This is a genomic window from Streptosporangium sp. NPDC006930, assembly GCF_040635605.1.
Lineage (GTDB): Bacteria > Actinomycetota > Actinomycetes > Streptosporangiales > Streptosporangiaceae > Streptosporangium.
On record NZ_JBEYID010000037.1, the window covers coordinates 1 to 48,049 of the forward strand.

A 48,049-nucleotide genomic window follows, 5' to 3' on the forward strand; every position below is an offset into this window, starting at 1 on the left:
CTGTGTTCTTCTCCCTCAGCGCTGCGCGGTTGTGGGCCTTCGCGGTCTGCACCCGCCGCCCCCCCCCGCCCACCCCCCCCCCCCCCCCCGCGGGGCCCCCCCCCCCCCCCCCCCCCACCTCTCCTCCTGTTCGGCGCCCTTTCCGCGAGTCTTTCGAAACCCTCCGATGGCCATCCCTACGGGGAGGTCTCGCGGTCGCGCGAGCGGCTCCCTCGTTTCACCGGCCAGGAGACCGTGAGAAGGTGCGCCCCTTCCAGTCCGCACCGGTCACACAAAATGACCACTGGACAACAGTCAGTTTTCCTACATGATTAGTTGGGTATCGATTCCGGCTACGAGTTCAGGAGTCACCGTGGCACTCATCCAGCCCGATCCCACCTTCTACCCGTCGGCCCGTGAGGCCATGACGGCCCCGAAGGAGGAGCTCGCCTACGTCGCACTGCTCGCCGCGACCGGCGACGGCCGGCCCGACGGGCTCGCCACGATCGACCTGTCGACCGGGGCGATCGCCGACGTGCACGACATGTCCGTCCCCGGCGACGAGCTCCACCACTTCGGCTGGAACGTGTGCAGCGCGGCCCTGTGCCCGTACGCGCCACACCCGCACGTGGAGCGCCGCTACCTGGTCCTTCCCGGTCTGAGGTCCAGCAGAATCTACATTTTCGACGTCAAGGACGACCCCCGGCGCCCCAAGCTCGTCAAGACGATCGAACCGGAGACGATCTTCGAGAAGACCGGCTACAGCCGCCCGCACACCGTCCACTGCGGCACCGACGCCATCTACGTCAGCGCGCTCGGCGACGTGGACGGCGACGCGCCCGGCGGGATCTTCACGCTCGACCACGACACCTTCGATCCGAAGGGCCGCTGGGAGGCCGACCGGGGGACGCAGCGGCTGCACTACGACTTCTGGTGGCACCTCGGGCACGACACGATGATCTCCAGCGAGTGGGGAACACCCAACCAGATCGAGCCGGGACCCTCGCTGGAGCTTCTGGTCGGCCGACAGTACGGTCACAGGCTGCACGTCTGGGACCTGGCCAAGCGCAGGCACCTTCAGGAGATCGACCTGGGCGACCAGCACCAGATGGCCCTGGAGCTCCGGCCCGCCCACGACCCGACCAAGACCTACGGCTTCGTCAACACCGTGATCAACGTCGAGGATCTGTCGGCCAACATCTTCACGTGGTACCTGGAGGGCGGCGTCTGGAAGGCGCGCAAGACGATCACGATCCCGGCCGAGCCCGCCGACCCCGACCTGCTGCCCGAGCCGCTCAAGCAGTTCGGCGCCGTGCCACCGCTGGTCAGCGACATCTCGCTCACCCTCGACGACCGGATCCTGCTCGTCTCCGCCTGGGGCACCGGCGAGCTCAAGGCGTACGACGTCTCCGACCCGTTCGCGCCACGCGAGACCGGCTCGGTCCGGATCGGCGGGATCGCCAGGCGCGACGGTCACCCGGCGGCTCAGGGCCGGGCGCTGAACGGAGGGCCGCAGATGGTCGAGGCGAGCAGGGACGGACGGCGGGTCTATTTCACCAACTCGCTCTACCGCTCCTGGGACGACGTCTTCTACCCCGACGGCATCTCCGGCTGGATGGCGAAGGTGGACATCGCCGACGACGGTTCGATCGCCCTCGATCCGGATTTCTTCGTCGACTTCTCCTCCGACGGCCGCCGCGCGCACCAGATCCGTCTGCAGGGCGGCGACTCCTCCTCCGACTCCTACTGCTTCCCGTGATCCCGGCCACCTTCCCACCGGACGTCGACACCTTCCCACTCTCCGCGAGGCGCACCCGATGGATCTGACGTCCCTGATCATCCTGGCCGGGCTCGGTGCCTTCCACGGCCTGAACCCGGCCATGGGCTGGCTTTTCGCGGTCGCGCTCGGACTGCAGGAGCGCTCTCGCGAAGGAGTGCTGCGCGCGCTGCCGCCCATCGTGCTCGGCCACGCGGGCTCGGTGCTGATCACGCTCGTCCTGGTGTCGGCGGCCCGGCTGGCCGCCCCGCCGAAAGCGGTCTCGTACGGCGTGGCGGCCGTGGTGTGCGGGTTCGGCCTCTGGCGGCTGCTGAGACGGCGCCATCCCCGCTGGGTCGGCATGAAGGTGACGAAGTGGCAGCTGGCCGGGTGGTCGTTCCTGATGGCCACCGCTCACGGGGCCGGGCTGATGGTGCTCCCCGTCACCCTGCACAGCGGACATGGCGGGCACGGGGGCCACGAAGGGCACGACGCCGCCGCGCTGGCCTCGCAGAGCCTGCTGACGACCGGGGTGCATACGGTGTCCATGCTGGTGACGACGACCGTTCTGGCCCTCGTCGTCTACGAGCGGCTGGGCGTGGCGGTGCTCCGCAAGGCGTGGTTCAACCTCGACCTCGCCTGGGCCGTCGCCCTCATCGGGGCCGGCGCCTTCGCCGCGATCACCTGATGCCGCCCGGCAGGCGAGCCGAACCCCACGCGAACCGGGTGAACCGCCCGGCGGCGGCGTACGTTTCAGGATCATGCGCCGACTGTTACCCGCCCTGCTGGCCGTCGCCGCCCTCTCGGCGTGTGCCATGACCGAGTCCAGTGTGATCACCGCGAAAGGGGTGGAACGGGAGACCCCGAAGGATCCTCCGATCGAGGAGACCGTACGCGGTCTGACCTCCTTCGGGCATGCCCTGTTCGTCGCGACCGCGAAACCCGGGGCCAACACCGTTCTGTCGCCTCTGAGCATCGGTTACGCCTTCGGCCTGGCGAGGGCGGGAGCCGCGGGAGACACCGCCACCGAACTCGACGCGGTCTTCGGCTTCCCCTCCGGCGGGCCGCACACCTCGCTCAACGCGCTCACCAGGCAGATCGTCACGACCGACGCTCCGCCTCCCCTCCCAGAACCGGACGCGGAGCGGGACGCCCAGGCGGGTGCGTCCGAACCACCGGTCGTGGGCATCGCCAACGACCTGTTCACCCAGAAGGGGTTGAACGTCAAGCCCGAGTTCCTGCGTACGCTCGCGGCGCAGTACGGCACGGGCGTGCGCCAGGTGGACTTCACCGGCGACGCCACGGAGGTCATCAACGCCTGGGCCGAGGAGCGGACCGCGGGGCGGATCAGAAAGGTGTTCGACGACCTGCCCGCGCAGACCAGGCTGGTCATCGCCAACGCCGTTTACCTGCGGGCCGACTGGACGGCACCGTTCACCGACGCGCCGGAAGAGGGCGCCACCTTCACCCGTGCGGACGGTACGACGACACGCACGACCCTGATGCGCAAAGACGGCTTCCTCCCGTACGCGGCGGGATCCGGCTGGCAGGCTGTGGAGCTGCGCTACGCCGGAGACGAGCTGGCCATGTGGGTCCTCCTGCCGCGAGCGGGCGGTTCCCCCGGCGACCTGCTCTCCCCCGTTGTGATGGCGGAGGTGGCGCGTGGGCTTGAGGAGCGGCCGGTGCGGCTCGCCATGCCCCGGTGGGACTTCTCCACGAGCCTGGATCTGGCGGAACCGCTCGCGAGGCTGGGGCTGCGGGGGACCGACTACTCGGGGATCACCGACGGGGCCCTCCTCGACCAGGTGATCCACCGCGCCAACATCACCGTGGACGAGTGGGGTACCGAGGCCGCCGCCGTCACCGGCCTCGCCTTCCTCCTGTCGGCCCCGGCCCCGCCAGAGGCGGAGATCCGCGCCGACCACCCGTTCGCCTTCGTGATCGTTCACCGGCCGACGCTGACCCCGCTGTTTGTCGGCCAGGTCGGCGACCCGGCCGCGTAAAGACGCCCGAGCGTGTGAAAGCGACCTGACTGTGTGAAAGTGAGCCGACCGTGTGAAAGCGAGTCGGCCCGCCCGGCGGAAGGCCCGCGAAGACCCCGCTGTCCGGCGGGAGGTGACCGCGCGAGAGCGCGATCCTTCGCGGACTCAGCGGGAGAAGGGGAGCAGGCCCTTGTCCACCACGGTCCGGCCGAAAACGCGGGCCAGCTCCGCCAGGCGGGCCAGTTCGTCGTCGGAGAGCGCGGCGTACGCGGGCAGCGCCAGCTCGTCGGTGCGGTCCTCGATCCGCTGCCTGAGCGCCGCGCCTTCCTCGGTGAGCTCGTCGCCGGCGAGCAGGCCGCGCCCGCGCAGCCCTTCCTCGGCCGAGGCCCACTCCTCCTCGGACCAGTCGCGGCTGAGCTTGAGGAACACCGTGGGGACGTGCCCGGCCGCGGCGTGCAGGACCAGCGCGTCCAGCGGGCCGACGCCCTCGGCCAGCAGGGTCGCGACGTGCCCGTCACCCCGGAACTCACGAAGCAGCGTCTGGGCGTGCCAGAGCCGCTGAAGCGGCTCGGAGGGCCAGGGCAACGCGGCGTGCGCGGCGAACAGTGGGCGCCCCTGGGGATGCTCGCACGCCCTCTCCGCGGCGCGGACGGCGAGTTCCGTCGTCTCGGCGAGGGTGTCGATCTCGTGGATCCCGGCCCGGCGCAGTGCCGCTCCCGCGGCTTCGAGACGGGCCGCGAGCAGCTTCTCCGGGGTCGTGACCTGCCACGCGGCGGGAAGTGCGCGCCGCACCAGGGCGGGGTGGAAGTTGTAGAAGGTCGCGATGACCAGCTCGGCGGAGGCGGTGCCGAAGGCCGCGGCACGGGAGGCGAAGTAGCCTGCGCGGTCATCGAGGCCGAGCGCGGCGTAGCGCTCGGTGGCCTCGGGCACGAAATAGATCATCCCGTGGACGGGCTCCAGGCGGCGCCAGGCTTGACGGGCGAGCCGGACGTCGGTCATCACGCCTCCAGTTCAGTGGAACGGTCGGGGTCCTCGGTCTCGTGCCGGGCGGAGTCGGCCCCCCTGCATACCGACCGGCCGGTCTCCAGGAACCTATTCCTACCCGCCAGTAGCCGTCAACGGCGGCGCACCACGAAGACGCCCCAGCCGAGGTATCGCCTGCCGTACTCGACGTGCGAGCGACGGGAGCGCTCCAGGAAGTCGCGCACCTCCTCGGCCTCCGGGTCGTCGGGGTTGCCGCGCAGCCAGTCGCTCAGCGTCCACCACTGGCTCGCCATGTAGCGGTCCCAGCTGTCGGGGTCGGCGAGGACCATCTCCAGCACCTCGACCCCCGCCGCCTCGAACCGGTCGAACGTCCCGGCCAGCGAGGTGAAGTCGTCCGGGCCGAAGCCGAACGACTCGTACGCCCCGGCGGGCGGCTCGGAGGTCCAGTACGGCTCGCCGACGAGGAGGATCCCGTCGTCCTTCAGTGCGGGGAGCATCAGCTTGACCGTTCCCTCCAGCCCGCCGCCGATCCAGGTCGCCCCCAGACAGGACACGACGTCAAACGCGCCCGCCTCCGCCCGGTAGGCCCCCGCGTCGCCCTTCTCCAGGCGGACGCGATCGGCCACCCCGAGTTCCTCGACCCTGGCGCGCGCCGCGTCGAGGAAGACGTCGCTGATGTCGACGCCGACCCCCTCGATCCCGTGCGCGAGGGACCACCGGCAGAGCATCTCCCCCTTGCCACAGCACAGATCGAGCAGGCGCATTCCCGGCCGGAGCCTGGCGACCTCGCCGAGCAGCGCGAGCTTGTCGTCGGTGAACGGGTTGAGGATGCGATGACCGCCCTCGGCGATCTCGTGAAAACGCAGCGACATGGTCGCCATACTCACCCGGTGCCGAACCGCCGGACAACCGGTTATCTCCGGGCGCGACCCCGACGAAGGGGCAGGAGGGGTTGCGGCTGACACGGTGTCAGCCCCTATACCTGGAAGCACCATGTTCAGTATCGGAGAGTTCTCCCAGCTCGGCCAGGTGTCGGTGCGCATGCTGCGCCACTACGACGCGATCGGCCTGCTCAGGCCCGCCCATGTCGACCCGGACAGCGGCCACCGCTTCTACCGGGCCGACCAGCTGTCACGGCTCAACCGCGTCATCGCCCTGAAGGATCTCGGCCTCACCCTGCGCCAGATCTGTTCGATCCTGGACGAGCGGGTCGACGCCGCGGAACTGTACGGGATGTTGCGGCTGCGCCGCGCCGAGTTGGAGGAGCGGATCGCGGCGGACACGGCCCGGCTCCTCCGGGTGGAGATACGGCTCACGACGATCACCAAGGAAGGTCACATGCACCCCGAAGAGGTCCTTCTCAAGCCGATCCCCTCGACACGCGTGGCGGAACTCACCGCCGTCGCGGCCAGCTACGAAGGCGAGGACATAAGCCCCGTCATCCAGCCCCTCTTCGCCGAGCTGTGCCGGCGCGTCGACGCGGCCAGTGTGAAGGTCACCGGGTACGGCATCGCCCGCTACGAACCAGAGGCCGACGGCCGGGTGATCGTGCACGCCGGGCTGGAGGTCGCCGCGGAGACGAGCGACGACAACGACTTCGCGGTCGTGGACCTGCCGGAGATCGAGCAGGCGGCCACGATCATCCACCGCGGCTCGATGGAGAAGGTGGGCCCGACGTTCCAGACGCTGGCCCACTGGATCGACGAGCACGGTTACCGGGGTGTCGGGCTGGCCAGGGAGGTCTCCATCGACTGTCCCGAGGGCGACTACGACAACTGGGTGACCGAACTGCAGATGACGGTCACCCGGGCGTGACGTCGTCCGCGGGCGGCGGTCACCCGCGGTCCGGCATCGCGAACGACGGGCCGCCGAGGCGATCTCCACCCGTGGACGACGTCACGCGTCCGAGGTGACCAGGTCACCGAGGCGGCGGGCGTTCCGCTGGAGCTTGCGCCTGAGCATGCGTCCGAGAATGGGAGCGCGCAGGCGCAGCAGACCCGGGGGCCTCACCCGGAACCAGATGGTCAGCAGGCATCGGTCGTCATCCAGGGGCACGACCGATCTGCCGCCCACGACCTCGATCCCCGACGTTCCCCGCCAGAGGAACTCCCTTCCCGGCACCACCGAGGTCACCACACCGCTGATGTAGTAGACGCGTCCGGCGAAACGGAACATCTCCTCGGTGGTGGTGCCCGGGACGACGATTCCCGGCGGGTCGGGCGCCATCGTGGTCACGCCCGCACGCCAGCGGGGGTCCTGGCCGAAGTCGGCGACGATCCGCCATATGTCGGCCGCGGGGTGGTCCATCTCGATCGAGACCCTCACCTCGATCACAGCTCGTACACGGTCCCTGTCGGCCGCTCGGGCTCGGTCCGCGGGCGGGCCTGGGCAACGTCGGCGGCGGCGTCGTCGCGTGAGGCTGGAGCGGAAAGGACCGGCACGGGGTCCCTACGGGGGCCCGACGGGGCGTCGTGTTCGACGCCGGGGGCGACGTTCTCCGTCCAGTGTTCCCCGGTCATCGCCCCGCTCTTTCCCGTTAAGCGAAATCAGTCGATGAACCATATCGAATATGTATTTGTCATGAATGCTAACTAAAAGGGGGTTTCGGGGGGGCGTCCCGACGCCCCCCGAATGTCGCGTAGGCCGACGCCGGTGCACGACGCCCCACGATCACCACCGATCAGAGCCGACGGCTCACGATCGTCACCGGCCTGGCCGGGCGATCCACGATCACGGCTGGTCGGAGCCGGTGGACTCGGGGACACGGACGGTGATGCCGCCGGGCACGACCTTGGCCTTGAGCTCGGTGACGCTGCCCTTCGCGCCGCCGTCCAGCTCGTAGGTCATGGGAGTGGCGAACGTGGCGGTCATCTTGCGCGCCCGGGTCATCCTGACGAACGGCGACTCGTCGGACCGCCCCACGCTCATCCGGCCGAGCACGCGGGCCCACTGGATCGGCCCCTCCGCGGTGGTCACGCCGATCTCCAGCCATCCGTCGTCGGGACGCGCGTCGTCGAACGCCTCGACACCGCCGGTGATGGTGCCGACGTTGCCCAGCAGCAGGCAGCTCGCCTCACCCTCGAACCACGTCACGCCGTCGATCTTGACCTTCATCCGCACGAGCTCTCCCCGGACGTGGCGCAGTCCCGTCCAGACGTACGCCACCCGCCCCAGACGGTCCTTCAGCCCCCGGTCGGCGTCCTCGATCATCGCCGCGTCGAAGCCGACCCCGGCCATCACGGCGAAGTGCTCCCCGTTGACCTTTCCGAGGTCCAGCTTCCTGCTCTCGCCGTGAAAGGCGATGTCCACGGCCTTGGGCAGGTCCTCGGGGATGCCCAGGTTCTGCGCGAAGAGGTTCGCCGTCCCCGCGGGGAGGATGCCGACCGTGACACCGGAACCCGCGAGCGCGTCCACGCAGCGCTGCACCATGCCGTCGCCACCCCACACCAGGACCAGGTCGGCCCCTTCCTTCAGCGCCTTCTTCGCCTTCTTCGGCGCCTTCTTGCTCTTGGGCACCTCGTACCAGAGCAGTTCACCGACACCCTCGTCGGCGAGCAGCCTGCGCAGCTCGTCAAGCCCTCCGCCGAACGTCTTCTTCTGGTGGGCGATCACCGCGACCGTGCCGACCTTCTGCTTCCGGGGCAGCATCTGACCTCCTGTAACGCCACGTCGGATCCCCCAACGGCTGCCCTCACCCCGAACCGGCAAACGTCAGCCGAGGCGGTCGGCCCGGCCGAGCAGATAGCGCCGTTCGATCTGGTTGCCGGTCAGAGAAGCGGCCTCACGGTACAGCCTCGCCGCGTCGCCCACGTTGCCGGTCATCTGCAGCAGGTGGGCGCGCACGGCGCGTTCGCGTTGCCTGATCAGCGGGTCACGGTCGAGCCGGAAGCGGCGGTTGAGGTCGTCGAGCAGGGCCAGTCCTCGGGGCGGTCCGTACGCTTTGGCCACGGCCACCACCCGGCTCAGCCGTACCGGTGGGGTGGGGGTGAGCCGTTCGAGCCACAGGTAGAGCGCCGCGATCTGCGGCCAGTCGGTCTGCTGCGGCGAGGTGGCCGCGGCGTGCACGGCCGCGATCGCCGCCTGCAGCTGGTAGGGACCGACCTCGCGGCGGCTCCAGACGCCGTCGATCAGCTCGGTGCCTTCACGGATGAGGTCGCGGTCCCATCGCGACCGGTCCTGCTCGTCCAGGGTCACCAGCTCGTCGTGGCCGCCGGTACGGGCGGGACGGCGGGCCTCGGTGAGCAGCATCAGCGCGAGCAGGCCGGTGATCTCGGCGTCGGCGGGCACGGAGGCGTGGAGCGCGCGGGTCAGCCGGATGGCCTCGCCGGTCAGGTCGACGCGGGCGAGCCGGTCACCGGTGGAGGCGGTGTAACCCTCGTTGAAGATCAGGTAGAGCACCCGCATCGCGGCGGCCATCCGGCTGTCGCGGTCGGTGTCGGCCGGCGGGGTGAAACGGGCGCCGGCGCGGGCCAGTTGCTGCTTGGCGCGACTGATCCGGGTGCCCATGGTGTTCTCCGGAGTTCCATGGGCGTGCGCGATCTCGGCGGTCGTGAGGCCCCCCACGGCCCGCAGCGTAAGCGCCACCTGGGAGGTGGCGCTCAGTGCGGGGTGGCAGCACAGCAGCAGCAGGGCGAGGCTGTCGTCGGTCTCCCGCGCGGGGCCCGGCCGACGGCCCGGTTCCCGCATGGCCAGTTCGGCGACGCCGGCGTCCTGCTCGCGCCGGCGTCGGGCCTGGTCGGCGCGGAGCAGGTCGACCATTCGCCGGTAGCCGATGCGGATCAGCCAGCTGCGCGGATTGTCCGGCACGCCGTCGGCCGGCCAGGTGCGGCTCGCGGCGAGCAGTGCCTCCTGCACCGCGTCCTCGGCGACGTCGAAGCGGCCGAAGCGCCGTACCAACGCGCCGAGCACCTGTGGCGCCTCGGTGCGCAGCAGGTGCTCGATGCCGGCGTTCATACCGGCGTGCGCCTTCCCCGCCATCCTGCCGACCGCCGGTTCGGCATGGTCGGTCACGCTGTGAAGTCCTCGCCCATGATCGGCCTGATCTCGATCGGCTCACCCAGCACCTCGACGATCCGCGAGCCGATCTCCACCGCTCGTTCCTGACCGGATACATCTATGACGGCGAAGCTGGCCAGCACCTCCTTCAGCTCGGCGAACGGTCCATCGGTCGCCACCACGCCGCCGGCGGTCTTGCGGACCGTGGTGCTGACCGCGGGATGACCGAGGCCCTCGCTGCCGACGAACTCGCCGGTGGCGATCAGTTCCTGCTCGAACTTCTGGTAGGCGGCGAACGCCGCCATCGCCTCCGCCGACGGGGTGTCGGCGGTCGCGGCGTCCCAGGCTGCGGCCGGGGTGTAGCTGAGCAGCAGGTACTTCATGGTGCGTCCTCTTTCCGAACGTTCGGGAAAGCGTATGCGAGGTCAGGTGGGGCGGCGCAGGGACAGGGCCAGGACGGTCGTCCAGGTGAAGGCGACCAAGCCGTTGACGGCGATCTGAATGCTCATGTGATCGGGCGACATGGGCAGTAGCAGGACGATCGCGGCGGTGCCGTTGCCGATGGCCGCCGGTACGGCCCGGCGGCGGGCGCACCGGACGGCCAGCACGACGGCGGCGATGGCCAGCGCGGTGAAGGAGACGGCGGCCGCGACCGAGTGCGTGATGCCGTGCCAGGACATCTGCGCCACCGGCCCGTCGGAGGTTCCGGCGGGGAAGCCGTTCTCCGGGTCCATGGTGAACACGCCCGCAGCGATCATCCCTGCCCCGAAGACCCCGATGAGGATGGGCAGCGCCCGCCTGCCGATCCCCTCGGTGAGGGTACGGCCGACACCGCCGGCCAAGGCCAGGCCGCCCAGACCGGCGAGTACGAACGTGGCGATCTGGATCCAGCCGAGATCACCGGTGGAGAGCTGACTGATCGGATGGCGGGTGATGTCGAAGCCCTCGCGGGTGAGCATCTGGACGGCCGCCGAGGTGAAGAACACCGGCCCTGCCAGGGCTCCGGCGAGCAACAGGTGGCCGACCGAGCGGCGGACGGCAGGACTGCCGGTGGCGGCCGGGGTGTGAGGCGCGGTGGTGGCCATGACTTCCTCCTTGGTGGGTTCCTTCCGCTACCTCGGGGCCGGACCCGGGCTCTCGACACGATCGCGATGTGATCTGAAACACATCCGACTCGCGTCGAATCTCCCAAGCGCGCTCCGAGGTACCGGCAAGCAGTCACCAAGGCCACAAGGAGAATGAGATGTCCGAGACGACCCAGACCTACCGGCCGAGCGTCGACGTGCGGGCCCTGGATCGCCTGGTCGGCACCTGGGCGGTCACCGGCGGCGCCGAGGGAACCGTGCGGTACGAGTGGATGCCCGGCGGCTTCTTCCTGCTCCAGCATGTCGACCTCACCCAGTTCGGCCAGTCCGTCACCGGCCTGGAAGTGATCGGCAACCTGCGCCCGTTCGGCGAACCGGCCGCCACGGACGTGGTGTCGCGCTTCTACGACTCGACCGGCAACACCCTCGACTACGTGTACGAGCTGACAGGCGACAAGCTGACCATCTGGGGCGGCGCGAAGGGCGGCCCCGCCTACTACGAAGGCACGTTCAGCGCCGACGGCACCACCGTCACCGGTGCCTGGGTCTACCCCGGCGGAGGCGGGTACGCCTCCGCCATGACCCGGATCTGACGTCGGCACCTTGCCGGCCCGGCAGGCCGAGGCCTTCCGGGAACGCCTCTCCAAGGCGGCGCGCGCACCAGGGCCCCTGGCGGTGTCGACCAGATGCCCGGCCGGAACTCATGGTGAGCCGGCACGGGCAGGTCGTACACCACCGCTCCTGCGGCATGGATGACCGTGACAACGTGGTCATCCGGATTTACTCGATGACCGAACCCGTCACCTTGGTCGCCGCGACCCGCTCCCGCGTGACGCGCGGGCGCCGACCCGGCAGCCCGAACGTCGGGTTGGCGACACTCCAGGCGGCACCCCTGCAGACCAACTCCTTGTAGACGGCCGCGAGCCCTCCGGTCAGGACCGTCCGCAGGGCGCGGTCGTCGGCTGTGACGTACTGGATCAAGCCCTCCTTCCGGCCCAGTGAGACACACTGGTTGACGTAGCGGATCGGCGTGTTCGGGAGTCTCCCGCCGGTCAGGCGTGCCGCGATCGCCCCGGCGGCCTGCCACGCGGTCGGAATTCCCGAGGCGCACGACATCCGCAGCGGCTTGTCCCCCGGGCCCGTCACCATCGCCGCGTCGCCGACGGCGTACACCTCCGGATGCGAGACCGAGCACATGGTCTCGTCGACCACGATCCGGCCGGTGCCGGTGACCTCCAGGTCGGTCGCCCCCGCGATCGGGTGGACGGCGAAGCCGGTGGTCCACACGGTGACCGCGGCCGGGATGCCCCCGCCGCCGTCGGTGGTGACGCGCTCGGCCTCGACCTCGGTGACGGCGGTGTGCTCGTGCACGGTGATCTTGAGCTTGTCGAGGACCTTCCGCAGGTGCTCGCGGCCCCTGGGCGAGAAGCGGTCACCGAGGTCGCCGCGGACGGCGAGCGCGACGTCGAGGTCCGGGCGCGCCTCGGCGATCTCGGTCGCGGCCTCCAGGCCGGTGAGACCGCCACCGACGACGACCACGGTCTGTCCGGCGCCCAGGCGGGCGAGGCGCTCGCGCAGCCGGAGTGCTCCGGGACGGCCGGCGATCTCGTAGGCGTGCTCGGTGCTCCCGGGGACGCCCTGGGAGTTCCAGCCACTGCCCAGGGCGTAGACGAGCGTGTCGTAGGCGAGTTCTTCCGCGCCGTTCGCGTCGACGACGGCGACGGTCCTGCCGTCGACGTCGACGCCGGTGACCTCCGCGACCCGCAACTCGACGCCGGTGCCCGCGAACATCTCGCTGAGCGGCCGGGGCTTGAGGTCCTGGCCGACCGCCAGCTGGTGCATCCGGACGCGTTCCACGAAGTCGGGCTCGGCGTTGACAAGGGTGATGGCGACGTCCTCGCGGCGCAGCCGCCTGGCGAGGCGACCGGCGGCGATGGCTCCGGCATATCCGGCTCCAAGAACGATGATGCGGTGCTGCATTCCCCTGCTCCCATCTCGTGCGGATTTGCCCCTTGAACCGGGCGGCCCGCCGTTTCCTGACAGGAACGCGATGTGAAGCACCTCACACAGCGATCGAGAAGTGATCAGGAGGCGCCGAACAGGGGCTCCCCGTGGTCGGTGGCCGCCCAGCGCGCGGTCGCGCGGTCGAGCTTGTCGGGATTGACCTGGTGACGGAACGCGGCGATGCCCTCGGCGGTGACCTCCAGGCACATGACACCGACGACCCTGCCGTCCATGACGGCCACGACGGCGGGGTCACCGTTGGCGGTCCAGGCGTACACCTCGGGCACGCCGCCCACCACGGCGCGTACGCCCTTGCCGAACGCGAACAGGCCCCGCAGGAACTTCGCGACCGCGACGGAGCCCTCGAACGCCGTGGCGCGGGCCGGGACCTTCCCTCCACCGTCCCCGATCGAGACGGCGTCCTCGGTGAGCAGGCGCACGAGCAATTCGACCTGACCGCCGGCCGCGGCCGCCAGGAACTCCTCGACGATCCGCCGGGTCGCGGCCTCGTCGACCTCGGTTCGGGCCCTGCCGTCCGCGACGCGCTTCCTGGCCCGGTGGAAGATCTGCTGGCTGGCGCCCTCGGTGATGTCGAGGATCTCGGCGATCTCCCGGTGCGAGTAGCCGAAGGCCTCCCGCAGCACGTACACCGCCCGCTCGTTGGGATGGAGGCGCTCCATGAGAGTGAGGACCGCGTACGAGACCGATTCGCGCTGCTCGGCGGTCTCGGCCGGGCCGAGCATCGGGTCTCCGGCGAGCAGCGGCTCGGGAAGCCACTGGCCCACGTAGGTCTCGCGGCGCGCCCGCGCGGAGGTGAGCTGGTTGAGGCACAGGTTGGTGAGGACCTTCGTCAGCCAGGCCTCGGGGACCTCGATGCGGCCGACGTCGGCGGCCTGCCAGCGCAGGAACGTCTCCTGCACGGCGTCCTCGGCCTCCCCGCTGGAGCCGAGGAGGCGGTAGGCGATGGCCTCCAGGCGCGGCCTGGAGGCCTCGAACCGGCCGACGTCGTTCGCGGTCAACGGCATGGCCCGATCCTAGGTCGCGCGGCGCGAATCGGCTGCCACGGTTCAATCAGGGTTCCGGGAACGGAGGGTGATCGCTTCACGGGGACAGCAGTCCGCCACCTCCCCGGCCAGCGAGATGTCGTCCGGGTCGGTGGAGATGAGCAGGTCCACATCCCGCGCGAGATCCTCCCTCCCCTCCATGGTGAACCCGAGACGCGTCGCGATCACGGAAGGCGGAATCGGCACCGCGAACTCCGCCACCAGATCCCGCTCCTGCCCCGGTTCCCAATCTTTTATGGTCAGGTCGATAACGCGCCGGATATCCTCCCGCCATTTTTCGACGGCGCGCGGGGTGAACGCGCTCATGGCGCACCGCCGGACCCGGGTGTGCTGCGGCGGATCGAGCCCCGGAATGGGCTGCGCCAGTATGCTCTCTCCGCCGATGGACAACCCCGCCGCGTGGAATTCGGCGCTCCCGCGCCACTCGGCGGTGCTGAACCGCGTGTCGGCGAGGATGACCTGAGCATCGTCGTATCTGGTCACCACCCACATGGGGACGTCGCCGAGCGGAAAACATATCGATGAACAGGCGAGTTGACCCGCAACCAGTCAAGCGCCGTATAGGGATCACGAAAATAATCGGAGCCGAAAAGCTCGAACGGGGCGACCGTGTCAGCCATACGAGGATTCCTCCCGCTGCCTTTATCGCCCGCATCGCATGTCGCATATCCACCGCAGGAAATAGGAGGCCCGCAACGGAGCCACCACACAAAAGGCGAACGTCGGCCACCGGAAGAGACCTGTCAGCAAAGGCGCAGCTACTCGGCCCCAAGGCACTCGCCCCGGACTCCGAGCGGGAGGGCCCGGGGGTCGTCCTGTCGGGTAAACGAGAACGGGACCTGCGGGAAGCCGCCTCTGAAGACGGACCCGCAAGTCCCGGTCACACGTGGAGCTATGGGGATTCGAACCCCAGACCTCCTCCATGCCATGGAGGCGCGCTACCAGCTGCGCCATAGCCCCTTGCGATGCAGATGAAATCCTAGCCGATTCGGGACAGTCCTCGCGCCCTCATTCCGGCCGCGAGCGCGACGGCCGCGGAGCCCGCGGCGCTCGCGGTGATGATGCCGAAGGAGATCACGTACGCGTCACGGGAGGGGACGGAGGTTCCCGCGATGGTGATCGAGGTGAGGAGCGCGGAGGTCGCGGCGCCGGAGAGGCTGCCGCCGATGGAGCGGACCAGGGAGTTGATGCCGCTCGCGATGCCGCTCTGGTCCCTGGACACGTGCTGCACGGCGAGGGCCCCCAGCGCGGCGTAGCCGATGCCGAATCCCAGGCCCTGTACGGCGTTGGAGCCGACCAGATGGAGCACCGAGTCGTTGAAGAAGGTGAACCAGCCGAATCCGGTGGCGCACAGACCCGCGCCGAGGGCGAGGGAGTAGGCGGCACCGAGCCGGGCGGAGAGACGGCCCGCCGTGAAGGAGGCGAGCAGCATCGTCACGGTGCTGGGCAGGGCGTAGACGCCGACGTCGAGGACCGACCCGCCGAAGCCGTACCCGGTGGACGAGGGCGTCTGGATGAAGCCTGAGACCAGGGTGAAGGAGCCGAACATGGCGAAACCCAGGAGCATCGACGCCACGTTGGCCGGCAGGGACTGACGCCCGACGAGCAGGTGGAGCCGTACCATCGGCGCCCGGAGCCGCAGCTGACTGAAGACCCAGACGGCACAGAATCCGCCCGCGCCCGCGAACAGCCACAGGACGACTCCCGAGCTCCAGCCCCAGTCGTTGCCCTTGGAGATCGCCAGCAGCAGGCAGACGAGCCAGGCCGACAGCAGTGCCGCGCCGATGAGGTCGGGACGGCCCCCGGCGCCGGCTCCGTCTCCGGGAGCGCTCAGCACGATGAGAACGATCGCGAGCGCGCTGAGCCCCGCCGTGATCCAGAAGACCGGGTGGTGGTCGGGAGTGCGGTCGGCGATCAGTCCGGTGACGATCATACCGAGGCTGCCGCCGACCCCCATGGTGGCGCTCACCACCCCGATCGCCGTCATGACCCTGCCGGGCGGGAAGGTGTCCCTGATCATGCCGATGGCCAGCGGGATCAGTGCCGCCGAGGCGCCCTGCAGAGCCCGCCCGGCGATCAGCACGGGGAGGGAACCGGACAGGGCGCAGACCAGCGAGCCCAGTACGAGCAGGCCGACGGTGAACAGGATCATCCGCTTCTTGCCGTACATGTCCCCGAGGCGCGAAAGCAGCGGCGTGGCCACCGCCGCGGCGAGCAGCGAGGCGGTGAAGACCCAGGTGACCTCGGCCACCGACGCACCGAAGGTGACCATGAGCCTGGGCAGCAGCGGGATGACCACGGTCTGCTGCACGGACACGACCATCCCGGCGGTGGAGAGCGCCACCAGGGTCAGCCAGAGCTGCCTGCCCTGCCGTGTGGTGCCAGGTTCGGCGAGGGTCGTTCCCGTCACTGCCCGCTCCTCCGCTGTCGACTGCCGCCTTCGCATGGTAAAGGGCGACGGTAAACAACTGTTTACCGGGTGGCGGTCGGCCGAACCCCCTCGGCCTTTCCGCCAGAACGGGCGACGCGCGTCAAGTCCGTGATCGGCGTCACCTCGTCATGCCGGTGTCATGCCCCGGTGTCATGCCGGTGCGGCTCGCGCCGCCCCCGAAGGGACGCGAGCCACACCGACGCGGTCGATCAGCGCGCGGGGGACCGCTCGTCCTCCAGATATACCGGACGACCGGCGTGCCAGCCGGTCACGAACTGGACGGCGACCACCGCGAACAGCAGCAGGAACGGCAGCGTCCAGCCGCCGGTCGACTCGTGCATGACGCCGACGACCAGGGGCCCGGCACCCGCGATGAGGTATCCGACACTCTGCCCGAAGGCCGACAGCGCGGCCGTCGCCTCGGGAGTGCGGGTGCGCATGGCGAGCATCGTGAGCGCGAGGGGGAACGACCCCATGCCGACGCCCACCAGGCTCGCGAAGACCCAGGCCAGGCCGGAGGGACCGAGCCAGAGTCCGAGGAATCCGACGGTGTAGAAGACGACGAAGGCGGCCACCACGGGCCTCTGGTCGGAGAACCTCGACGCGATCGAGGGCACCAGGAGCGAGACCGGGATGCCGATCGCGGTGAAGACGCCCAGCACCAGGCCCGCCTGCGCGGTGGTGTAGCCGCCGTCGGTCAGGATCTTCGGCAGGAAGCCGAACATGATGTAGGCGACCATGCTCTGGGTGCCGAAATAGGCGGCGACCGCCCAGGCCAGCCTGCTACGGAGCAGGGCACGGGCATCTGTGCCCTCGCTGCCCCCGCTCGCGCCGCGCCGCTCCGGCTCACTGCGCGAGAGCGCAAGCCACGGAATGGCGGCGACGGCCGCGAGCGCCCCCCACACCCCCAGGGCAACGTGCCAGTTGCCGTCGGTGGCCCGCTGGATGGGCACGGTCGCGGCGGCCGCGAGCATCGTGCCCACCGCGAGGGCGGTGGTGTAGACGGTGGTCATGGTCCCGGCCCGGCCGGGGAAGTGACGCTTGATCAGGCTGGGGATGAGCACGTTGCCCACCGCGCCGCCCGACAGCGCCAGGGCACTGCTGTAGAGGAACACCTCGGCCGAGCCCACCATCGAGCGGATGAGCAGGCCCGCACCGAGGACGATGAGGGCGAGGAGCAGAAGGCGGTGCTCTCCGACCCTCACGGCGAGGGCGGGCGTCACCGCGCCGACCGAGGCGAAGATGAGCACCGGGAGCGTGGTGAGCAGCCCGGCTCCGACCGCGGTCATGCCGAGGCCGGAGGTTATCTGGTCGAGGACCGGTCCGACGCTCGTGACGGCGGTACGCAGGTTCAGTGCCGCGAGGACGATTCCCAGTACGAGCAACCAGGCGAGAGAGCCCGTGGTTCCACCGGTGCGGCCCCTGGTCTGATGGGTGAGCACGCTCATGCTGGTTTCAGTCCTCCTCAGTGGTTTCATCCAATCGTAGGATGATTGGCTGACCCCGACTGTAACAGGAGTGAAACTTCAGTTTGTTCCTGACCTGGCGTGTCGAATCCGAACGGGCGCGAATCACTGACAACGTGAAAGCCGGGCCACGCTCCTCTTTACAGAACGTGGCCCGGCTTTCTCACGCACCGGTACGACTCCCCGGCCTCCGGATGCCCGGAATCCCGGACGGTTCGGGCGACGGACGCCTGGGCGGCGTCACCGAGCGCGACTTGGGATCGGACGCGCGGCCCGGGACCGACCGCACCGGACGCGCGCCTCGGACGAGAGTCCCCCAGGTCCGGGCGGCGGTTTCCGGGCACGCGGCCCCGGCCGACGAGCGTCAGATACGCGGCCCCGGGGTGAGCGGCGGCTCCTCACCAGGCCTGCGCCCCGCCGGGGGCAGCGGCTCACCACCGGGCGGAGGAAGATCCGGGTCCGCCGGGTAGGGCTGGCCCACCGTACGCGGAGGCACCGGCTCGTCGAATCCGTGACCGCCTCCCGTACCGGTGCCGCGGTGCTCCCCCAGGCCCCGGTCGCCCAGAGGTCGGTCGGTGACCCCACCGGTGCCGGCGACATCGCCGCCGCGCTCGTGCGGGCCGGGAACGTCGCCGCGCCACGCGCCGGTCTCGTCGCCGCGCGACTCGACAAAGGTCTTGAAACGCTCCAGGTCGCCGCGAACGCGCAGCCGGACGAGCTGCAGCCAGTCACCGACGGTCTCGACGAACCCCTCGGGGTCGTACTCCATCTGCAACGTGACCCGGGTGCTGTCGGGGCCGAGATGGTGGAAGGTCACCACACCCGCCTGGTGCGGCTTCTCCAGTGACTTCCAGGCCACCCGCTCGTCGGGGTGCTGCTCGGTGATCTCCGCCTCGAACTCCCGGCGGACCCCCGCGATCTCGACGACCCACGCCGTACGCGTGTCGCTCAACTGCTTGATCGACTCGACGCCTTCCATGAACTCGGGAAAGCTCTCGAACTGGGTCCACTGGTTGTACGCGGTCCGGATCGGGACGTTGACGTCCACTGACTGTTCAATCGAGCTCATGACCGTGCCTCCCTTGTGGTTTGGTCGGTTCGGGAAGCAGACCTGCCCGGTGAGGCACGGGCCTAACTAGCGGCGCCGCAAAAGCCAGTAAAGGCCCAGGATCGGAAGCACAAACGGGATGAAAAGATATCCACTCCCGTAACCCGACCAGACCGTGGCACGCGGGAAAGCCTCGGGGTCGACCATGCTGAGCGTTCCCACGATGAGCACCCCGGCCAGCTCGACGCCGCAGGCGACGAGCGCCAGGGTCCTGTTCCCCCTGGCCAGCGCCACGGTGAGCAGGATGTAGACGGCCGCGGCGAACGCCGACAGCGCGTAGGCCACCGGTGCCTCCTGGAACCGGGTGGCGATCTGCACGGCGGCACGCGCCCCCGCGGCGAGGGCGAAGACTCCGTAGACCGCCACCAGCGCGCGTCCCGGCCCGCTGCCGATCGCCGGTTCGCTCACGGCAGCCCCTGCCAGATCTGGAGCATCCGCCCGACCATGCCGGGGATCGCGAAACCCGCCACCGCGATCACCGCGGGCCCCCAGCGCGACCGCTCACCGATCCCCCAGAACGCCGCCACCGGCGGGATCACCAGGCTGCCCGCCAGATAGCCGATGAGTGTGGCCGTCTCCGCGGGCCCCTCACCTCTCACCAGCGCGGCGATCACGAACCCGGCCTGGACGAGCAGGCCGATCTCCAGCACTCCGAGCGCGACGAGGAGCGGTCTGCTCATCGCCCTGTTCCTCGCCGTGCTCACGAGCGCGAAGATCCCGACCAACAGCGACAGCAGGATGAGGCCGGTCGCGAGCGGGCCGATCATCGAGACCTCAGGGGATCGAAAAGCATGGGCAGCAGGGTACTGCCCGGACCCCTCGCCCTCCGCTCCGCGCCACGTACTCTGGGTCCGTGGAGAGGATCCTGGTCAGCGCCTGCCTGATGGGACGGAAGGTCCGCTACGACGGGGCCGCCAAGACGAGCGGCGACGCCCTGCTGGCCGCGTGGCGGCAACAGGGGCGGCTTATCCCGTTCTGTCCCGAGGTCGAGGGCGGTCTGCCCGTGCCGCGCCCGGCCGCGGAGATCGAGGGCGGCGCCGGAGGTGAGGCGGTGCTGTCCGGGGCGGCCCGGGTGCTGACCGCCGAGGGCGCCGACGTCACGGAGGCCTTTCTCTCCGGCGCGCGGGCGGCGCTCGCCGCCGCGCGGACCCACGGTGTGAGGGTGGCGATTCTGAAGGAGGGCAGTCCCTCCTGTGGCAGCCTGGTCATCTACGACGGCGCCTTCGGGGGCGGGCGCGTGCCCGGCCACGGGGTGACCACCGCCCTGCTCGAACGGCACGGCATCGCGGTCTTCTGCGAGGAGCGCGTCGCCGAGGCCGCCGCGCGACTGCGCGAACTCGGCGACCGGCACCCAGGCCCCACCTGAAGACCGGCCCCGCGGCTCCCCACTCGCCCCGGTGTCCATCAGGGCCGGCCTAGTACTCCCACAGGTCGGTGCGGCCCTCCGCTCCGATGCAGAAGACCGCGGAACCGTGCTCTCCCTGGACGAGGTCGACCCTGATCCAGCCGGTGGCCGAGGCGACCTTGGCCTCGTAGCCCGCGTTGGGCGCGGCGGCGATCAGACGGCACACGCCGTTCTCGATGGCGAACGAGACCGAACCACCCTTGACGTTCACCACGCGCAGGTTCTCGGTGGAGATCGATCGCGTCCTGGTGGCCGTCGCCCTGGGCGTGGTGGGCGACGAGGTGGCCGCCTGGGTCCTGCTCGATTTGGAAGGCGCGGACGACGGCCCGGAACGGGAGGAATCACCCTCCCGCGTGCGTGCCGGCGCCGCGGCGGTCCTCGACGGGGAGGGGGCGGAACTCGGCCTGGCGGTGCCGCGTGCGGGTGCGGTGGAGCGGGGCGCCGGGGTCCGGTCCGGCGCGGAGGAGGCCGCGGTCGGCGTGCCGAGCACCTGCGGTCCCGTGGGCGCTCCCCGAGGGAGTCGCGAGTCTCCCGTACGCCCGATGGCGGCGTTGATGGGTTCGATGCTCGCGTCCTCGAAGACCTCGCTGCGGAGCACGTCGCGGACGCCGAACCAGGCAACTGAGATCGCCAGGACGGTGGCCCCGCACCACACCGCTATGAACCCCAGCGTCTGCCGCATATCGTGAATTATTACGTCATATGTCCCACTGTTCACTACCGTTACATGACATGGCGACGGTGCTAGTGGTCGAAGACGATGAATACGTACGATCCGCGATCATCCAGGAACTCAGCAGGCGCCAGCACGCCGTACGCAGCGCGGGGCGTGCGCTCGACGCTCTGCGAGAGATCACCCAGAACCCCCCGGACGCGGTGGTTCTCGACCTCGGGCTGCCCGACCTGGACGGGGCAGAGGCGCTCAAGATGGTCCGCAGCGTCTCCAGCGTCCCGGTCATCGTGGCCACGGCCAGGGACAACGAGGCGGAGATCGTCCGTCTCCTCCAGGCGGGGGCCGACGACTACCTGGTCAAACCGTTCTCCGGCGACCACCTGAACGCCCGCCTGGACGCCGTGCTGCGCCGGGCGCGGAGCGCGACCCCACCCCCGGTCCTGTGCGTCGGCGCTCTGTCGGTGGACCTCAACCGGCGCGAGGCCCACCTGGACGGCGCCCCGCTCACCCTCACCAGGCGCGAGTTCGACCTCCTCGCCTATCTCGCCACCCGCGCCGACCGGGTGGTCTCCCGCAAGGAACTGCTCACCGAGGTCTGGCAACAGTCCTACGGGGACGACCAGACGATCGACGTCCACCTGTCATGGCTGCGGCGCAAGCTCGGCGAGAGCGCGTCCTCCCCCCGCTACCTGCACACCGTACGCGGCGTGGGGGTCATGCTGATCACACCGCCGTGAGGCGGACCCTCGCCTTGCTCACCGTCGCGGGAACCTCGATGGTCGCCCTCGCCTTCCTGATCCCGCTCGGGCTCATCGTCAGGGAGATCGCCCACGGCCGGGCCATGGCCGAGGCGGAGCGGCAGGCGTCGGCGCTGGTCCCCGTGCTGGCCATCACCGTCGATCCCGACCGGCTGACCCACGCGCTGCTCAGCACCGGCGCGCGGGACCGGATCGCGGTCCACCTGCCCGGCGGCGGCTCGGCCGGTACCGTGAGGGCCCCCGCGGAGACCGTGGCCGCGGCCTCTCGCCTGACCCGGGCCATCACCGCCGAAATGGACACCGGCTACCTCCTGCTGCGCCCCGTCGCCCTGGACGGCGACAGGACCGTGGTCATCGAGATCTTCATCCCGCCGGCCGACCTCACCCGAGGTGTCGCCTCGTCGTGGGCGGTGCTGAGCGGGGTGGCCGCGGTGCTCGTCGCCGGATCGCTCCTGGTCGGCGACCGGCTGGGCGTGCGCGTGGTGCGCTCGGCCCGGCGGCTGGGACGGGCGGCGAGTGCCCTGGGCGCCGGGGACCTCAGCGTCCGCATCGAGCCCGAGGGCCCGCCCGAGCTCGTCGCGGCCGGCGAGGCGTTCAACAGCATGGCCGACCGCGTGACCCAGCTGCTGGCCGCGGAAAGGGAGATGGCCGCAGACCTGTCGCACCGCCTGCGCACCCCCCTCACCGCGCTCCGGCTCAGCCTGGACCACCTGGGACCCGAGGCCGAGCAGAGCAGGAGCGCGCTGAGCCGCCTGGAGACCGAGGTGGATCAGATCATCGCGGCGGCGAGGCAGCCCTCCCGCGCACCGGAGCTCGTCCACTGTGACGCCGCCGAGGTGCTGCGCGAACGGCTCGCCTTCTGGTCGGCACTCGCCGAGGACCAGAGGCGCCCCTGGGAGCTGATCGGCGCCTCGGAGAGCGCACGGGTGCCGGTCGCGGCAGGAGAGCTCAGCGCCGTGGTGGACGCCCTGCTCGGCAACGTCTTCCGGCACACCCCCCAGGGCACGGCGTTCACGGTGACCCTGCACCAGGGCTCGGGCACCGTCGGCGTGCTGATCGCCGACGCCGGTCCCGGCATCGGCGACCCCGAGGCGGCGCTGCGGCGCGGGACCAGCGGGGCGGGGTCCACCGGGCTCGGCCTGGACATCGCCCGCAGGCTCGCCGAGTCCTCCGGCGGCACCCTGCGGATCGACGCCTCCTCACTCGGCGGCGCCAGAGTCCAGCTCTGGTTCCGCACCGACCCGCACGACCGTCCCCCGCGTACCGCCCGACGTCTGGTCGGCGGCCGCTGGTCCCGCAGGAACGCGAGGCGCTGAGCGGCGCGGCCGGGAACGTGTCGTGGACCGTGCGGAGAGTGCGCCGCGGCCGGTACGGGGCCGGCTCACGAAGCGCTTCTCCGGATGTCGGCCAGAGCACGCGTAGGCGAACGGCCGAACCTCGACCGGATCACACGGAGCGCAGGGCGTTGCCCGAACCACGCGTAAGCGGACATTGGTTAGATCACACGTAAGCGCACCTTAAGCAATGCTCAAACAGGCTGTTTCACCATTCCGGCTGCTCGATCATGAAGGGGAACGCGGACGTCACCCCGCGTCCATGGTTTCCGGCTCGCCCCGCCGCGCCGGTCTCGCGTCCAGACGGAGGAGGCGCGACCGGCACGGCGGGCGAGCCGGGAACTCGCCTTCGCGGTCTCGTCTGACGATCCGTGATCGAAGCGCTCCGTCGCGAAGAACCGGAATGACGTTCGCCTTCCAGGGACGCGAGAACGGCGGGCGTCCCCGCCCCACCTCCTCGTTGACCCGCTGACTCGGTTCGGCCGACGTGTCGTCCCGCGTGATCGGCCATCACCGGATCACGAAACAGAACACGCCGGTGGCGAGACAGATGACGAGCATGCCCGTGGCGTTGAGGAAGAGGTTCCTGCCGAAGTCCCTCGCCGCCACGTGCATCGATATCGCGACGAGGAAGTACAGGACGAGCGCGGCGCAGGTGACCGCCCCCAGATAGGGGATCCATATGCCCGCCAGCAGGCCGGCCGCCGCCGCGAACTTGATGGGCGACATCACCCACCAGTGTCTTCGCGGCCACTTCACGTCCTCCAGGCACTGAGCGACGAAAGCCACCGGCCTGATGCACAGGATCGCATCGGCCACCTGGATGAAAGCCAGCACCACGACGGGCCACACCGGATCAGGAAGGTGCGTCAAGGTCGTCCTCCCTCCGTACACGCTCGATTCGAACCGTACCATACGGCATGGTATGGAAAGGCCGCAAGGATCCTCCGACTCCGGGCCGTGCGGGCGGGGCACCGGCCTTCCTCCCGCTCAGGTCAAGAAGAACGTGAGCCGCCCGGAAACCCGGCCGAATGATGGCGTGGATCGCGCGGAAAACCAGCCGACCGGCGTCACGAACCGCTCGGGAAACCGGCCGACCGATGCCATGAACCGCACAGAAACCCGCCCGGCCGATGCCGTGGAGCGCCGGGGAAACCGGCCGACCGATGTCGCAGAGCGCGAATCGATGTCGCGTCTCAGTCGGCGGCGGTGATCGGCTCCTCCGGCACGAGGGGCAGAAGCATCTCGACGACGTTCCTCAACTCCTCGGCGCCGACAGGCGGGACCATCACGGTGGCCCCCACGGCCAGGAGATACGGAAGCAGCGCGGCTCGTCTCGCCTCCGCGTCCGTCGCGACATGGGGCCGCCAGACGCGCTGCAACGCCGACAGCCTGACCTGGTCGATGCGCGCCTGCACGGCGCGCGCGTCGGGATCCGACATCGACCAGGCACGTACCGCGGCCTCCAGTTGCGGGCGGTAGAGCCCCGTATCCCGCGACCGGATCAGCTCGGTCAGCCTCCCAAGGACGGCGCGCGCGTCACCCGGCGTTTCGACCCCGGCGATCGCCCGGTCGAACGCCTCGACGGACAAACGCTCGAAGTACGCCAGCAGGTCGCGCTTGTATCCCTCGGCACCATCGAAATGGTGGTGAAAGGACCCCTTGGACAATCCCAGACGGGCGGCGATCCGGTCGATGCGCACCCCCGAGGCCCCCTCGGCGGCCAGCACTCGGATGCCCTCGTCCAACCAACGGTCACGCGCCGCGCTCACGCCCCGACCATACCAGGAGGTACGGTGCCCGGACGTGCCCGCGACACACCCCTGAACGAAACAAGGCCACCCGGAGGGTGGCCTTGTCAGGGAGATCGCGGGCGACCTCTCACCGGCGCTCACCGCACCGACGATCCGATCACCCGTCCGTAGGTGGAGCTATGGGGATTCGAACCCCAGACCTCCTCCATGCCATGGAGGCGCGCTACCAGCTGCGCCATAGCCCCTGGTCACCGCTTCGAGTGCTCTCGTTGCGGCGCTCGGGAAGCATATAAGGACACCGGCGTGTTCACCTAATCGACGACCACACGGCCCACGCCCGCCGCCGGGGCGCAAGCCGCGCCGCTCGAAGGTCACTCCTGGGTGACCTCGGGGTTGTCGTCACTACTGACCGGCTCGGGGAGGGTCCCCGCGTTGTGCTCCAGCAGACGCCAGCCCTTGCGCGCCTCCTCCAGCACCGACCACGAGCAGTTTCCGAGACCTCCCAGGGCGGGCCAGAGCTCCTGCGGCAGGTTCATGAGCTTGGCGATACCGAGTCGGATCGCCGCCCCGTGGGAGGCGACGACCAGCAGGCCGTCGGAGTCGATCTCCGCCGCCCAGCGGCGTATGGCCGAGGAGACCCTGTCGGCGACATCGGTGACCGTCTCACCGCCCGGCGCCTCCCAGTCGGCGAACTCCCGGGGCCACCTCTCGGAGATCTCCGCCCGGGTGAGCCCCTCCCACTGGCCTCCGCCCCGCTCTCGCAGGTCCTTGTCGACGCCGACGTCCAGGCGAGTGACGCGGCCCAGCGCCGAGGCGGTGTCGAAGGCGCGCTGAAGATCGGAAGAAACGATCTTGCTCGGGCGGAGAGCGGCGAGCAGCGAGGCCGCGCGGGTGGCCTGCGCGATCCCGGTCTCGTCGAGGGGGATGTCGCTGTGGCCCTGGAAGCGGTGCTCGACGTTCCACAGCGTCTGGCCATGCCTGAGGCAGACGACGCGGCGACTCACTCAGCTACCGTCCCGCGGGCGCGCTGGGCGGCGACCTGGGTCACGCTGTCCGGCAGCGAGATGGAGGGACAGTCCTTCCACAGGCGCTCCAGCGCGTAGAAGGTGCGGTCCTCCTCGTGCTGGACGTGCACGACGATGTCGATGTAGTCCAGCAGGACCCAGCGGCCCTCGCGCTCACCCTCGCGGCGAACGGGCTTGGCGTCGGCCCCGATCCGCAGCCGGTCCTCGATCTCGTCGACGATGGCGCGGACCTGACGGTCGTTGGTGGCGGAGCAGAGCACGAACGCGTCGGTGATGACGAGCTGGTCGCTCACGTCATAGGCGAGAATGTCATCGGCCAGTTTGTCCGCCGCCGCCTCGGCGGCGAGCCTGACGAGCTGGATGGATCTTTCTGTTGCTGTCACGGTGTGGGTCAGTCCTCCTGCTAGTCGGCGCTGTCACCTATCAGGGTGCCCGATTCGGCGCTTGTTGAAGAGCCGCCTGTTGGACAACGCCTATCGTGTGTCACCCGATTCCGCGCCGCAAACGAATTGACGCCCTGATCAGGGGCGTCTTCGGCGGGCGGGGCCGCGTTTGTCGATCTCGGGTGGGACGGGCACGGCTCGCGCGTTCGGCGATCATGCCGGATGAGCTGCGGATACTCGTCCCACGCAAATTTCTCGAATCATAGCGAATTTCATCAAAATCGGCCCCTACTCACCGGCCGCCGGAAGGCCTGGCCGCCGCACCGCCGTACAGGCCGCGCTTGTTGATGTACTGGACGATGCCGTCGGGGACGAGATACCAGATGGGCTCCCCCGAGGCCACCCGCTGGCGACACTCCGACGACGAGATGGCCAGTGCCGGGATCTCCACCAGGCTCACCTTGCCGTCGGGCAGGCCGGGGTCGTGCAGGATATGGCCCGGCCTGGTGGCACCCACGAAGTGTGCGATGGTGAACAGCTCGTCGACGTCGCGCCAGCTCAGGATCTGGGCGAGCGCATCGGCCCCGGTGATGAAGTAGAGATCCACGTCGGGCCCCCAGGCGGCGGAGATCTCCCGGAGCGTGTCGATGGTGAAGGTGGGACCCGGGCGGTCGATGTCGACGCGGCTCACCGAGAACCTGGGGTTGGAGGCGGTGGCGATGACCGTCATGAGATAGCGGTCCTCGGCGGCCGAGACGATCTTGTCGGCCTTCTGCCACGGCTGTCCCGTCGGCACGAAGACCACCTCGTCAAGATCGAAATAGTGAGCGACCTCACTGGCCGCGACCAGGTGACCGTGGTGGATCGGGTCGAAGGTCCCGCCCATGACGCCCAGACGTCGCTTCCCCTTGCCGGTAGGCACGTTCATCATGAAACGGACCATACGTGCAAGCCGTACACAGCTTTTAATCACCCCCCGCGCGTGGCAGGCGGACCCGACGTAGCATGCCGGACATGACCACCACCCCGGATCGCAACCGCGTGCAGCTTCCCGGCATCAGCTCACGCGCCTACGAACATCCTGCCGATCGGTCCGCGCTGGTCGCCCTCCGGTCGCTCAGCGGGTTCGACACGGTGCTCAAGCAGATGTCCGGCCTGGTCAGCGAGCGCCGCCTGCGCCTGATCTACCTCGCCTCGGCCGTGCGCACCAGCGACACCCAGTTCCGCTCGCTGCACGACATGGGCCGCGACGCCGCCTACATGCTCGACCTCCACCGCATTCCCGAGGTCTACGTGCAGCAGAGCCCGCTGGTGCAGGCGAAGGCGATCGGTTTCGACGACCCGTTCATCGTCGTCACGACCGGTCTCCTCGACCTGATGGACTCAGAGGAGCAGCGCTTCGTCATCGGCCACGAGACCGCCCACATCCTGTCGGGCCACGCCGTCTACCGGACCATGCTCGACATCCTGACCCGTCTCGCCACCCGCGTGGCCTGGATCCCGCTCGGCTACATCGGCCTGCGCGCGATCGTGGCCGGCCTGGAGGAGTGGCACCGCAAGTCCGAGCTCTCCGCCGACCGGGGCGGTCTGCTCTGCGGCCAGGACTCCGACGCGGCACTGCGCGCCCTGATGAAGCTCGCCGGCGGCTCGCGCCTGCACGAGATGAACATCGAGGCCTTCCTCGACCAGGCCAGGGAGTACGACACGGCGGGCGACGTCCGTGACGGCCTGCTCAAGGTCCTCAACCTGCTGGGCACCACCCACCCGTTCGCCGTCTCGCGCGTCGCCGAGCTCGACAAGTGGCGCCGCAGCGGCGAGTACGAGACGATCCTCGCCGGTGAATACCCCCGCCGCGCCGACGACGCCAACGCGAAGATCTCCGAAGAGGTCAAGGCGGCCGCCCGCTCCTACCGGGAATCCTGGTCGCAGTCCCAGGACCCGTTCATCGGCGTCCTGCGCGACGTCGCAGAAGGCGCCGTCAACGCCGGAGAGCGCATCTTCAACCGCTTCTCCCGCCGCGATGGAAATTAATCAGAAGTTCCACCAAAAGGGTCCGGGCAGGTGTTCCCGGGCCCTTTTCCATGCAGGCCGAACACATACAGATCCATGCGCGAACAGGAGCGAGACCTAAGCGAGACCTACACGAGGAGGGCGATCGCGCGTACGGCCGCGGAGCACAGGGCGACGAACCCGCCCAGTACGGCGAGCGCGCGCAGGCCCTCCTTGCGGAGTTCGACGAGCTCGGCACCGATCCGCTCGATCTCCCGGCCGAGGATGCCCCCGCAGACGACGCCGAACACGACGCCGGCGACGGCGACCGGGGCGGGATGCGCCCACCAGTCGGGGGGCAGCGAGCCGCCGAGGCTCAGCCAGAGCGCGCCCCCGGCGAGGGCCGCCGCCGGCAGCCCCGGCCACGCGAGGGCGGTCAGCAGCGAGACGACGAAGGTCAGCGGAAAGCCCAGCACACGCAGGATCGCCCGGGTCCTGGCCGACTTACGCTTCCTGACCAGCCAGTGCCCGACCCACAACGTGCGGGCCAGCGTGGCGAACAGCCCGGTGACGGCGAAGGTGGCCGGCGGCCAGATGACCGTGGCCACGACGCACGGCACGGCCAGCACCGCCAGCAGCAGCAGCGCCGCGTTGCCCGCGGGCAACGGCCCCGCCCTGCCCCCGCCCTGGAGCTCTCCGGCCGCCCCGCCCCTCCCCTTACCGGCTTGGCGCCGCCGGACGGCTCTGCCCGCCGCGGAGGCGGGACGCCCGCCACGCGACGTCTCCGCGGCCGCGGGGGCCCGTCCGGTCCTGGAGGTCTCACCTGTCGTGGAGGCCACGCGTGCCGCGCGAGGTGTCTCACCGCTCGCGGGGGCAGAGCGGCCACGGGGTGCCTCGCCGACCGCGGCGGCCGGGCGCCCACCACGGGACGTCTCACCGGGTGCCGGGAGTGCCCGTGCCGCACGGGCCGTCTCACCGGCGGGCACCGCCCTCCCCCCGCGCGGCGCGCCGTCCGTGCCGGCCGGGGACCGGGGCGGACGCACCGCTCCGTCCGCGGGAACGGATGACCTTCCTCTGCCGGTCTCCGCCCTGGCCGCCCGCCCGCCCTTGACGGGATCCTCACCCTTGGTGCCGGACCTGGAGCGGCCTTCCTGCTTCCTGCCCTGGCCGGGCTTCTCCCCCGCGAAGGTGCCCGGTTTCCTGGCCGCCCCCGCCTCGGACGGGATCGTCCTCACCAGGCGGCCCAGGCGGCTGGTGAGGAGGGCCGCGGTGGGGCGCTTGGCCGGCTCACGGTGCAGGGCCGCGCGGATCAGCGGCAGCAGAGCCGCCGGGACGCCCTCGAGGTCGGCCTGGCCGTTGAGGATCGCGTACATCTGTGCCTCGACGGTGCCTCCGCCGAAGGTGGGGCGGCCGGTCGCGGCGAAGGCGACGGTGGCCGCCCAGGCGTGCACGTCCGCGGGCTCGCCCACGTGCTCGTCGGCGAACAGTTCGGGGGCGGCGTAGCCGGGGGTGCCCAGGAAGGTGCCGGTCAAGGTGAGCCGGGTGGCGTCCAGGACGTGGGCGATGCCGAAGTCGATGAGGACGGGCTCGTCGTCCCCGTTGACCACCACGTTGGCGGGTTTGAGGTCGCGGTGCACGACCCCGGCCGCGTGGATGATCGACAGGGCGATGGCGAGGCCCTGCGCGACGCTCAGCAGGCCGGCGCCCTCCAGGCAACCGTCACGGCGCACCCGATCCAGGAGGGTGTCTCCCTCGATGTGCTCCATGACCAGGTAGGGCCGGTCACCGTCGAGATCGGCGTCGACGACGCGGGCGACGTAGGGGCTCTCGACCCTGCGCAGGGCGCGGACCTCCCGCTCCAGACGCACCCGGCCCTCGGAGCCCGCGTCGTGGACGTCGTGGAGCACCTTGAGCGCGACCCTGTCACCCCGGCGGCTGGAGGCGAGGTAGACCTCGCCCATTCCCCCCCGACCGAGACGTTCCAGCAACGTATAGGGACCGACCCGCCCGAGACGACCCACGTGACCTCCTGCGTCGGCCACATGGGTCAGGGACCGCCGCGCCTATCGGGTCGCTCACTCCCGCTCGCTTCCCTGCTCTCCAGCCATAGGAGACCACACCATAGCGGGCGAGTGTGACGTTTTCCCGACGGCACGCCGGACTCCCAGAAAGATCCGGATGAGCGAAAGGCCCTGCGGCTGCGGGATTCGCCGGGTCCGGACGGTGCGCCCCGGGTCCGAAGAGAGGCTCACGGGGCACCCGGAAGGCCGCGTCGCGACGTCCGGGGCCCCGTGGGGAATCGACTATCGGGACGCGGACTCGGGTGAGGCGAGGATCGTACCCTCGGCCGTGCGCAGATGACCTTCGCCGGTGTAGACCCACTTGGTCGAGGTCAGCTCCGGCAGGCCCATGGGGCCGCGCGCGTGCAGCTTCTGGGTGGAGATGCCGATCTCCGCGCCGAAGCCGAACTCCCCGCCGTCGGTGAACCTGGTCGAGGCGTTGACCGCCACGGCCGCGGAGTCGACCAGCGCGACGAACCTGCGGGAGGCGGTGACCGAGCGCGTGACGATCGCGTCGGTGTGCGCCGAGCCGTACTTCCTGATGTGCGCGACCGCCTCCTCCAGCGAGTCGACCACGGCGGCGGCGATGTCCAGCGAGAGGTACTCCATCCGGAAGTCCTCCTCCCCTGCGGGCACCACGTCGCCGTACGCCGCGACGCGCGCGTCGCCGTGCACCGTGACGCCCTCCGCCGCCAGCGCGGCCAGCGCTCGCGGCACGAAGGTGTCGGCCACGGCCGCGTGCACCAGGAGCGTCTCGGCGGAGTTGCACACCGAGGGCCGCTGGGCCTTGGAGTTGATCAGGATCTGGATCGCGAGGTCCGGATCGGCGTCGGCGTCGACGTAGACGTGGCAGTTGCCCACACCGGTCTCGATCACCGGGACGGTGGACTCCTCCACCACCGAGTTGATCAGCGAGGCGCCGCCGCGCGGGATCAGCACATCGACCAGGCCGCGGGCCCTCATGAGCTCCTTGGCCGAGTCGCGGCTCTGCCCGGGGACCAGCTGGACGGCTCCGGCGGGCACCCGGGTGCCCGCCAGCGCCTCCTGCATGATCCTGACGAGGACCGTGTTCGACTCGTACGCGCTGGAGGAGCCGCGCAGCAGGGTGGCGTTGCCGCTCTTGAGGCAGAGCGCCGCGGCGTCCACGGTCACGTTGGGGCGGCCCTCGTAGATGATGCCGATCACGCCGAGCGGGACCCGGAGCTGGCGCAGCTCCAGCCCGTTGGGCAGCGTGTTGCCCCGGATCACCTCGCCGACGGGGTCGGGCAGGTCGGCGACCTGACGGACCGCCTCGGCGATCGCCTCGATCCTGGCCTCGTCGAGACGAAGGCGGTCGATCATGTACTCGGAGATCCCGCTCTCCCTCGCCCTCTCCACATCGAGCGCGTTGGCCGCGACGATCTCGGCGGACGCGGCCACCAGCGCGTCGGCCATCACCCGGAGCGCGGCGTCCTTCGGCGCCCTCGGCAGCGGGGCCAGCTCTGCGGCGGCCTCTTTGGCCGCCAAGGCCACCTTCAGGAAGTCCTCGGACATCTCGCGCTCCAAAAAACTAGTTGTGGGATTCCAGTATGACGATGTCGTCGCGGTGGATCAGCTCTCGTTCGTACTCGGGCCCCAGGCTCGCCGCCAGCTCCCGGGTGGAGCGCCCGAGCAGCCCAGGAATCTCCCCCGCGTCGAAGTTGACCAGGCCGCGCGCGACCACCCGGCCGAGCGGCCCGCACAGGTCCACCGGATCGCCCGCCGCGAACTCGCCCTCGACGGAGGTGACCCCCGCCGGGAGCAGCGACTTGCGGCGGCTCACCACCGCCTCGACGGCGCCGGGGTCCAGGTGGAGGCGTCCGCGGCCCGTGGTGGCGTGGGCCAGCCAGAGCAGGCGGGTGCCCGGGTGACGCCCACCGGGATGGAAGTAGGTGCCGATGTCGGTTCCCGCGAGTGCCTGGGCCGCGTGCGCGGCGGCGGTGAGCACCACGGGCACACCCGCCCCTGTGGCGATCTTGGCGGCCTGCACCTTGGTGATCATGCCTCCGGTGCCGACCGCCCCGCCCTTGCCGAGCTCCACCCCGACGAGATCCTCGGGTCCGCGTACGTCGGCGAGCCTGCGGGCGCCGGGACGACGGGGGTCGCCGTCGTAGAGCGCGTCCACATCCGACAGCAGCACCAGCGCATCAGCCCTGGTCAGGTGGGCGACCAGCGCGGCGAGCCGGTCGTTGTCGCCGAAGCGGATCTCGTCGGTGGCCACGGTGTCGTTCTCGTTGACCACGGGGACGATGCCCAGCTCCAGCAGCCGGGCCAGCGTGCGCTCGGCGTTGACGTGGTGCGAGCGGCGCATCATGTCGTCGGCGGTCAGCAGAACCTGGCCGACCCGCAGGCCGTACCGGGCGAAGGAGGAGGTGTATCGGGCCACCAGCACGCCCTGGCCGACCGAGGCGGCGGCCTGCTGGGTGGCGAGGTCGCGCGGCCTGGCGGGCAGGCCCAGAGGACCGAGACCCGCCGCGATCGCGCCGGAGGAGACCAGCACGATCTGGGTGCCGGCCTTGCGCCGGGCGGCGAGCACGTCGACCAGGGCGTCCACCCGGTCGACGTCGATCATCCCCCGCGGGGTGGTGAGCGAGGACGAACCCACCTTCACGACAAGGCGCGAAGCCGTACGGATCCGTTCGCGCGCAGAGTCCACGACACGCACCTCTCAAAGATGATCACTTGGAAGACCAGGTTATCCGAGCCGCCCGGACGGGGCGGGAACCACACGGGACGCGCGTCGAGGCGCCCTCGCGAGGCCCCGCTAGCCGAGCCGGTTGTCCGATCCGCGCGGCCCCTGACGTACGGCCTCGGCGTTGAGCGTCGGCTGCCAGTCGAAGATGTGTCCGCTCTCCATGGAACCGATGATCACCTCGGCTCCGGCCTTCGCCCCGGCCTTGGTGAGCTCCTCCTCGACGCCGAGCCGCTCCAGCCGGTCGGCCAGGTAACCCACGGCCTCGTCGTTGGTGAAGTCGGTCTGGCGGATCCACCGCTCCGGCCTGACCCCGGTGACCTGGAAGGTGTGGTCGTCGATCCTGCGGACGGCGAATCCCGCGTCGCCGTGCTGCTTGGGCCTGATGACCAGGCGGGTCGGCTCCGGGACCGGAGCGGCGGCCCTCGCGGCGGCGACCATCTCCCCCATGGCGTAGGTCAGCTCCTTGAGCCCGTCGTGGGTGGCCGCGGAGATCGAGAAGACCCGCAGTCCCCGCTCCTGGAGCATCGGCGTCACGATCTCCGCCAGGTCGCGGGCGTCGGGCACGTCGGACTTGTTGAGCACCGCCAGACGCGGCCGGTCCTCCAGCTTGCCGTACGCGGCCAGCTCGGCCTCGATCGCCTCGTAGTCGCTGATCGGGTCACGGCCCGGCTCCATCGTGGCGCAGTCGATCACGTGCACGAGCGTGTTGCAGCGCTCGACGTGGCGCAGGAACTCGTGCCCCAGCCCCTTGCCCTCCGAGGCGCCGGGGATCAGGCCCGGCACGTCGGCGACGGTGAAGACGGTCTCGCCCGCGGTGACCACCCCGAGGTTGGGGACCAGGGTGGTGAACGGGTAGTCGGCGATCTTCGGGCGGGCGGCGGAGAGCGCGGCGATGAGGGAGGACTTGCCCGCACTGGGGAATCCGACGAGCGCCACGTCGGCGACGCTCTTCATCTCCAGCATGACGTCGAGTTCGTCGCCCGGCTCACCGAGCAGCGCGAAGCCGGGGGCCTTGCGCTTGGCGGAGGCGAGTGCGGCGTTGCCGAGCCCGCCGTGCCCGCCCTCGGCGATCACGTAGCGGGTGCCCGCGCCGATCAGGTCGATCAGGACCTCGCCGGTGTCGGCGTTCTTGACCACGGTGCCGTCGGGCACCGAGATGATGATGTCGCCGCCGTTGGCGCCGTCACGGTTGGCGCCCTGCCCCTGCTTGCCGTTGTCGGCCTTGCGGTGCGGGCGGCGGTGATACTCCAGCAGGGTCGCCGTGTTGGCGTCGACCTCCAGGATCACGTCACCGCCCCGGCCTCCGTTACCCCCGTCGGGGCCGCCCAGCGGCTTGAACTTCTCCCGATGGACAGAGGCACAGCCGTTTCCCCCGTCACCGGCCTTGATGTGCAGGACCACCTGGTCCACAAAGTCCGGCATATCTACTTTCCTACCTCTATCTACGGGAAATTCCGGTGAAAACGCGAACAGGGGTGGACCGCTGAATGCGATCCACCCCTGCCCTCAACGTCTGTCGGCGCGAATCTACTCCGCGACCGGAACGATGCTCACCGCGCGGCGTCCGCGCTTGACACCGAACAGAACGTGGCCCGCGGCCAGCGCGAACAGCGTGTCGTCACTGCCACGGCCGACGTTGTCGCCGGGGTGGAAGTGGGTGCCGCGCTGACGAACGATGATCTCGCCGGCGTTGACCAGCTGACCGCCGAAGCGCTTCACACCGAGCCGCTGGGCGTTGGAGTCGCGGCCGTTCCGAGTGGACGACGCGCCCTTCTTGTGTGCCATCTCGCAAAACTCCCGAAACTCAGGCCTGGTCGATGCCGGTGATCTTCACCTGGGTGTACCGCTGGCGGTGACCCTGGCGCTTCTTGTACCCCGACTTGTTCTTGTACTTCAGAATCCGGATCTTCGGACCCTTGGTCTCACCGAGAATCTCGGCGGCAACCGTGAACTTGCCCGCCTCGGTGGTCACGTCGCCGTCGTTGACGACGAGGACCGTCGGCAGCGAAACCGTGGAACCGACCTCGCCGGCGACCTTGTCCACTTCAAGGACGTCACCGACGGAGACCTTCTGCTGCCTGCCGCCGCAACGAACGATCGCGTACACCGCGGAACCCTTCTTCTGACTGCTTGCTCGCTGGATGCTGCGCCCCGCATCCGGCTGTGGTCATTGATGACGTACCGGGTAGGCGCGCGAACAGGGCGCGCCATGAGCGCACCGGTTCACCAGGGTACCGGATTGACGGTGTCCTGGTCGAACCGGGCGGAACGTCGGGGGTGCCGGCCTTCGGCCCCGTCCCTGTGCGGGACGGGGTCTAATCGGCCGACCTGGCCTTGCGGGAGCGTCGCCGCCCCCGGCCAGAAGCCTGTGCTGCCTGACCGTCCTCATGCTGGACTCCATCAAGCGCATCGGTCACCGTATCACGCCCAGACTGGTCACCGGCCGCCACCGCGTGGTTACCGTCCTTGCCGAGCTTTTCCGCGACGGCCTTCTCCACGGCCATCTTGCCCTGGGTGCCGCGCGGCTCGGGCTTGCCCTCGACCGGTTCCGACGAGACGTGCAGGCCGCGGCCGTTGCAGCACTCGCAGGTGGTCGAGAAGGCCTCCAGGAGGCCCTGGCCGACCCGCTTGCGCGTCATCTGGACCAGGCCGAGTGAGGTCACCTCGGCCACCTGGTGCTTGGTACGGTCACGGGCCAGGCACTCCAGCAGTCGCCGCAGCACCAGATCCCGATTGTTCTCCAGCACCATGTCGATGAAGTCGATGACGATGATGCCGCCGATGTCGCGCAACCTGAGCTGGCGGACGATCTCCTCGGCCGCCTCCAGGTTGTTGCGGGTGACGGTCTCCTCGAGGTTGCCGCCCTGACCGGTGAACTTGCCGGTGTTGACGTCGACCACGGTCATGGCCTCGGTCCTGTCGATCACCAACGAGCCGCCGCTGGGCAGCCAGACCTTGCGCTCCATCGCCTTGGCGATCTGCTCGTCGATCCGGTACGCGGCGAAGACGTCACCGCTCTCCTCCCACCTGCTGAGGCGGTCGGCCAGATGCGGGGCGACATAACGGACGTACTCGTCGACCGTCTCCCACACATCCCCCGCGACGACCAGCGAGGCGAAATCCTCGTTGAACACGTCGCGGACCACCCGGACGGTCAGGTCGGGCTCGGAGGAGAGCAACTCGGGCGCGCTGGCGGACTTGGCCTTGCGCTGGATGTTCTCCCACTGCGCCGACAGCCTGGCCACGTCGCGAGCCAGCTCGTCCTCCGAGGCGCCCTCGGCGGCCGTACGGACGATGACCCCCGCGTTCTCCGGCATGACCTTCTTCAGGATGCTCTTGAGGCGGGTGCGCTCCTTGTCGGGGAGCTTGCGGCTGATACCGGTCATCGAACCGTCGGGCACGTAGACCAGGTAACGTCCCGGCAGGCTGATCTGGCTCGTCAGGCGGGCGCCCTTGTGGCCCATCGGGTCCTTGGTGACCTGCACCAGCACCGACTGGCCGGACTTCAGCGCCACCTCGATCCGCTTGGGCTGTCCTTCCAGCCCGGCGGTGTCGAAGTTCACCTCTCCGGCGTACAGGACCGCGTTGCGACCCTTGCCGATGTCGACGAACGCGGCCTCCATGCTCGGCAGGACGTTCTGCACCTTGCCGAGATAGACGTTGCCCACGTACGACTGGCTCGCCTCGCGGTTGACGTAGTGCTCGACGAGGACGCCGTCCTCCAGCACCGCGATCTGGGTGCGCCCGCCGGTGCGGCGGACCACCATCATGCGCTCGACGGACTCCCTGCGGGCCAGGAACTCCGACTCGGTGATGATCGGCGGACGCCTGCGGCCGAGCTCACGGCCCTCGCGGCGGCGCTGCTTCTTCGCCTCCAGACGGGTCGAGCCGCGCACGCTCTGCACCTCGTCCACCGAGGTGCCGCGACCGGCGCGGGGCGCGCGAATGCGCACCACCGTGTTCGGCGGGTCGTCAGGGACGTCACCGGACTCGTCCGTGCCCCTGCGCCGCCTGCGTCGACGGCGGCGCGAGCTGCCGCTCTCGGCCTCGTCGTCCTGCTCGGCCTCGGCCTGCTCCTCGTCGTCCTGCTCGGCCTCGGTCTCCTCGGTCTCGTCGAGGTCGCGCGCCTTGCCGCGGCCCCTGCCACCCCTGCGGCGCCGACGCCGGCGACCTCCCGCGTCGTCGTCGCCCTCGCCTTCCGAGTCGTCGTCCTCGAGCTCCTCGGCGAGCTCGGCCCTCTCGGTCTTCTCGACCCTGTCGGCCTTGTCGGCCCTCGTCTCGACGGGCTCGGGCTCGGGGGTGGCGGGCTGGACCGGCGCGGGACGCGTGGCGGGCTGTGCGGCCCGCTGCGGGTCGGGCGCCTGGAACAGCGGCTGGAACACCGCGGCGGGTGCCTGGAAGGTCACCGAGGGCACCTCGGAACGTTCCCTGGCGGCCAGGCCGAAGGGGTCGGCGAACAGGCCGGGACGCTCCTCGATGATGTCCTCGCCCGCGGGCTCGTCGTCGAGCGGCTCGTCGACCGGCAGGAGTTCCGCCTCGGCCTCCTCCACCTCGGTGGGAGACACATGGACGCTCTGCTCGGCCTCGACCGGCGGCGCCTCGCGCGGCGTGGCCTTCTTGCGCGTACGGGTGCGCTTGGCGGGAGCCGCGGGCGCCTCCTGGGGCGCGGACTCGGCCTCGGCGAAGGGATCCGGTACGGCGACGGGCGCCACGGGATGCGCCGGGGAGACCGTCACGGGTGCCGCGGGGGTCGCGGCGGTCACAGCCTCCGCGACCGGCTCGGGCGCCGTCTCGGCGGGCTCGGCGACCGGCTCGGCCGGTTTCTTCGCACGGCTACGACGCGTGGTGGTGGTCGCACCGTCCGCCACCGCCGTCTTGCGCCTGGTGGCTCGCTTGGGAGCGGGCGCGGCGGGCTCCGCCGTGGCGGGCTCGGGGACCTCGGGCGTCACGGTCTCCGCGACCGGTACGGGTGGTGCCGTGACCACCGGGGCCGGCTCCGGCGGCTCCGGCGGAGGTCCAGCCGGCCTGCTCGCGGCCCTGCGACGGGTCGTCGGCGGTCGTGTCTCTTCTGTTGTCGTATCCCCGTCAGGGCTGTTGACCCCGGCGTTGGGCTCGTTGTCGAGCATGCGGGCGCTCTCCCGTTCAGCTCCCGGGCGCGTCTCCGCGCCGCGCGGGAGCTCTCGTCTCTCACTGTCCGCCAGGCCTGGGGCCCGGCGCCAAGTCCTATATGTCGCCGCCGACGTGCCTGCCCACCGGTTCCGCTTCGCCGCCGCGCGTGATGTCGCGGTCCAGGCCGAGCGGGTCGGCGGGCTCACCGGTGTGAACGTCCAGCGGGCCCTGCGCCAGCCTGGTCACCTCGGGGGGCACCGGCGGCGCGAAGTCAGCCACAAGACGCAGTCCAGTGAGAACGTCGTCGGGTCGAACGGCAGGAGTTTCGTGCCGTACAACCATGCGAAGTATGACACATGGCTGACTGGACGCCTGACCTGCTGTTGTCTCTGTTACCTCAAATACCGTGAGGCTCAGCACCGCTTCACGTGCGTCGAAGCGCCGCATCCCCTTCTTTGTAAGGCGTTCGACCTCGACGTGTTCCGTGGCGAGGAATTTCTCGACCGCGGCCCCGGCGAGGGCGGAATCGGCTCCTCGAAGCCGCAGCTCCCACGCCGAGCACTCCATCTGGTCGGCCAGGCTCGCGGAGCCCGCCTCGACGACGTCGAGCACGTCGAGACCGGGAGGCAGTGAGGTGTCCAAAGCGGCTCGCAGCCTGCCGGGATCACACTCACGCGTCACGCTGATCTCGAAGTACTCGGCCTCGCTGGCGACCCCGGTGGGGGCGGCCGATCCCACGTAGGAGATCTTCGGGTGGGGCGAGAAGCCCGCGCTGAACGCCACCGGGACGTCGGCTCTCCTGACCGCCCGTTCGAGGGCCCGGGTGATGTCACGGTGACTGGTGAAGCGCAGGCGGCCGCGCTTGGCGTAGCGAACGCGCAGGCGTTGCACCACGGGCGCGGGCGGCGGCCCGTCAGGAGCGGGTTTCAGGGTGGTGTCGTCCTTCCCGAATCGTGGTCGTCGTTTCCGGAGGCGGCGCTAACGCACCGCCCACCTCAGACAACCGTCAGTGGCAGCAGCTTCTTCCCGGTGGGCCCGATCTGGATCTCGGTGCCCATCGTGGGGCAGACACCGCAGTCGTAGCACGGGGTCCAGCGGCAGTCCTCGACCTCGACGTCGTTGACCGCGTCCTGCCAGTCCTGCCAGAGCCACTCGCGGTCGAGCCCGGCGTCGAGATGGTCCCAGGGCAGGACCTCGTTCTCCTCGCGCTCGCGCGTGGTGTACCAGTCGACGTCGACCCCCACGGCGGCGGCGGCGTCCATCCAGCGCTGGTAGGAGAAGTGCTCGCTCCAGCCGTCGAAGCGGCCCCCCTCGGCCCACACCGCGCGGATGACCTTGCCGACCCGGCGGTCACCCCGGGAGAGCAGGCCCTCCACGATCGACGGCTTGCCGTCGTGGTACCGCAGGCCGATGGCGCGGCCGTACTCCCTGTCGCCCCGCAGAGCCTCCTTCAGCGCCTTCAGCCTGCGGTCGACCGTCTCGTGGTCGGCCTGGCCGGCCCACTGGAACGGGGTGTGCGGCTTGGGAACGAAACCGCCGATGGAGACCGTGCAGCGGACGTCGCGCGACCCGGTGGCCTCCCGGCCCGCCTTGATGACCTTCTTGGCCAGGTCGGCGATGCCCTGGACGTCGGCGTCCTCCTCGGTGGGCAGGCCGCACATGAAGTAGAGCTTCACCTGCCGCCACCCCTGGGTGTACGCGGTGGTGACGGTCCTGATCAGGTCTTCCTCGGTGACCATCTTGTTGATCACCTTACGCATCCGCTCCGAGCCGCCCTCGGGGGCGAACGTCAGACCGGAGCGGCGGCCGTTGCGGGAGAACTCGTTCGCCAGGTCGATGTTGAAGGCGTCGACCCGGGTCGAGGGCAGCGACAGGGAGGTGTTGGTGCCCTCGTAGCGGTCGGCCAGCCCCTTGGCGACCTCGCCGATCTCGGAGTGGTCGGCCGAGGAGAGCGACAACAGGCCGACCTCGTTGAAACCGGAGGCCTTGACGCCCGCCTCGACCATGTCGCCGATCGTGGTGATCGAGCGCTCGCGCACCGGACGGGTGATCATGCCGGCCTGGCAGAACCGGCACCCGCGGGTGCAGCCGCGGAAGATCTCCACACTGAACCGCTCGTGCACGGTCTCGGCCAGCGGGACCAGCGGCTTCTTGGGATAGGGCCACTCGTCCAGATCCATCACGGTGTGCTTGTGGATCCGCCACGGCACGCCCGACCTGTTGGGCGTGACCCGCTGGATCCGGCCGTCGGCGTGGTAGTCGACGTCGTAGAACTTCGGCACGTAGACCCCGCCGGACTCGGCCAGCCGCATCAGCAGCTCGTCGCGCCCGCCGGGCGAGCCCTCGGTCTTCCACTCGCGGATCACCTCGGTGATCGCGATGGCGACCTGCTCCCCGTCGCCCAGCACGGCGGCGTCGAGGAAGTCGGCGATCGGCTCGGGATTGAACGCCGCGTGCCCACCGGCCAGCACGATCGGGTCGTCGTCGCCCCGGTCGGCCGCTTCCAGCGGGATGCCCGCCAGATCCAGCGCGGTCAGCATGTTGGTGTAGCCGAGCTCGGTCGAGAAGGAGAGCCCTAGCACGTCGAACGCCCTCACGGGCCGGTGCGCGTCGACCGTGAACTGCGGCACGCCCTCGGAACGCATGAGCGCCTCAAGGTCGGGCCAGACCGCGTAGGTCCGCTCGGCCAGCGTCTCCGGCAGCTCGTTGAGGATCTCGTAGAGGATCTGGACACCCTGGTTGGGCAGGCCCACCTCGTAGGCGTCCGGATACATCAGCGCCCAGCGGACCGTGCTCTCGTCCCAGTCCTTGACGGTCGAGTTGAGCTCACCTCCCACATACTGGATCGGCTTCTGCACTCTGGGCAGGAGCGCTTCCAGGCGGGGAAACAACGACTCGACAGACATGCCGTCAAGAATATCCGCCTGGAGAGGGTGCCACAGGCGGGCCACCCTGCGCCGGAGCCGGAGCGGGCACCGGACTCCTCACCTGAACGACGGTTGCCTGCGCATATGGATCGCCTGGAGCAGCCCGAAGGCGATCATGTTGGCGAAGGTGGCGGTACCGCCGTAGGAGACGAACGGCAAGGGAAGGCCGGTGATCGGCATGATCCCGATCGTCATCCCGATGTTGACGAACGACTGGAAGGCCAGCCAGCACACGATCGAACCGGCCATCAGCGCGCCGAACCGGTCGTCGCACTCGCGCGCGATCCGCACCCCCCGCAGCAGGATCACCCCGATCAGCGCCACCACCGTGACCGAGCCGAGGAAACCGAACTCCTCCCCCGCCACCGTGAAGACGAAGTCGGTGTGCTGCTCGGGCACGAAACGGCCGGTGGTCTGGCCACCCCCGAACAACCCCTTGCCGAACACCTCCCCCGATCCGATCGCGATCAGCGACTGGGTGCTGTTGTAGCCGACGCCGCGCGGGTCACTGGCCGGGTTGAGGAACGCGGTGAACCGGGCGATCTGGTACGGCTCCAGGACATCGAGGAGCCACACGGCCACCCCCGCACCGATCACGCTGAGGGTGAGTCCGGCGATCCAGCGCTTGCGGACCCCCGCCACGACCATCGTGCCGGCCGTGATCACCCCGATGACCATCGTGGTGCCCAGGTCGGGCTGGAGCATCACCAGGCCCATGGTGAAGGAGGACACCACCAGCGCGATCACGACATCGAAGCTGCGCGGCCGGTCGGTGCCCCTGACCGGCTGGGCCAGCAGCATGGCGAGCATCAGCACCAGACCCAGTTTGGCGAACTCGGAGGGCTGGAACGCGAAACCGCCCCCCAGCATGATCCATGAGTGGGCGCCGTTCACGGTGCTGCCAAGCGGTGTGATCACCAGGATCAACCCGATCAACGTCACCCCGTAGATCAGCGGCGCGAAGATCCGCAGCGCCCGATGGTCCACCATCGCGGCCGTGCCGGCCAGCACGGCCCCGATGACGAGGTTGAGGATGTGCTTTTTGACCAGCCCGGTGGAGCCGAGCGCCCAGGTCCTTGTCGACGACCAGACGAGCATCGTGCCGATCACCGCGAGCGCGGCCACGGCGACCAGCATCAACCCGTCCATCCGGCCCACCGTGGAGACCGCCGCCACCGTCCGGCCGGTGAGGGACGTCCTCGGCGCCGCCGCCCGACTCACGCAGCCTCACTCGCGGACGTCACCGCCGCCGATGCGGGTGTCATCGCGACACCGTCCCATCCTTGGCGATCACCGGGAGCGCCCTCGCGGGACGCCCGCCCGGCAGGATGGAGGAGGAGGGTTTCCCGTCAGGCTTGAACCCGTAGATGCCCTCGTAGATCTTCCGTACCGCCGGAGCCGCGGTCTGACCGCCCATCCCGCCCTGGGACACCATGGCGACGATCACAAACCGCGGGTTGTTCGTCGGGGCGAACGAGGCGAACCACGACGTGTCGGCCTTGCCGTAAACCTCGGCGGTGCCGGTCTTCCCACCAATCTTGACCTTGTCCATGGGGAACCCCGCGAAGGCCCCGGCGGCGGTGCCGTCGGAGGCGACCTCGCTCAACGCCCCCTTGATGTAGTCCCGCTCCTCCCGCGTGATCGGCAACTTACCCACCACCGGCACCTTGATCTCCTTGACCTTGGTCCCGTCGGGACGCACCAGCGCCCAGGCCACCCTGGGACTGCGCAACTTGCCGTCCCCGACCAGTGCCGCGTAGGCCGCCGCCAGCTGCAGCGGCGTCACCAGCACGTCGCCCTGCCCGATGGAGAAGTTGGCGGCGTCACCCGGCCGCCACTGGAATCCCTCCAGGCAGTTCTCGTACGCCAGTCGCTTGAGGAAGGCCGCTCTGCTGGGGCTGCTCTTGGCCACCTCCGGATAACCGGTCTTGGCCCGCCTGCAGTTGTCCTCCTTCGTCACCGCCCAGAGCGCCTTCTTCCATGCCCGGTCGGGAATCCTGCCCGGCGACTCGCCCGGCAGGTCGACGCCGGTGGGGCGGCCGAACCCGTAGGCACGCGCCATGTTCGCCATCGGCTCCTTGGGCCTCCCCTTGGGATCGAGACCGCCGTCGCGCAGCCACTGCTCGTACGCCGCCCGGTAGAAGATCGTGTCGCACGACTTCACCAGCGCCGTGTGCAGGTCGAGGGTGCCCAGTCCGATGCCGCGGAAGTTGTTGAACGGCCGGTCACCCACCATGTAGGACCCCGGGCAGTCGTACTTGCCGTGCAGTGGGTAGCCGTCCCTGAGCATCGCCGACACCGACGACACCTTGAACGTCGAGCCGGGCGCGAACTCGCCCTTGATCGCCCGCGACACCAGTGGCTTGCCGGTCTTGCCCGACAGCAACCGCTGGTACTCCGCCTCCGAGATGCCCCCGCTCCAAACCGCCGGATCATACGTCGGCGCGCTGGCCAGCGCGATCACCCGGCTGGTCTTCGCGTCCAGCACCACCGCCGCCGCCCCGTCGGCCTTGGGCGCGCCCTTCATCGCCTCGGCCAGCGCCTTCTCCGCCAAGGTCTGCACCCTGGCGTCGATGCTGGTGATGAGCGTGTCGCCCGGGATCGGCGGCACGTGCCGCTCCACCCCGATGACCTTGCCGAGCCGGTCGACCTGCACCCGCCTCATCCCGGGCGTCCCGCGCAGCGGCACGTCGTAGACCGACTCCAGGCCGTCCCTGCCCACCAGGTCGACCCCGGAGAACGCCGCCCTGAGCCCGTCGCGCCTGTCCAGCTCCTCCTGCGTGATCGGCTGCAGGTAGCCGAGCGCCTGCGCGCCCGCGCCCTTGCGGGGATACTCCCGCACGGCCTGCACCTCGGCCGTGACGCCGGGGAACTCCTCCTGCCGCTCCAGGATCTGCAGGGCCTCGCGCGTGGTCACGTCGACGTCGATGGGGATCGGCTGGTACGGGGATCCCGGCCAGCACGGACGGGCGACCCCGGGCCCGCACGCCCTGATCCGCTCCCGCAACTCGCCGGGACGGCGGCCGAGCACGGCGGCCAGCCTCTTGATCACCTCCTCGCCGTTGCCCGTCATCCGGTTCAGGCGCGTGCGGTCGACCGAGACCACCAGGGTGGTCCGGTTGCGCACCAGTGGACGGCCCGTCGCGTCGAGGATCTGTCCGCGCACCGCGGGGACGACGACATCACGCGTACGCGTCTCGGTCGCGGCCTCCACGTACTCCCTGCCGCGCACCACCTGCACCTGCCAGAGCCGCACCGCGAGCAACGCCAGCATCGACACCACGATCACCTGCACCACGACCAGGCGCCCCCGCATCAGGCCCATGACCGCTCCTCCCCGCACACCTCGCGGAAACCCCCTGTCCACGCCCCGCCGAACCCCTCGCGGCGCACGCACCGGGAACCCCACCGCGCACGATGCCGCGTACGTGGTCTCATGCACGACTCCGCATGGCCGACCGGGGCATCTGGATGAGGCGCGGCTCCGGCCCCCTGACAACCCTCCGCACCATCCACACCACCGGGGACGCGGCGAGCAGGTTGTAGATCATCGCCTGTGGCAGCACCGCCGTGAGCATGGACACACCGGCCCGCGGATCCCCCACCAGGGCGCCGGTCACCAGAGCGACCACGGGACCGGCGATCGCGCAGGCCAGCGCCGCGAGCGGCCCCGAGGCCGGTCGGCTCTCCACCGCCCGTCCCGCCATGAAGCCGATGAGGCAGAACACAAGCGCGTTGTGCCCGAGCAGATGCGCCGCCGGCGGCAGCAGGTCGCTGACGAGGCCGGCGGCGAAGCCCATCACGGCCCCCGCGGCGGCCCCGCGCGCCAGCGCGTACCCCACCACGGCGAGCAGCACCAGATCCGGCGCGGCATGCCCCGGCAGCGGCAGCCTGTTGACGACCGTCACCTGGAGGATCATGATCCCCAAAAGCAGCACCACGAACATCGCGTTGCGCCCCATCCCCTCAGGCCCCCTCTCGCCGGCGACGGGGAACCCCCGCCTCTCGCCGACCGGACTCAGAGGTGGAGTCGGCCTCGGAGTCGGAGCCGTCCTCGGAACCGGGCCCGGACTCGGCGTCGGACTCGGGTGAGCGCGGCGTGGATCGTCCCGGTGCCGAGACCTTCGCCTTGCGCGGGGCCGGCGGAAGCACCGTGTCACGCGGGTCGCGCTGAGGCGCCCGCACCACCACCCCGACCACGTCCAGCGAGGTGAGATCCGCGGACGGCCGCGCGTACGCGATGCGGGTCAGCTCACCCGGCGTGGCCTCCACCCGCTCCACCACCCCGATCGGCACCCCCGCCACATACGGTGCGCCGCGCTGGGAACCAAAGCTCACGATGCGATGACCCGGGGTGATCGGCGCGGTCGAGTCGAGCAGCCGGAAGCGGACCAGGCGACCGTTCTCCCCCACGCCGTGCACCACCCCGATCTCGTTGCTGCCCTCCAGCCTGGCCCCGGCCGCCGAGGCGGGGTCACTGAGCAGGACCACCGTCGAGGTGGACGGGCCCACCTGAACCACCCTGCCGACCAAACCATCGGCATTCAAAACGGTCATCTCCGGACGCACTCCGTCGGCGCGCCCCACGTCGAGCTCGACGGCCTCCTCGAACCCGGGAGCGCCGCGCCGAGCGATCACCTGGGTGGTCAGGATCTTGTATCCGCCGGTCCCCGCCACACCGAGCAGCTTGCGAAGCTCCCTGGAGCGCTCCCGGTCGAGGCTCTGCGTCGCCAGATCGTGCCTGAGGCGCTGGTTCTCCGCGTGCAGCCTCTCGATCCGGCTCCGCGCCGAGGGAGCCTCGGCCATCGCCTCGAAGAACTCGCCGACCGGTCGTACGAGTCCCGCCCCCGCGCTCTCCGCGGCGCCGAACAACGTCGTGCCGACCGTCCTGAGCGGGCCGAACGGCGACTCCGTGACCGAACGGTGGTCGATGGTCACGAGCACGAGTGCGGAGGCGAGCAGCAGCCCCAGATTGACCCGTGCTCTGCGGGTGTCCTTCATCAGTGCCGCGGCTCGGGGACCAGAACCTGCTGCAGGGCGTCGAAGTCCTCGACACACTTGCCCGAGCCGAGCGCGACGGAGTCGAGGGCGTTGTCGACGAGGTGAATCGGCATGCCCGTCTCCGCCTTCAGCCGCTCGTCCATGCCCTTGAGAAGCGCACCGCCCCCGGTGAGGGCGATCCCGCGGTCCATCAGGTCTCCGGAAAGCTCGGGCGGGCACTTGTCGAGCGTGGTCTTGACCGCGTCGACGATCACGTTCAGCGGCTCCTCGATGGCCTTGCGGATCTCCGCGGCCGAGACCACGATCGTCTTGGGCAGGCCGCTGACCAGGTCACGGCCCCGGATCTCGGCGTGGCTCTCCTCGGGGAGCGTGCACGCGGAACCGATCGCCATCTTGATCTCCTCGGAGGTGCGCTCACCGAGCATCAGCGAGTACTCCTTCTTCGCGAAGGTGATGATCGCCTGATCGAGCTCGTCGCCGCCCACCCTGATCGACTGGCTGGTGACCACACCGCCCATCGAGATGATCGCCACCTCGGTGGTCCCGCCGCCTATGTCGATCACCATGTTGCCGGTGGGCTCGTGCACGGGAAGCCCGGCGCCGATCGCGGCCGCCATGGGCTCCTCGACGATGTAGACCCTGCGCGCACCCGCCTGGTAACCGGCCTCCTTGACCGCTCGCTGCTCGACACCGGTGATCCCGCTCGGCACGGCGATGATGATGCGCGGCTTGGCGAAGTGGCGGCGCTTGTGCACCCGCTGGATGAAGTAGCGCAGCATGCGCTCGGTGACGTCGAAGTCGGCGATGACGCCGTCCTTGAGCGGGCGGATGGCCACGATGTTGCCGGGAGTGCGGCCTATCATCCGCTTGGCCTCGATACCAACAGCCACGATCTTCCCCGTCGCGGTGTTGATCGCTACGACGGACGGCTCGTTGAGCACGATCCCGCGGCCCCGCACATACACGAGGGTGTTCGCGGTGCCGAGGTCGACCGCCATGTCACGGCCCAGAAAAGCAAGATTGCTGCCCATGAGGAAGGCCGGCCTCCTTCCGTCAGGTCGTCGGCGAAAACTACGGAACGCACTCGAATCGTAACGTGACGTACCCACCGTTGAGCGCAATGAGGCGGCCTGCCGCAGCAAAATCTTGGGTTAACCGAACAAGGTGGGCCCCGCCGTCCACAAGGACGGCGGGGCCCGACAATCGCGACGAAAGCGCGCGTTCTAGAAGCGATCCGGGAAGAAGATCTTAATCTCCCTTGCGGCGGACTCAGGAGAGTCGGAGCCGTGGACGACGTTCTCGCCGATCTCCAGGGCGTGGTCGCCGCGGATGGTGCCGGGTGCGGACTTGACGGGGTCGGTGAGGCCCGCGAGACCACGGAAGGCCTCGATGGCCCGCGGCCCCTCAAGCACCAGCGCGACCAGCGGGCCGGAGGTGATGAACTCCACCAGCTCGCCGAAGAACGGCCGCTCGGAGTGCTCTGCGTAGTGCACCTTGGCGGTCTCGACGTCCAGGGTGCGCAGCTCCAGCGCCACGACCTTCAGCCCCTTGCGCTCGACACGGGCGATCACATCGCCGATGAGACCACGCGCCACACCATCGGGCTTGATCAGGACAAGGGTGCGCTCGGACACTGGAGTTCTCCTTTGAACATGTATGGGTCGCGGACTGCGGTAATCGCGCGAAGTTTACCGTCCTTCGCGCGATTACCCGTGGTCGGCGAGGTCACTGGAGGGCCGGCCCACTTCCCGGGCCGTCCTCGGGCGAAGGCGCGGGCGGGGGCACCACCACGGGCGGCGCGACGACCTTCTCCGGCTCGGCCTCCGTCTCCGGCTCGGGATCACGCTCGGGAACACGGTCGGGCTCGTGCCGGGGCCTGGGCCTGCCGCCCTTGCCCACCCCCTGCCCTCCCCCGGTGGCGGCCGCGGACCCGCTCTTGGATCCGGTCGCGGCCATAGGTCCCGCCTCGGGATTCGGGCGGCCCTGCGGCCTCGGTGCGGCCTCGGAAGTCGAGGACGGGTTCGAGTAAGCGGTTCGACTCGGGCACCTTTCGACGAAAGTGCG

49 protein-coding genes and 2 tRNA genes are annotated in these 48,049 nt (G+C 70.1%); 11 read left to right on the forward strand and 40 right to left on the reverse strand.

Annotated elements, in window-relative coordinates:
- The first annotated feature begins 352 nt into the window (after positions 1-352).
- The 3 genes from ABZ664_RS37510 (at position 353) to ABZ664_RS37520 (ending at position 3,738) form a co-directional block, all read left to right on the forward strand.
- Positions 353-1,738 (forward strand): selenium-binding protein SBP56-related protein, encoded by a 1,386-nt coding sequence (locus ABZ664_RS37510; protein ID WP_362521653.1) that lies wholly within the window; start codon positions 353-355, stop codon positions 1,736-1,738.
- A gap of 58 nt (positions 1,739-1,796) precedes the next feature.
- Positions 1,797-2,423, forward strand: a complete 627-nt coding sequence (locus tag ABZ664_RS37515) for a hypothetical protein (RefSeq protein ID WP_362521655.1) — start codon at positions 1,797-1,799, stop codon at positions 2,421-2,423.
- A gap of 73 nt (positions 2,424-2,496) precedes the next feature.
- Complete coding sequence (locus tag ABZ664_RS37520) at positions 2,497-3,738, forward strand: serpin family protein (RefSeq protein WP_362521657.1); 1,242 nt, start codon at positions 2,497-2,499, stop codon at positions 3,736-3,738.
- Positions 3,739-3,882: 144 nt separating this feature from the next.
- On the opposite strand, the gene ABZ664_RS37525 is transcribed toward ABZ664_RS37520, so the two are convergent.
- Positions 3,883-4,716 (reverse strand): hypothetical protein, encoded by an 834-nt coding sequence (locus tag ABZ664_RS37525; protein WP_362521659.1) that lies wholly within the window; start codon positions 4,714-4,716, stop codon positions 3,883-3,885.
- A gap of 116 nt (positions 4,717-4,832) precedes the next feature.
- Positions 4,833-5,573, reverse strand: coding sequence for a methyltransferase domain-containing protein (locus ABZ664_RS37530; RefSeq protein WP_362521661.1), 741 nt, complete (start codon positions 5,571-5,573; stop codon positions 4,833-4,835).
- Positions 5,574-5,694: 121 nt separating this feature from the next.
- On the opposite strand from ABZ664_RS37530, the gene ABZ664_RS37535 reads away from it, so the two are divergent.
- On the forward strand, positions 5,695-6,516 hold the full coding sequence (locus tag ABZ664_RS37535) for a MerR family transcriptional regulator (RefSeq protein ID WP_362521663.1): 822 nt from the start codon (positions 5,695-5,697) through the stop codon (positions 6,514-6,516).
- A gap of 81 nt (positions 6,517-6,597) precedes the next feature.
- Here ABZ664_RS37535 and ABZ664_RS37540 read toward each other — a convergent pair whose 3' ends face one another.
- The 6 genes from ABZ664_RS37540 to ABZ664_RS37565 all read right to left on the reverse strand — a co-directional run bounded on the left by ABZ664_RS37540 (position 6,598) and on the right by ABZ664_RS37565 (position 10,781).
- Complete coding sequence (locus ABZ664_RS37540) at positions 6,598-7,035, reverse strand: SRPBCC family protein (protein WP_362521664.1); 438 nt, start codon at positions 7,033-7,035, stop codon at positions 6,598-6,600.
- Complete coding sequence (locus tag ABZ664_RS37545) at positions 7,032-7,220, reverse strand: hypothetical protein (RefSeq protein WP_362521666.1); 189 nt, start codon at positions 7,218-7,220, stop codon at positions 7,032-7,034. Before ABZ664_RS37545 ends, ABZ664_RS37540 begins: the two co-directional genes overlap by 4 nt.
- 211 nt (positions 7,221-7,431) lie before the next feature.
- Positions 7,432-8,349 carry a diacylglycerol kinase family protein gene (locus ABZ664_RS37550; protein ID WP_362521668.1) on the reverse strand — a complete coding sequence of 306 codons (918 nt, stop codon included), beginning with the start codon at positions 8,347-8,349 and terminating at the stop codon, positions 7,432-7,434.
- A gap of 63 nt (positions 8,350-8,412) precedes the next feature.
- On the reverse strand, positions 8,413-9,711 hold the full coding sequence (locus ABZ664_RS37555) for a DUF6596 domain-containing protein (protein ID WP_362521669.1): 1,299 nt from the start codon (positions 9,709-9,711) through the stop codon (positions 8,413-8,415).
- Positions 9,708-10,079 (reverse strand): YciI family protein, encoded by a 372-nt coding sequence (locus ABZ664_RS37560; protein WP_362521671.1) that lies wholly within the window; start codon positions 10,077-10,079, stop codon positions 9,708-9,710. The genes ABZ664_RS37555 and ABZ664_RS37560 overlap by 4 nt, the downstream gene beginning before the upstream one ends.
- Before the next feature lie 42 nt (positions 10,080-10,121).
- Positions 10,122-10,781, reverse strand: coding sequence for a DUF998 domain-containing protein (locus ABZ664_RS37565; RefSeq protein ID WP_362521673.1), 660 nt, complete (start codon positions 10,779-10,781; stop codon positions 10,122-10,124).
- Positions 10,782-10,939: 158 nt separating this feature from the next.
- Between ABZ664_RS37565 and ABZ664_RS37570 the strand changes: the two genes are divergently transcribed.
- The gene (locus ABZ664_RS37570) at positions 10,940-11,374 is read left to right on the forward strand and encodes a hypothetical protein (protein WP_362521675.1); all 435 of its coding nucleotides are present in this window, start codon (positions 10,940-10,942) and stop codon (positions 11,372-11,374) included.
- A 187-nt stretch (positions 11,375-11,561) separates the two neighbouring features.
- Here ABZ664_RS37570 and ABZ664_RS37575 read toward each other — a convergent pair whose 3' ends face one another.
- The 9 genes from ABZ664_RS37575 to ABZ664_RS37615 all read right to left on the reverse strand — a co-directional run bounded on the left by ABZ664_RS37575 (position 11,562) and on the right by ABZ664_RS37615 (position 19,621).
- Positions 11,562-12,761: an FAD-dependent oxidoreductase gene (locus ABZ664_RS37575; RefSeq protein ID WP_362521677.1), complete on the reverse strand. Its 1,200-nt coding sequence runs from the start codon at positions 12,759-12,761 to the stop codon at positions 11,562-11,564.
- 104 nt (positions 12,762-12,865) lie between these two features.
- Positions 12,866-13,810, reverse strand: coding sequence for an RNA polymerase sigma factor SigJ (gene sigJ, locus ABZ664_RS37580; protein WP_362521679.1), 945 nt, complete (start codon positions 13,808-13,810; stop codon positions 12,866-12,868).
- Positions 13,811-13,852: 42 nt separating this feature from the next.
- Positions 13,853-14,332, reverse strand: a complete 480-nt coding sequence (locus ABZ664_RS37585) for a hypothetical protein (protein WP_362521680.1) — start codon at positions 14,330-14,332, stop codon at positions 13,853-13,855.
- Between the two features lie 404 nt (positions 14,333-14,736).
- Positions 14,737-14,809: transfer RNA gene (locus tag ABZ664_RS37590), tRNA-Ala, on the reverse strand.
- A gap of 19 nt (positions 14,810-14,828) precedes the next feature.
- Positions 14,829-16,259, reverse strand: a complete 1,431-nt coding sequence (locus tag ABZ664_RS37595; protein WP_362521682.1) for an MFS transporter — start codon at positions 16,257-16,259, stop codon at positions 14,829-14,831.
- Positions 16,260-16,489: 230 nt separating this feature from the next.
- Complete coding sequence (locus tag ABZ664_RS37600) at positions 16,490-17,728, reverse strand: MFS transporter (RefSeq protein WP_362521684.1); 1,239 nt, start codon at positions 17,726-17,728, stop codon at positions 16,490-16,492.
- Positions 17,729-18,110: 382 nt separating this feature from the next.
- Positions 18,111-18,815 carry an SRPBCC family protein gene (locus ABZ664_RS37605; protein ID WP_362521686.1) on the reverse strand — a complete coding sequence of 235 codons (705 nt, stop codon included), beginning with the start codon at positions 18,813-18,815 and terminating at the stop codon, positions 18,111-18,113.
- Positions 18,816-18,881: 66 nt separating this feature from the next.
- Entirely contained in the window at positions 18,882-19,262 is a 381-nt protein-coding gene (locus ABZ664_RS37610; RefSeq protein ID WP_362521687.1) for a hypothetical protein, read from the reverse strand.
- Positions 19,259-19,621 carry a hypothetical protein gene (locus ABZ664_RS37615; protein WP_362521689.1) on the reverse strand — a complete coding sequence of 121 codons (363 nt, stop codon included), beginning with the start codon at positions 19,619-19,621 and terminating at the stop codon, positions 19,259-19,261. The genes ABZ664_RS37610 and ABZ664_RS37615 overlap by 4 nt, the downstream gene beginning before the upstream one ends.
- A gap of 86 nt (positions 19,622-19,707) precedes the next feature.
- On the opposite strand from ABZ664_RS37615, the gene ABZ664_RS37620 reads away from it, so the two are divergent.
- Positions 19,708-20,220: a DUF523 domain-containing protein gene (locus ABZ664_RS37620; RefSeq protein ID WP_362521691.1), complete on the forward strand. Its 513-nt coding sequence runs from the start codon at positions 19,708-19,710 to the stop codon at positions 20,218-20,220.
- A gap of 49 nt (positions 20,221-20,269) precedes the next feature.
- Here ABZ664_RS37620 and ABZ664_RS37625 read toward each other — a convergent pair whose 3' ends face one another.
- Positions 20,270-20,470: a hypothetical protein gene (locus ABZ664_RS37625; protein WP_350945828.1), complete on the reverse strand. Its 201-nt coding sequence runs from the start codon at positions 20,468-20,470 to the stop codon at positions 20,270-20,272.
- Between ABZ664_RS37625 and ABZ664_RS37630 the strand changes: the two genes are divergently transcribed.
- From ABZ664_RS37630 to ABZ664_RS37640, 3 genes are read left to right on the forward strand one after another with little or no spacing between them, the layout of a single operon-like run.
- Positions 20,460-20,948, forward strand: a complete 489-nt coding sequence (locus ABZ664_RS37630) for a hypothetical protein (RefSeq protein WP_362521693.1) — start codon at positions 20,460-20,462, stop codon at positions 20,946-20,948. The two genes, ABZ664_RS37625 and ABZ664_RS37630, sit on opposite strands and share 11 nt — an antisense overlap.
- Positions 20,949-20,991: 43 nt before the next feature.
- Positions 20,992-21,669, forward strand: coding sequence for a response regulator transcription factor (locus tag ABZ664_RS37635; protein ID WP_350945826.1), 678 nt, complete (start codon positions 20,992-20,994; stop codon positions 21,667-21,669).
- Positions 21,666-23,006, forward strand: coding sequence for an ATP-binding protein (locus ABZ664_RS37640; RefSeq protein ID WP_362521695.1), 1,341 nt, complete (start codon positions 21,666-21,668; stop codon positions 23,004-23,006). Before ABZ664_RS37635 ends, ABZ664_RS37640 begins: the two co-directional genes overlap by 4 nt.
- Positions 23,007-23,534: 528 nt before the next feature.
- On the opposite strand, the gene ABZ664_RS37645 is transcribed toward ABZ664_RS37640, so the two are convergent.
- On the reverse strand, positions 23,535-23,897 hold the full coding sequence (locus ABZ664_RS37645; RefSeq protein ID WP_362521696.1) for a DoxX family protein: 363 nt from the start codon (positions 23,895-23,897) through the stop codon (positions 23,535-23,537).
- Between the two features lie 52 nt (positions 23,898-23,949).
- On the opposite strand from ABZ664_RS37645, the gene ABZ664_RS37650 reads away from it, so the two are divergent.
- Positions 23,950-24,237, forward strand: a complete 288-nt coding sequence (locus ABZ664_RS37650; RefSeq protein WP_362521699.1) for a hypothetical protein — start codon at positions 23,950-23,952, stop codon at positions 24,235-24,237.
- Here the strand turns inward: ABZ664_RS37650 and ABZ664_RS37655 are convergent.
- The 5 genes from ABZ664_RS37655 to nadD all read right to left on the reverse strand — a co-directional run bounded on the left by ABZ664_RS37655 (position 24,221) and on the right by nadD (position 27,117).
- Complete coding sequence (locus tag ABZ664_RS37655; RefSeq protein WP_362521701.1) at positions 24,221-24,796, reverse strand: TetR/AcrR family transcriptional regulator; 576 nt, start codon at positions 24,794-24,796, stop codon at positions 24,221-24,223. The genes ABZ664_RS37650 and ABZ664_RS37655 overlap by 17 nt on opposite strands.
- 154 nt (positions 24,797-24,950) lie before the next feature.
- Positions 24,951-25,023 (reverse strand) — tRNA-Ala (locus ABZ664_RS37660).
- Positions 25,024-25,149: 126 nt separating this feature from the next.
- Positions 25,150-25,782 carry a histidine phosphatase family protein gene (locus tag ABZ664_RS37665; protein WP_362521705.1) on the reverse strand — a complete coding sequence of 211 codons (633 nt, stop codon included), beginning with the start codon at positions 25,780-25,782 and terminating at the stop codon, positions 25,150-25,152.
- Positions 25,779-26,186 (reverse strand): ribosome silencing factor, encoded by a 408-nt coding sequence (gene rsfS, locus ABZ664_RS37670; protein ID WP_350945821.1) that lies wholly within the window; start codon positions 26,184-26,186, stop codon positions 25,779-25,781. The genes ABZ664_RS37665 and rsfS overlap by 4 nt, the downstream gene beginning before the upstream one ends.
- Positions 26,187-26,478: 292 nt before the next feature.
- The gene (gene nadD, locus ABZ664_RS37675) at positions 26,479-27,117 is read right to left on the reverse strand and encodes a nicotinate-nucleotide adenylyltransferase (protein ID WP_362521710.1); all 639 of its coding nucleotides are present in this window, start codon (positions 27,115-27,117) and stop codon (positions 26,479-26,481) included.
- Positions 27,118-27,191: 74 nt separating this feature from the next.
- Between nadD and ABZ664_RS37680 the strand changes: the two genes are divergently transcribed.
- Positions 27,192-28,217, forward strand: a complete 1,026-nt coding sequence (locus ABZ664_RS37680; RefSeq protein WP_362521713.1) for a M48 family metallopeptidase — start codon at positions 27,192-27,194, stop codon at positions 28,215-28,217.
- 107 nt (positions 28,218-28,324) lie between these two features.
- Here ABZ664_RS37680 and ABZ664_RS37685 read toward each other — a convergent pair whose 3' ends face one another.
- From ABZ664_RS37685 to ABZ664_RS37760, 16 genes are all read right to left on the reverse strand, one after another.
- Positions 28,325-30,196 (reverse strand): protein kinase, encoded by a 1,872-nt coding sequence (locus ABZ664_RS37685; protein ID WP_362521714.1) that lies wholly within the window; start codon positions 30,194-30,196, stop codon positions 28,325-28,327.
- Positions 30,197-30,478: 282 nt separating this feature from the next.
- Entirely contained in the window at positions 30,479-31,768 is a 1,290-nt protein-coding gene (locus tag ABZ664_RS37690) for a glutamate-5-semialdehyde dehydrogenase (protein WP_362521716.1), read from the reverse strand.
- A gap of 16 nt (positions 31,769-31,784) precedes the next feature.
- Positions 31,785-32,909 carry a glutamate 5-kinase gene (gene proB / locus ABZ664_RS37695; RefSeq protein ID WP_362521719.1) on the reverse strand — a complete coding sequence of 375 codons (1,125 nt, stop codon included), beginning with the start codon at positions 32,907-32,909 and terminating at the stop codon, positions 31,785-31,787.
- Between the two features lie 108 nt (positions 32,910-33,017).
- A complete protein-coding gene (gene obgE, locus ABZ664_RS37700; protein WP_362521722.1) occupies positions 33,018-34,370 on the reverse strand; it encodes a GTPase ObgE in 1,353 nt (450 codons plus the stop codon).
- 105 nt (positions 34,371-34,475) lie between these two features.
- Positions 34,476-34,733 (reverse strand): 50S ribosomal protein L27, encoded by a 258-nt coding sequence (rpmA, locus tag ABZ664_RS37705; RefSeq protein ID WP_030924780.1) that lies wholly within the window; start codon positions 34,731-34,733, stop codon positions 34,476-34,478.
- 19 nt (positions 34,734-34,752) lie between these two features.
- On the reverse strand, positions 34,753-35,055 hold the full coding sequence (rplU, locus tag ABZ664_RS37710) for a 50S ribosomal protein L21 (protein ID WP_030924785.1): 303 nt from the start codon (positions 35,053-35,055) through the stop codon (positions 34,753-34,755).
- Between the two features lie 208 nt (positions 35,056-35,263).
- Positions 35,264-38,074 carry an Rne/Rng family ribonuclease gene (locus tag ABZ664_RS37715; RefSeq protein WP_362521728.1) on the reverse strand — a complete coding sequence of 937 codons (2,811 nt, stop codon included), beginning with the start codon at positions 38,072-38,074 and terminating at the stop codon, positions 35,264-35,266.
- 97 nt (positions 38,075-38,171) lie between these two features.
- Positions 38,172-38,951: a TIGR03936 family radical SAM-associated protein gene (locus ABZ664_RS37720; RefSeq protein WP_362521730.1), complete on the reverse strand. Its 780-nt coding sequence runs from the start codon at positions 38,949-38,951 to the stop codon at positions 38,172-38,174.
- Between the two features lie 101 nt (positions 38,952-39,052).
- On the reverse strand, positions 39,053-40,963 hold the full coding sequence (locus ABZ664_RS37725) for a TIGR03960 family B12-binding radical SAM protein (protein WP_362521732.1): 1,911 nt from the start codon (positions 40,961-40,963) through the stop codon (positions 39,053-39,055).
- Between the two features lie 78 nt (positions 40,964-41,041).
- Positions 41,042-42,205, reverse strand: a complete 1,164-nt coding sequence (rodA, locus tag ABZ664_RS37730) for a rod shape-determining protein RodA (RefSeq protein WP_362521734.1) — start codon at positions 42,203-42,205, stop codon at positions 41,042-41,044.
- Between the two features lie 40 nt (positions 42,206-42,245).
- Complete coding sequence (mrdA, locus tag ABZ664_RS37735; protein WP_362521736.1) at positions 42,246-44,309, reverse strand: penicillin-binding protein 2; 2,064 nt, start codon at positions 44,307-44,309, stop codon at positions 42,246-42,248.
- A 109-nt stretch (positions 44,310-44,418) separates the two neighbouring features.
- Positions 44,419-44,946 (reverse strand): rod shape-determining protein MreD, encoded by a 528-nt coding sequence (gene mreD, locus ABZ664_RS37740; protein ID WP_362521738.1) that lies wholly within the window; start codon positions 44,944-44,946, stop codon positions 44,419-44,421.
- Positions 44,947-44,950: 4 nt separating this feature from the next.
- Positions 44,951-45,985 carry a rod shape-determining protein MreC gene (gene mreC, locus ABZ664_RS37745; protein WP_362521740.1) on the reverse strand — a complete coding sequence of 345 codons (1,035 nt, stop codon included), beginning with the start codon at positions 45,983-45,985 and terminating at the stop codon, positions 44,951-44,953.
- Entirely contained in the window at positions 45,985-47,016 is a 1,032-nt protein-coding gene (locus tag ABZ664_RS37750) for a rod shape-determining protein (RefSeq protein WP_350945807.1), read from the reverse strand. The genes mreC and ABZ664_RS37750 overlap by 1 nt, the downstream gene beginning before the upstream one ends.
- Before the next feature lie 192 nt (positions 47,017-47,208).
- Positions 47,209-47,619 (reverse strand): nucleoside-diphosphate kinase, encoded by a 411-nt coding sequence (gene ndk, locus ABZ664_RS37755; protein ID WP_362521742.1) that lies wholly within the window; start codon positions 47,617-47,619, stop codon positions 47,209-47,211.
- Positions 47,620-47,710: 91 nt separating this feature from the next.
- A complete protein-coding gene (locus ABZ664_RS37760; protein WP_362521744.1) occupies positions 47,711-47,941 on the reverse strand; it encodes a hypothetical protein in 231 nt (76 codons plus the stop codon).
- Positions 47,942-48,049 lie beyond the last annotated feature (108 nt).

What these genes read in the sequence shown, in the direction of transcription:
- ABZ664_RS37515 (WP_362521655.1), top strand. Translation starts at nt 1,797, where the DNA reads ATGGATCTGACGTCCCTGATCATCCTGGCCGGGCTCGGTGCCTTCCAC.
- ABZ664_RS37520 (WP_362521657.1), top strand. Translation starts at nt 2,497, where the DNA reads ATGCGCCGACTGTTACCCGCCCTGCTGGCCGTCGCCGCCCTCTCGGCG.
- ABZ664_RS37525 (WP_362521659.1), bottom strand. Translation starts at nt 4,716, where the DNA reads ATGACCGACGTCCGGCTCGCCCGTCAAGCCTGGCGCCGCCTGGAGCCC.
- ABZ664_RS37530 (WP_362521661.1), bottom strand. Translation starts at nt 5,573, where the DNA reads ATGTCGCTGCGTTTTCACGAGATCGCCGAGGGCGGTCATCGCATCCTC.
- ABZ664_RS37535 (WP_362521663.1), top strand. Translation starts at nt 5,695, where the DNA reads ATGTTCAGTATCGGAGAGTTCTCCCAGCTCGGCCAGGTGTCGGTGCGC.
- ABZ664_RS37545 (WP_362521666.1), bottom strand. Translation starts at nt 7,220, where the DNA reads ATGACCGGGGAACACTGGACGGAGAACGTCGCCCCCGGCGTCGAACAC.
- ABZ664_RS37550 (WP_362521668.1), bottom strand. Translation starts at nt 8,349, where the DNA reads ATGCTGCCCCGGAAGCAGAAGGTCGGCACGGTCGCGGTGATCGCCCAC.
- ABZ664_RS37560 (WP_362521671.1), bottom strand. Translation starts at nt 10,079, where the DNA reads ATGAAGTACCTGCTGCTCAGCTACACCCCGGCCGCAGCCTGGGACGCC.
- ABZ664_RS37565 (WP_362521673.1), bottom strand. Translation starts at nt 10,781, where the DNA reads ATGGCCACCACCGCGCCTCACACCCCGGCCGCCACCGGCAGTCCTGCC.
- ABZ664_RS37570 (WP_362521675.1), top strand. Translation starts at nt 10,940, where the DNA reads ATGTCCGAGACGACCCAGACCTACCGGCCGAGCGTCGACGTGCGGGCC.
- ABZ664_RS37575 (WP_362521677.1), bottom strand. Translation starts at nt 12,761, where the DNA reads ATGCAGCACCGCATCATCGTTCTTGGAGCCGGATATGCCGGAGCCATC.
- sigJ (WP_362521679.1), bottom strand. Translation starts at nt 13,810, where the DNA reads ATGCCGTTGACCGCGAACGACGTCGGCCGGTTCGAGGCCTCCAGGCCG.
- ABZ664_RS37600 (WP_362521684.1), bottom strand. Translation starts at nt 17,728, where the DNA reads ATGAGCGTGCTCACCCATCAGACCAGGGGCCGCACCGGTGGAACCACG.
- ABZ664_RS37605 (WP_362521686.1), bottom strand. Translation starts at nt 18,815, where the DNA reads ATGAGCTCGATTGAACAGTCAGTGGACGTCAACGTCCCGATCCGGACC.
- ABZ664_RS37615 (WP_362521689.1), bottom strand. Translation starts at nt 19,621, where the DNA reads ATGATCGGCCCGCTCGCGACCGGCCTCATCCTGCTGTCGCTGTTGGTC.
- ABZ664_RS37635 (WP_350945826.1), top strand. Translation starts at nt 20,992, where the DNA reads ATGGCGACGGTGCTAGTGGTCGAAGACGATGAATACGTACGATCCGCG.
- ABZ664_RS37650 (WP_362521699.1), top strand. Translation starts at nt 23,950, where the DNA reads ATGGAAAGGCCGCAAGGATCCTCCGACTCCGGGCCGTGCGGGCGGGGC.
- nadD (WP_362521710.1), bottom strand. Translation starts at nt 27,117, where the DNA reads ATGATGAACGTGCCTACCGGCAAGGGGAAGCGACGTCTGGGCGTCATG.
- ABZ664_RS37680 (WP_362521713.1), top strand. Translation starts at nt 27,192, where the DNA reads ATGCCGGACATGACCACCACCCCGGATCGCAACCGCGTGCAGCTTCCC.
- ABZ664_RS37690 (WP_362521716.1), bottom strand. Translation starts at nt 31,768, where the DNA reads ATGTCCGAGGACTTCCTGAAGGTGGCCTTGGCGGCCAAAGAGGCCGCC.
- obgE (WP_362521722.1), bottom strand. Translation starts at nt 34,370, where the DNA reads ATGCCGGACTTTGTGGACCAGGTGGTCCTGCACATCAAGGCCGGTGAC.
- rpmA (WP_030924780.1), bottom strand. Translation starts at nt 34,733, where the DNA reads ATGGCACACAAGAAGGGCGCGTCGTCCACTCGGAACGGCCGCGACTCC.
- ABZ664_RS37715 (WP_362521728.1), bottom strand. Translation starts at nt 38,074, where the DNA reads ATGCTCGACAACGAGCCCAACGCCGGGGTCAACAGCCCTGACGGGGAT.
- ABZ664_RS37725 (WP_362521732.1), bottom strand. Translation starts at nt 40,963, where the DNA reads ATGTCTGTCGAGTCGTTGTTTCCCCGCCTGGAAGCGCTCCTGCCCAGA.
- mrdA (WP_362521736.1), bottom strand. Translation starts at nt 44,309, where the DNA reads ATGGGCCTGATGCGGGGGCGCCTGGTCGTGGTGCAGGTGATCGTGGTG.
- mreD (WP_362521738.1), bottom strand. Translation starts at nt 44,946, where the DNA reads ATGGGGCGCAACGCGATGTTCGTGGTGCTGCTTTTGGGGATCATGATC.
- mreC (WP_362521740.1), bottom strand. Translation starts at nt 45,985, where the DNA reads ATGAAGGACACCCGCAGAGCACGGGTCAATCTGGGGCTGCTGCTCGCC.
- ABZ664_RS37750 (WP_350945807.1), bottom strand. Translation starts at nt 47,016, where the DNA reads ATGGGCAGCAATCTTGCTTTTCTGGGCCGTGACATGGCGGTCGACCTC.
- ABZ664_RS37760 (WP_362521744.1), bottom strand. Translation starts at nt 47,941, where the DNA reads ATGGCCGCGACCGGATCCAAGAGCGGGTCCGCGGCCGCCACCGGGGGA.